The 57,671-nt window shown below is 40.1% G+C and carries 52 protein-coding genes (1 of these 52 only partly in view); 32 read left to right on the top strand and 20 right to left on the bottom strand.

Going from position 1 to position 57,671, the window contains the following annotated elements:
* The 9 genes from trpB to DSM03_RS16005 all read right to left on the bottom strand — a co-directional run.
* Positions 1-892, bottom strand: the 5' portion of a protein-coding gene (gene trpB, locus DSM03_RS16045) for a tryptophan synthase subunit beta (RefSeq protein ID WP_128761860.1). 293 nt of this gene lie to the left of the window's left edge; only the first 892 of its 1,185 coding nucleotides appear in the window; it begins with the start codon at positions 890-892; the stop codon falls past the left edge of the window.
* Positions 893-978: 86 nt separating this feature from the next.
* Positions 979-1,698: a phosphoribosylanthranilate isomerase gene (locus DSM03_RS16040; protein WP_476703244.1), complete on the bottom strand. Its 720-nt coding sequence runs from the start codon at positions 1,696-1,698 to the stop codon at positions 979-981.
* An 85-nt stretch (positions 1,699-1,783) separates the two neighbouring features.
* A complete protein-coding gene (gene trpC / locus DSM03_RS16035) occupies positions 1,784-2,566 on the bottom strand; it encodes an indole-3-glycerol phosphate synthase TrpC (RefSeq protein ID WP_128763382.1) in 783 nt (260 codons plus the stop codon).
* A gap of 1 nt (position 2,567) precedes the next feature.
* A complete protein-coding gene (gene trpD, locus DSM03_RS16030; protein ID WP_128761862.1) occupies positions 2,568-3,563 on the bottom strand; it encodes an anthranilate phosphoribosyltransferase in 996 nt (331 codons plus the stop codon).
* 144 nt (positions 3,564-3,707) lie between these two features.
* A complete protein-coding gene (locus DSM03_RS16025) occupies positions 3,708-4,280 on the bottom strand; it encodes an anthranilate synthase component II (protein ID WP_128761863.1) in 573 nt (190 codons plus the stop codon).
* Position 4,281: 1 nt separating this feature from the next.
* Complete coding sequence (locus DSM03_RS16020) at positions 4,282-5,679, bottom strand: anthranilate synthase component I family protein (protein WP_128763381.1); 1,398 nt, start codon at positions 5,677-5,679, stop codon at positions 4,282-4,284.
* Positions 5,680-5,976: 297 nt separating this feature from the next.
* The gene (locus DSM03_RS16015) at positions 5,977-6,633 is read right to left on the bottom strand and encodes a YceI family protein (protein WP_128763380.1); all 657 of its coding nucleotides are present in this window, start codon (positions 6,631-6,633) and stop codon (positions 5,977-5,979) included.
* 45 nt (positions 6,634-6,678) lie between these two features.
* A complete protein-coding gene (locus DSM03_RS16010) occupies positions 6,679-7,311 on the bottom strand; it encodes an NAD(P)H-dependent oxidoreductase (RefSeq protein WP_128763379.1) in 633 nt (210 codons plus the stop codon).
* Positions 7,304-7,762, bottom strand: coding sequence for a MarR family winged helix-turn-helix transcriptional regulator (locus DSM03_RS16005; protein WP_128763378.1), 459 nt, complete (start codon positions 7,760-7,762; stop codon positions 7,304-7,306). The genes DSM03_RS16010 and DSM03_RS16005 overlap by 8 nt, the downstream gene beginning before the upstream one ends.
* Before the next feature lie 206 nt (positions 7,763-7,968).
* On the opposite strand from DSM03_RS16005, the gene DSM03_RS16000 reads away from it, so the two are divergent.
* The 27 genes from DSM03_RS16000 (at position 7,969) to DSM03_RS15870 (ending at position 36,583) form a co-directional block, all read left to right on the top strand.
* On the top strand, positions 7,969-8,502 hold the full coding sequence (locus DSM03_RS16000; protein WP_236643962.1) for a TlpA disulfide reductase family protein: 534 nt from the start codon (positions 7,969-7,971) through the stop codon (positions 8,500-8,502).
* Positions 8,503-8,512: 10 nt separating this feature from the next.
* Positions 8,513-9,133: a thioredoxin family protein gene (locus DSM03_RS15995; RefSeq protein ID WP_128763377.1), complete on the top strand. Its 621-nt coding sequence runs from the start codon at positions 8,513-8,515 to the stop codon at positions 9,131-9,133.
* 270 nt (positions 9,134-9,403) lie between these two features.
* Positions 9,404-9,724: a rhodanese-like domain-containing protein gene (locus DSM03_RS15990; protein ID WP_128763376.1), complete on the top strand. Its 321-nt coding sequence runs from the start codon at positions 9,404-9,406 to the stop codon at positions 9,722-9,724.
* Between the two features lie 243 nt (positions 9,725-9,967).
* On the top strand, positions 9,968-11,413 hold the full coding sequence (locus tag DSM03_RS15985; protein WP_128763375.1) for a membrane dipeptidase: 1,446 nt from the start codon (positions 9,968-9,970) through the stop codon (positions 11,411-11,413).
* A gap of 234 nt (positions 11,414-11,647) precedes the next feature.
* Complete coding sequence (locus DSM03_RS15980; RefSeq protein ID WP_128763374.1) at positions 11,648-12,127, top strand: UpxY family transcription antiterminator; 480 nt, start codon at positions 11,648-11,650, stop codon at positions 12,125-12,127.
* A gap of 451 nt (positions 12,128-12,578) precedes the next feature.
* Positions 12,579-13,901: a capsule assembly Wzi family protein gene (locus DSM03_RS15975; RefSeq protein ID WP_128763373.1), complete on the top strand. Its 1,323-nt coding sequence runs from the start codon at positions 12,579-12,581 to the stop codon at positions 13,899-13,901.
* A 299-nt stretch (positions 13,902-14,200) separates the two neighbouring features.
* Entirely contained in the window at positions 14,201-15,595 is a 1,395-nt protein-coding gene (locus DSM03_RS15970; protein ID WP_128763372.1) for a nucleotide sugar dehydrogenase, read from the top strand.
* Between the two features lie 476 nt (positions 15,596-16,071).
* Positions 16,072-17,121 (top strand): dTDP-glucose 4,6-dehydratase, encoded by a 1,050-nt coding sequence (rfbB, locus tag DSM03_RS15965; protein ID WP_128763371.1) that lies wholly within the window; start codon positions 16,072-16,074, stop codon positions 17,119-17,121.
* Between the two features lie 150 nt (positions 17,122-17,271).
* Positions 17,272-18,135, top strand: coding sequence for a dTDP-4-dehydrorhamnose reductase (rfbD, locus tag DSM03_RS15960; protein WP_128763370.1), 864 nt, complete (start codon positions 17,272-17,274; stop codon positions 18,133-18,135).
* Between the two features lie 10 nt (positions 18,136-18,145).
* Positions 18,146-19,033, top strand: coding sequence for a glucose-1-phosphate thymidylyltransferase RfbA (gene rfbA / locus DSM03_RS15955; protein ID WP_128763369.1), 888 nt, complete (start codon positions 18,146-18,148; stop codon positions 19,031-19,033).
* Positions 19,034-19,040: 7 nt separating this feature from the next.
* Complete coding sequence (rfbC, locus tag DSM03_RS15950) at positions 19,041-19,571, top strand: dTDP-4-dehydrorhamnose 3,5-epimerase (RefSeq protein ID WP_128763368.1); 531 nt, start codon at positions 19,041-19,043, stop codon at positions 19,569-19,571.
* Positions 19,572-19,577: 6 nt separating this feature from the next.
* Positions 19,578-20,198, top strand: coding sequence for a CatB-related O-acetyltransferase (locus DSM03_RS19255; RefSeq protein ID WP_128763367.1), 621 nt, complete (start codon positions 19,578-19,580; stop codon positions 20,196-20,198).
* 10 nt (positions 20,199-20,208) lie between these two features.
* A complete protein-coding gene (locus DSM03_RS15940; protein WP_128763366.1) occupies positions 20,209-21,420 on the top strand; it encodes a polysaccharide pyruvyl transferase family protein in 1,212 nt (403 codons plus the stop codon).
* The gene (locus DSM03_RS15935; RefSeq protein WP_128763365.1) at positions 21,417-22,619 is read left to right on the top strand and encodes a Coenzyme F420 hydrogenase/dehydrogenase, beta subunit C-terminal domain; all 1,203 of its coding nucleotides are present in this window, start codon (positions 21,417-21,419) and stop codon (positions 22,617-22,619) included. Before DSM03_RS15940 ends, DSM03_RS15935 begins: the two co-directional genes overlap by 4 nt.
* 5 nt (positions 22,620-22,624) lie before the next feature.
* The gene (locus DSM03_RS15930) at positions 22,625-24,145 is read left to right on the top strand and encodes a lipopolysaccharide biosynthesis protein (protein ID WP_128763364.1); all 1,521 of its coding nucleotides are present in this window, start codon (positions 22,625-22,627) and stop codon (positions 24,143-24,145) included.
* Between the two features lie 95 nt (positions 24,146-24,240).
* The gene (locus DSM03_RS15925; protein WP_128763363.1) at positions 24,241-25,335 is read left to right on the top strand and encodes a hypothetical protein; all 1,095 of its coding nucleotides are present in this window, start codon (positions 24,241-24,243) and stop codon (positions 25,333-25,335) included.
* Positions 25,335-26,279, top strand: coding sequence for a glycosyltransferase (locus tag DSM03_RS15920; protein ID WP_128763362.1), 945 nt, complete (start codon positions 25,335-25,337; stop codon positions 26,277-26,279). The genes DSM03_RS15925 and DSM03_RS15920 overlap by 1 nt, the downstream gene beginning before the upstream one ends.
* Before the next feature lie 9 nt (positions 26,280-26,288).
* On the top strand, positions 26,289-27,398 hold the full coding sequence (locus DSM03_RS15915; protein ID WP_128763361.1) for a glycosyltransferase family 4 protein: 1,110 nt from the start codon (positions 26,289-26,291) through the stop codon (positions 27,396-27,398).
* A complete protein-coding gene (locus DSM03_RS15910; RefSeq protein WP_128763360.1) occupies positions 27,398-27,907 on the top strand; it encodes a serine O-acetyltransferase in 510 nt (169 codons plus the stop codon). Before DSM03_RS15915 ends, DSM03_RS15910 begins: the two co-directional genes overlap by 1 nt.
* 1 nt (position 27,908) lies before the next feature.
* On the top strand, positions 27,909-28,901 hold the full coding sequence (locus tag DSM03_RS15905) for a glycosyltransferase family 4 protein (protein WP_128763359.1): 993 nt from the start codon (positions 27,909-27,911) through the stop codon (positions 28,899-28,901).
* 4 nt (positions 28,902-28,905) lie between these two features.
* Positions 28,906-29,346 (top strand): glycosyltransferase family protein, encoded by a 441-nt coding sequence (locus DSM03_RS15900; protein WP_128763358.1) that lies wholly within the window; start codon positions 28,906-28,908, stop codon positions 29,344-29,346.
* Positions 29,343-29,834: a glycosyltransferase gene (locus DSM03_RS15895; RefSeq protein ID WP_201740456.1), complete on the top strand. Its 492-nt coding sequence runs from the start codon at positions 29,343-29,345 to the stop codon at positions 29,832-29,834. The genes DSM03_RS15900 and DSM03_RS15895 overlap by 4 nt, the downstream gene beginning before the upstream one ends.
* On the top strand, positions 29,831-30,952 hold the full coding sequence (locus DSM03_RS15890) for an endo-1,4-beta-xylanase (protein WP_128763357.1): 1,122 nt from the start codon (positions 29,831-29,833) through the stop codon (positions 30,950-30,952). Before DSM03_RS15895 ends, DSM03_RS15890 begins: the two co-directional genes overlap by 4 nt.
* A gap of 17 nt (positions 30,953-30,969) precedes the next feature.
* Positions 30,970-31,917 carry a UDP-glucuronic acid decarboxylase family protein gene (locus DSM03_RS15885; protein WP_128763356.1) on the top strand — a complete coding sequence of 316 codons (948 nt, stop codon included), beginning with the start codon at positions 30,970-30,972 and terminating at the stop codon, positions 31,915-31,917.
* Between the two features lie 89 nt (positions 31,918-32,006).
* On the top strand, positions 32,007-33,353 hold the full coding sequence (locus DSM03_RS15880) for an exopolysaccharide biosynthesis polyprenyl glycosylphosphotransferase (RefSeq protein ID WP_128763355.1): 1,347 nt from the start codon (positions 32,007-32,009) through the stop codon (positions 33,351-33,353).
* A gap of 61 nt (positions 33,354-33,414) precedes the next feature.
* Positions 33,415-34,203 (top strand): polysaccharide biosynthesis/export family protein, encoded by a 789-nt coding sequence (locus DSM03_RS15875; RefSeq protein WP_128763394.1) that lies wholly within the window; start codon positions 33,415-33,417, stop codon positions 34,201-34,203.
* A 13-nt stretch (positions 34,204-34,216) separates the two neighbouring features.
* Complete coding sequence (locus DSM03_RS15870) at positions 34,217-36,583, top strand: GumC family protein (RefSeq protein WP_236643960.1); 2,367 nt, start codon at positions 34,217-34,219, stop codon at positions 36,581-36,583.
* An 823-nt stretch (positions 36,584-37,406) separates the two neighbouring features.
* Here the strand turns inward: DSM03_RS15870 and DSM03_RS15865 are convergent.
* The 6 genes from DSM03_RS15865 to DSM03_RS15835 form a co-directional block, all read right to left on the bottom strand.
* Positions 37,407-37,982 carry a serine O-acetyltransferase gene (locus DSM03_RS15865; protein ID WP_128763353.1) on the bottom strand — a complete coding sequence of 192 codons (576 nt, stop codon included), beginning with the start codon at positions 37,980-37,982 and terminating at the stop codon, positions 37,407-37,409.
* A 476-nt stretch (positions 37,983-38,458) separates the two neighbouring features.
* Positions 38,459-38,656 (bottom strand): hypothetical protein, encoded by a 198-nt coding sequence (locus DSM03_RS15860; RefSeq protein ID WP_128763352.1) that lies wholly within the window; start codon positions 38,654-38,656, stop codon positions 38,459-38,461.
* A 404-nt stretch (positions 38,657-39,060) separates the two neighbouring features.
* Positions 39,061-39,279 carry a hypothetical protein gene (locus DSM03_RS15855; RefSeq protein WP_128763351.1) on the bottom strand — a complete coding sequence of 73 codons (219 nt, stop codon included), beginning with the start codon at positions 39,277-39,279 and terminating at the stop codon, positions 39,061-39,063.
* A gap of 161 nt (positions 39,280-39,440) precedes the next feature.
* A complete protein-coding gene (locus DSM03_RS15845) occupies positions 39,441-39,911 on the bottom strand; it encodes a DUF5675 family protein (protein WP_128763349.1) in 471 nt (156 codons plus the stop codon).
* A gap of 1 nt (position 39,912) precedes the next feature.
* On the bottom strand, positions 39,913-40,671 hold the full coding sequence (locus tag DSM03_RS15840; RefSeq protein WP_128763348.1) for a hypothetical protein: 759 nt from the start codon (positions 40,669-40,671) through the stop codon (positions 39,913-39,915).
* Positions 40,672-41,077: 406 nt separating this feature from the next.
* Entirely contained in the window at positions 41,078-41,557 is a 480-nt protein-coding gene (locus DSM03_RS15835; RefSeq protein WP_128761906.1) for a helix-turn-helix domain-containing protein, read from the bottom strand.
* A 1,979-nt stretch (positions 41,558-43,536) separates the two neighbouring features.
* Between DSM03_RS15835 and DSM03_RS15830 the strand changes: the two genes are divergently transcribed.
* From DSM03_RS15830 to DSM03_RS15820, 3 genes are read left to right on the top strand one after another with little or no spacing between them, the layout of a single operon-like run.
* Positions 43,537-46,536, top strand: a complete 3,000-nt coding sequence (locus DSM03_RS15830) for a SusC/RagA family TonB-linked outer membrane protein (protein WP_128763347.1) — start codon at positions 43,537-43,539, stop codon at positions 46,534-46,536.
* A 4-nt stretch (positions 46,537-46,540) separates the two neighbouring features.
* Positions 46,541-47,935, top strand: a complete 1,395-nt coding sequence (locus DSM03_RS15825) for a RagB/SusD family nutrient uptake outer membrane protein (RefSeq protein ID WP_128763346.1) — start codon at positions 46,541-46,543, stop codon at positions 47,933-47,935.
* Positions 47,922-50,732: a M16 family metallopeptidase gene (locus DSM03_RS15820; RefSeq protein ID WP_128763345.1), complete on the top strand. Its 2,811-nt coding sequence runs from the start codon at positions 47,922-47,924 to the stop codon at positions 50,730-50,732. The genes DSM03_RS15825 and DSM03_RS15820 overlap by 14 nt, the downstream gene beginning before the upstream one ends.
* Before the next feature lie 50 nt (positions 50,733-50,782).
* On the opposite strand, the gene DSM03_RS15815 is transcribed toward DSM03_RS15820, so the two are convergent.
* The 4 genes from DSM03_RS15815 to DSM03_RS15800 all read right to left on the bottom strand — a co-directional run bounded on the left by DSM03_RS15815 (position 50,783) and on the right by DSM03_RS15800 (position 53,017).
* Positions 50,783-51,070 carry a DUF6520 family protein gene (locus tag DSM03_RS15815; protein WP_128763344.1) on the bottom strand — a complete coding sequence of 96 codons (288 nt, stop codon included), beginning with the start codon at positions 51,068-51,070 and terminating at the stop codon, positions 50,783-50,785.
* 102 nt (positions 51,071-51,172) lie between these two features.
* Positions 51,173-51,730 (bottom strand): MauE/DoxX family redox-associated membrane protein, encoded by a 558-nt coding sequence (locus DSM03_RS15810; protein ID WP_128763343.1) that lies wholly within the window; start codon positions 51,728-51,730, stop codon positions 51,173-51,175.
* On the bottom strand, positions 51,693-52,601 hold the full coding sequence (locus DSM03_RS15805; protein ID WP_128763342.1) for a helix-turn-helix domain-containing protein: 909 nt from the start codon (positions 52,599-52,601) through the stop codon (positions 51,693-51,695). Before DSM03_RS15805 ends, DSM03_RS15810 begins: the two co-directional genes overlap by 38 nt.
* 26 nt (positions 52,602-52,627) lie before the next feature.
* A complete protein-coding gene (locus tag DSM03_RS15800; protein ID WP_128761913.1) occupies positions 52,628-53,017 on the bottom strand; it encodes a DUF7793 family protein in 390 nt (129 codons plus the stop codon).
* A 223-nt stretch (positions 53,018-53,240) separates the two neighbouring features.
* Between DSM03_RS15800 and DSM03_RS15795 the strand changes: the two genes are divergently transcribed.
* Both DSM03_RS15795 and DSM03_RS15790 read left to right on the top strand, forming a co-directional pair.
* Positions 53,241-55,652 carry an aminotransferase class I/II-fold pyridoxal phosphate-dependent enzyme gene (locus DSM03_RS15795; protein ID WP_128763341.1) on the top strand — a complete coding sequence of 804 codons (2,412 nt, stop codon included), beginning with the start codon at positions 53,241-53,243 and terminating at the stop codon, positions 55,650-55,652.
* Between the two features lie 41 nt (positions 55,653-55,693).
* Positions 55,694-56,575: an RteC domain-containing protein gene (locus tag DSM03_RS15790; protein ID WP_236643959.1), complete on the top strand. Its 882-nt coding sequence runs from the start codon at positions 55,694-55,696 to the stop codon at positions 56,573-56,575.
* A 179-nt stretch (positions 56,576-56,754) separates the two neighbouring features.
* Here DSM03_RS15790 and DSM03_RS15785 read toward each other — a convergent pair whose 3' ends face one another.
* Positions 56,755-57,561, bottom strand: coding sequence for a hypothetical protein (locus tag DSM03_RS15785; protein ID WP_128763340.1), 807 nt, complete (start codon positions 57,559-57,561; stop codon positions 56,755-56,757).
* Positions 57,562-57,671: the final 110 nt, after the last annotated feature.

Here is a 57,671-nt window from a genome sequence, read left to right as displayed (position 1 = left end):
TGATCTGACCATCATCGGTTTGCATCAAAAGGGTCTTGCTTCCGTGGATGATGCCCTCTTTACCTAAAGCTGAAGTCGCAGCACTTTCTCCAGAATGTATTCCCTTTCCGGCAGCTTCAACAGCAATTATGCCTACTTCAGGTTTGTCTAAGTAATGATAAAAGATCCCTGCAGCATTACTCCCGCCACCAACACAAGCCACAACATAATCTGGATTTTCACGTCCTTCTTTTTCCAGCAACTGCTTTTTTACCTCTTCAGAAATCACACTCTGAAAACGTGCAACCATATCTGGATACGGATGTGGACCCACTACACTACCTATGATATAATGCGTATCTGTAGGATTGTTGATCCAGTCACGAATGGCTTCATTAGTTGCATCTTTAAGTGTTTTACTACCAGATTCTGCCGAAACTACTGTTGCTCCCAGCATTTTCATACGGGCCACATTAGGAGCCTGGCGTTTGATGTCGATAGCGCCCATATACACGATACACTCTAAGCCCATTAATGCGCAAACCGTGGCCGTTGCAACTCCATGTTGACCGGCACCGGTCTCAGCGATGATTCGATTCTTACCCAGGCGCTTTGCCATTAAAATTTGTCCAATGGTATTGTTTACTTTATGCGCACCAGTGTGACACAGGTCTTCCCGTTTTAGGTAGACTTTAGTGCCGTATTTTTCAGAAAAACGCTTCGCATAATAAAGTGGAGTAGGGCGACCTACATATTCTTTCAAGAGCTCTTTAAACTCCTTTTGAAAATCAGGTTCTTGCATCACTTTTATGTAATTCTGGCGCAATTCTTCTACATTTGGATACAGCATTTCGGGTATGTAAGCGCCTCCAAAATCACCGTAATATCCTTTTTCGTTTACGTTGTAGTTCATTTTTTATTCTATATTTTCATTTCCGCCCTTCGACTATCGCTTAGGATAAACTCGTAGCTGAAATCTTTTATTGCTATTTCTATTTTTTATTCTGCTCTTTTAATAGGTTCAAAAGAACCCACCAATTTATTTAGATTTTCGATATTCTTCAATCCAGGTCGGTCTTCAAATTTGCTATTTACATCAATAGCATACAGTGGTAAATCCGTTTTTTGTAATTCTTGCACAGCAGCTAATTCTTCCAAACCAATTCCGCCACTTAGGATGAACGGTTTCTGAGCCTTGTAATCATTTAAAACGCTCCAGTCAAAGGTATAGCCGTTACCACCTTTTTCTTTGCCTTTTGTGTCAAATAAAAATTTGTCAACCACATCCTCATAGTCCTCTAAGATTGAAAAATCAAAGGTGTCTTTGATGCTGAAGACTTTCCAGATATCAATTCTAGATCCATACTTTTTATCAATTAATTTTTTGTCTAATTTGTGATTCAGTTCCTCACAATATTCAGGAGACTCGTTCCCGTGGAGCTGAATAACATCAAAATTGAATTGATCGATTTTTTCTAAAACAAAATTCAGGTCAGCATTTACAAACACACCCACTTTTTTAATTCCGAGCGTGAGTGAAGGAATCTCAGAAAGGTCGTAATTACGCGGACTCTTTTCATAAAAAATAAACCCCAAATAATCCGGTTGAAGCTGTGCAACTTCAGCAGTATTGTATTTCATTCCGCAAATTTTAAGCTGCAGCGCGGCAGGCTTTAAAGTAGCTGAAGGTTGATCTTTAGTTGTGTCCTGATCTTTCATTTTATAATTCTTATCTGAGGGAGTATAACCACCCCTGTTTCAGCGAAGCTGAAACGTTTCCCTCCTTTCATAAGGAGGGGAGCATTTACTTGAGTTGTTTAATGAACTCGGTTGCACTTGCGCCCGGGTTGTCTGTTTTCATAAAGTTTTCGCCTATCAAAAACCCTTTGTACCCATAAGGTTGCAATTCTTTAATAGCATCGATCGAGCTGATGCCGCTTTCGGAAACTTTCACAAAATCATCGGGAATTTTAGTTGACAAGGTTTTACTGGTCTCTAAACTCACCTCAAAAGTTTTAAGGTTGCGGTTGTTGACGCCCAACATATCTAATGAAGGCATAATTGACTTTTCTAACTCCTCCAGGTTGTGGACTTCTAAAAGAACATCTAGTCCTAAAGACTTCGCAAATTCAGAAAAGTTTTTAATCTCTTCACGCGTAAGAACCGCAGCGATCAGTAAGATCACATCAGCACCATAGGCTTTCGCTTCTAAGATCTGATACTCATCAATAATAAATTCTTTGCGCAAAAGCGGAAACTTGCTTACTGCGCGGGCTAAAAGCAAATCATCTAGGGAGCCACCAAAATATTTTCCGTCTGTAAGCACGCTCATTCCACAAACACCTGCATTTTCATACCCGGTTGCTACATCCTGAACATTGAGGGTATGATTGATAACCTGCTTGCTTGGAGAGCGGCGTTTGTGTTCTGCGATAATCCCAGAATTACTCGTACTTAAAGCGGTAGCCAATGATGGAGATTTCCGGTCAAAAAGAACCGATTGCTCCAGTTGACTAGCCGGAATAAGCTGTTTGCGTAAGGCAACCTCCTTAAATTTATCTGCAACTATTTTATCTAAAATGTTCATTTTACTTGCTGCTGAGTTCTATTAATTTATTCAGTTTTTCTAATCCTTTACCACTAAGCAACGACTCTTTAGCCAGATCAAAACCTGCTTTAGGTTCCAGGTTTTTTACTGTGGCAATTGCCATACCTGCATTTGCGGCAACCACATTGTTTTGCGCTTCAGTGCCTTTACCGCTTATTACCTTTTTGAAGATTTCCGCTGAAGATTCAACACTATTACCACCATAGATGTCTTCTTGTTTAATAGTTGAAACCCCAAAGTCTTCTGCACTCAGCATGCGCTCGCTGTTGTTTCGGATCGCTTTGGTATTTCCGGTCAATGAAATTTCATCATAACCATCAATACTGTGTAGAATCGTAAAGTTTTTATCGGTCTTTTGATATAAATAACCGTACAGTCTTGCTAATTCCAGATTGAAAACACCTACCAATTGATTCTCCGGAAAAGCAGGATTAACCATAGGGCCGAGCATATTGAAAAAGGTTTTTACGCCCAGTTCCCGACGGATGGGGCCCACATTTTTCATTGCCGGGTGAAATAGGGGGGCATGTAGTACACAAATGCCCGCTTCATCCAGACAACGTTTTAAAAAGTCTTTATCATTGCTGAACTTGATGCCCAGATGCTCCATCACATTACTACTTCCGCTCACAGAAGATACGCCGTAATTGCCGTGTTTAGTGACATTTATTCCTGCACCCGCAGCAACAAAAGAAGATAAGGTAGAAATGTTGAATGTGTCTTTACCATCCCCACCGGTACCACACAAGTCGATCGCATTATAGCCTTTAAAAGGCACAGCGATACACAGATCCTGCAACGCATCCCTAAAACCTGCCAACTCCTCGACAGTAATGCTACGCATCATATAGACCGTTATGAATGCAGCGATCTGGCTGGTGTTGTACTTTCCTTCTGATATGTTGACCAGCACGTCACGTGCCTCTGATTTGTTGAGTTGCTCGTGATTGATCAGTCTGTTTAATAGTATTTTCATGTCCCTCTCTGCCCTCCGGGCATCTCTCCACAAGGGAGAGCGCTTTTTTAATGTTTGTAGTTCTGTTTTAAGAGATTTCTGCCTTCGCGGAAATGTAAAATTTTTTCGATTGAGATTTCCGCCTTTACGGAAATGGAAAAACGATTAGCTCGTTACCCAATTTTTGATCATTTTCTTTCCTTCCGGAGTTAAAACCGACTCGGGATGAAACTGTACGCCGCGCACATCGTATTCTCTATGCCGTAATGACATGATTTGACCGTTAACATCTACAGCAGTAATCTCGAGATCTTTTGGGAAATTTTCAGGGGCAACCACCCAAGAGTGATACCGGCCTATTTCAAACTCCTCAGGAATATCTTTAAATAAAGGTTCGTCTGTAACCAATTGCTTAGCCGAGGTGGCCACTCCATGAAAAACCTGATCGAGATTAATAAGTGTTCCACCAAAAACTTCGCCGATAGCTTGCTGGCCCAGACAGACCCCAAACATACTTTTGGTAGCCGCGTAGGTTTTGATGATGTCTTTTAAAAGTCCGGCTTCATCCGGTATTCCCGGTCCCGGAGATAATAAGATTTTATCATATGCAGCGACTTCTTCCAGTTGGAGTTGGTCGTTACGTTTTACAGTTACCTGGCAGTCCAGATCTTCTAAATAGTGAACCAGATTGTACACAAAACTGTCGTAATTGTCGATTACTAAAACTTGTATTTTCATTTTATATTTCTTCAGCCAGTTTAAGTGCTTTAGTAAGCGCTCCTAATTTGTTATATACTTCTTCGAGTTCTTTTGAAGGGACACTGTCGCTTACAATACCAGCACCTGCCTGATAATGCAATTGATGGTTTTTGCTTAAAAAAGAACGAATGATTATGGCGTGATTGAAGTTTCCGTTAAAGTCCATAAAACCTATGGCGCCACCGTAGAAATCTCTATTTATCGGTTCGTATTTCTCTAGCAATTTCATCGCATTATGCTTGGGAGCTCCGCTTAGTGTTCCTGCCGGGAAGGTGTCTGCAACCACCCGCATCGTAGAAGTTTCCGGGTGTTTGGTCCCGGTTACTTTACTAACCAGGTGAATCACATGGGAGAAGTATTGTACCTCGCGGTAGGTTTCTACTTTTACATTGCTTCCATTACGGCTGAGGTCGTTGCGTGCCAGATCAACCAGCATCACATGCTCGCTGTTCTCTTTTGCATCTTCTGATAATTTTTTAGCTAAAGCAGCATCTTTCTCATCATTACCGGTACGTTTAAAGGTGCCCGCGATGGGATGAATTTCGGCTTTGCCATCCTGAACAATTAGTTGCGCTTCAGGCGAACTGCCAAAGATTTTGAAATTTCCGTAGTCAAAATAGAACAGATACGGAGAGGGGTTTACACTACGCAGGCTTCGGTATACGTTAAATTCATCACCGCTGAAACCCTGTGAAAAGCGTTTAGAAGGTACAATTTGAAAAACATCCCCTCGCTGACAGTGCTTTTTGCAGGTGTCGACCAAAGCAATAAACTGCTCGTCTGTAATCACCGATTTTTGCTCCCCTTCTAACTTGAAGTTGTATTCAGCAAAACTCTTTACCCTTAATAATTGTGCAATCTGATCCAGATTATTTTCGCTCTCGTAGGTATGTGAAAAAATATGCGCTTCGTTGTTGAAGTGATTGATCGCAATGATGTTTTGATACACTGCGTAATACATATCGGGAATATCAAGAGCGCCTTCTTTTTTAGTGATCTCAATATCTTCAAAATACCGAACACCATCATAACTCATATAGCCAAAAAGACCATTTTGTATGAACTTTTTCTCGTTGGTGTCCGTTTCAAATTTTTTAGCAAAACCTTCAATAATGCCCACAACATCAGTGTCTGATTCTATTGGAGTAACCTGCAAAGTTCCATCAGGAAACGCTTCTTTTATTTCCTCATTTTTAATGGAAATAGAGGCGATAGGATTACAGCAAATATAACTGAAGGTGTTGTCATTAGCTCGATAATCACTACTCTCCAGAAGTAAACTATTGGGAAATTTATCTCTCAGGCGCAAATAGACCGAAACGGGAGTTATCGTATCGGCCAGAATCTTTTTGCTGTGTGTTTTTAAAATGTACTTCATCTTGGGTTGATATGCTGGTAAAACAAAAAAGGCCTGTCGTGAGACAGGCCTTTTTTTTATTTGAAATTTAAATACAAGGTTGCTTCACGACGTTACTGTTGCGAGATCCACCACCAAGTATTTACTCGATAATCGAGACTTTGATTTTTCGAGGCTTTGCCCGAAATTCCAATTATTGGATTATGTGTAAACTTGGTTTTCATGCCAAGGCTGTTTTTTTTGTTTTTCATATTGAGCATCAAAGATAAAAATTGATGCTGAAGCGGCAAACAAAAATTTCAATTAGTTCAAAAAATATTAAATAGATAAGTTGATATCTAAGGTGAAATCATCGTAAATGGTTTTATCACCTAAATTATCAAAGAAACTTCCTGAACCGTAACGCACATTGTATTTACTTCGGTCTATAGTTAAAGTGGTCGTGAAGGTATCACCCGCTTTTTCTAATTCAAAAGTAACAGGCTCTGTAGTTTCTTTAATTGTTAGATCACCGCTTACTGCATAAGAATTGCCTTCTTTTACAGCTTTTGTGATCACTAATTTTGCTGTAGGAAAGTTTTCTACTCCAAAGAAGTCATCACTTTTTAGGTGACCTTCTAACTGGCCTTTGCTGTCTCCTTCAAGGTCAGTACAAACAATGCTGTTCATGTCTATAACAAATTCGCCGCCTGTAATGTTCTCGCCATCCATTTCAAAATAACCTTCTTTAAGGTCGATGGTTCCCATGTGTTTTCCGGTAACTTTTTTACCTAACCAAGTGATCGAACTGCTTTTTACGCTTACTTTTTCCATAATAGTTTTTGTTGTAAATGATGCAGCGGCAACGCCTACTGCTAAAATTAATATTGATTTAACGCGATTATCGCGGTTTAAGAAGTTGAAGGCTTTTGTTGAAGCCGAGTTTAGTTTTTCTAAACCTTGATCAAGGTTGTTGAAAGGATTCTGAATTTTCATAGTTGTAGGGATTAAAATTGTATGTACAAGTGTTAATAAAATTTTTTAAATAGTGATGAAGAGCTCTTCCTGAGGTCTTCTTACTTTTTTGGCATGTTGCATTTTATCATCGGCGCTACGGTATCCAACAGCGGCAACAACTACGGCGTGCAAGTTTTGATCTTTAAGGCCTAAAATGCGGTCAAAAGCGTCCGCGTCAAAACCTTCCATAGGGCAGGTATCTATTTTGTGAGCTGCGGCGGCACTTAATAAATTACCCAATGCGATATACGCTTGTCTTGATGTCCAGCCGGCTTTTGCCTCTTGTGGTAGGTTGAGCAGTGCGTTTTTCATCAAGTCAGCATATTGTTCTAAGGAACCTGCTTCTACTTGTTGGATGCGTGCTGCATGGTTGATGTAAGAGTCTACCAACTCTTCACCAAAATCTGTCTGATGTGCAAAAACAAAAATCGCAGAAGCATCTGTAAATTGAGATTGATTGTACCCGGCTTCTTTTAATTGTTCTTTTACAGTCTCCTCTTCTACTACAACAATTTTATAGGGTTGTAGTCCATAAGAAGAAGCAGACAGTTGCACTGCGTCTTTCAGCGTTTGTAGGTCTTCAGCAGATACTTTCTTAGAAGCATCAAATTTTTTTGTGGCATACCGCCAGTTTAAATTTTCAATATAGTTACTCATCATTTCTTAATTTATCTAATAGATCATTTAAAGTTAAAAGCTCATTTTCGGTTAAGTTGGATGCATTTTCAGCATTTGTTTTTTTGGTAAGCGGATCAAGCTCTTTCAGAAGATCGTGGCCTGGTTTTGTGATTTCAATTTCTACCTTTCTTCGATTTGCAGGACAAATACGTCTTTCAACCATTCCTTTGGCAATGAGCTTATCGACTAATCGAGTCGTATTGCTGCTTCGGTCTACCATACGTTCCTGAATACACGCTAAACTGGCAGGCTTACCTTTCTGCCCCCTGAGAATGCGTAATACATTGAACTGCGGGGTGCTTAAGCCGTGTTCTTTAAGTAAGGCTGCAAATTTCTCTTCGAGTAACCTTGACGTGTATTGAATATTAATCAAGGTTTTAGAAGACAAATCTAAACCGCTATTGATTTTTAAAGCTTCTTCAATTTTCATTGCATATGTTGTTACAACATTTGTATGTACAAATATATAATTGTTTTAGATATTCCTGCTATACTTCTTTTCGTTTTAACTGATTTTTAGAATATTTAATCTAATAACGGGTTGCTATATCCTTGTAGTTGTTATACAAATCTTAAATTCCGGACAAACACTATCTAATTGGCTAGTTTTACAAAGGATTTCAAAAATCACCCAATTTGAATAAAGGATTACTCGTTTTTATGGTTGGAATACTGAGCCTGGGTTGCAAATCGTCAACAGGATCTGTAGTTGAACCTTTAAAAATAGTCGATCAGGAAGGCTATAAATTAGCTGTTTATGATTTTGATCATTTTCAGCAGCTTCTTGAGGTTGAAGAGTCAGGCACCGTACGCGTTGTGAATTTTTGGGCAACCTGGTGCGAGCCGTGTATAAGAGAGTTGCCTGCTTTTGAAGCGCTTTATGCAGACTATAAAACCAAAAAGGTCGAAGTGATTTTGGTGAGTCTTGATTTTCCAGATCAAGTTGAACGTAAATTAATTCCCTTTATAAAAAACCAAGATTTGAAGATGCCTGTGGTTTTTTTAGACGATCCGTATACCAATGAATGGATCCCAAAGGTTTCTCCTAGTTGGAGCGGTGCACTACCTGCAACTGTGATTATCAGTGAGGATTCTTATAAGTTTTACGAGCGCTCTTTTGATTATGCAACATTAGAGGCTGCCGTTTTAGCTGTAAAAGACAATTTTTAAACTTCTTCAGATGAAAACACTTAAACTATTAATCGGACTGACCTCATTACTGGTGGTATCAGCATTTGCTTTTGCCGGCTTTGGTGATTTTGCCAATGGCTATGATTTAGGTGACGCCGTTTCAGATTTTAAACTACAAGACGTTTCGGGCAAACAGGTTTCTTTATCCGATTTTCCTGATGCGAAAGGAATTATCGTTGTGTTTACGTGTAACACGTGTCCGTTTGCTTTGGCTAACGAAGCCCGTATTTTGGCTTTAGATCAAAAGTATAAGTCAAAAGGTTTTCCTGTACTTGCAATCAATCCGAATAGCCCGGAATTGAAAGCAGGCGAAGATTTTGAAGCGATGCAGGCACGCGCAGCTGCGCAAGGATATACGTTTCCGTATCTATATGACGAGAGCCATACGGTGTATTCCCAATTCGGAGCGACGAAGACCCCACATATTTATCTATTAAATAAAGAGGAAAATGAGTTGGTGGTGAGGTATATCGGCGCGATTGACAATAGCGTACGAGATGCATTAACCGTTACCAAACGCTTTGTAGAACAAGCAGTAGAGGCGTTACTGAATGCTGAAGCGGTAGAGCCTGCAATCACTAAGACCATAGGATGTTCTATAAAAGCCTAGGGTAGTCACTGCCTGGGGACAAATGCGCTAGCTGTTAAGAAAAGCAGCTTTTGATTTTTACCGGTAGTGCCAAAGGGTTTCATGCACCGTCCAGCTAGTTATCGGGATGCCTCGAAATTGAAGAATTGTTTCTACCGCCTGTCTCGTGAACATGCTCTGAGGTGGTTTAGGTAAACCTTAGCGTGTTTAAATCTTGATTGTTGCGTAACTCTTGGGCAAAAGGTGGCTACGATGTATCTTTGAAATTCCAAATACTAAAAATCAAAGAAGATGAAAAATATAACACAAGAAGAGTGGGAAGAATTAGTAGCTTCTGATGACCAGGCCTATATATTAGATGTGCGTACGCAAAATGAAGTGGATGAGGGTATCATTCCCAATTCCCACCATATTGATATTTATGAAGGTCAGGGGTTTATTGATAAGGTAAATGAATTGGATAAATCTAAAAATTACTACATCTATTGTCGTTCAGGAAACCGAAGCGGTCAGGCTGCGCAATTGATGGATCAGCTGGGTTTTGAGACTACCTATAACCTATTGGGAGGATTTATGGAGTGGGATGGAGACGTTGCTGAGGCTGAAGATTAATCTTCAAATTCTATAAGACCTAAAAAGGAGCCCTTTCGGCTCCTTTTTTTAGTGGTGCTCTCAAACAATTTAACACTTCCGAGGCTTTCTGTGAAATTGAAAATTAGTGTTCCGTTGCAAGCTTGGTAGGTTTTTCACGAGGTAATTAATTAACTGACTATGCGGAATGAAACGTATTCAATTAAATCGTAACTTACTGTCGCTTTATTAGTTATAGCCCCTGAGTAACTTAAAACTCATGTTATGAATACAGCTAATTTTTATGTTGATCTGCATTGTCATCCTGCCTTAAAACCTTATGGTAAAAGTTTTAATAGCAAAACTGCCGGTAAGAATGCAACCAGAAGAAGTTCTAAAAACTCCATATGGCATTACGATCCCCCTTCTGTTTTTGATAAAGTCTTAAACTACCTAACCGGTCTCACTAAATTTTCTCAATCCAACTTTACCGCACTGGCTTACGGGGGAGTTGGGGTGGTGTGCGTGTCTCTTTACCCTATGGAGAAATGGTTTGTGAGAAATAAGATGAATAACGAATTCTTGCTGGATCTTGCAGCCAACTTTGCAACTGGTCTGGGGAAGAAGCGTATTGATCACATTCAGGGGTTTACTGATTATTTTAAGGATCTGCAGGCTGAATATGCTTTTTATAAGCAATTAGATGGAAAGGTTGTTACTTTAAAAGAAGGGAAGTTTCGGTATCGTCTCGTCAACTCGTATACCGAGATAGATATTATAAAGGCACAAGAGGAGGAGCAGGGAATTTATACTGTTTGTGTGATTCTCAGTATTGAAGGATTGCATGTTTTGAATACCGGATTTAAGGAAGATCCGGATGAGCAGGAAGTGCTCCGTAATTTAGAACAATTAAAAAACTGGGAACATCCGCCCTTGTTTGTGACCATGGCTCATCATTTCTGGAATCATATCTGTGGGCATGAAGAAAGCTTCAGTGGACTCATCAAGAAGCAGGCTGATCAACGTTTTGGTATGGGACTTGGTTTTACGGCACTCGGTAAAAAGGTACTTGACTTGCTTTTAGATACCTCTAAAGGAAGTCAGATCTTAATAGATGTGAAGCATATGAGTGTGAAGGCCCGTTATGAATATTATCTTGAATTGAAAACCCATGCTGCCTATACGGGCTTGCCTATATTGATTAGTCATGGGGCTGTGAATGGTCTCAAATCCCCGGAAGAACCCGTAATGGTTTATCCGGAAACGGCTCAAAAGTTGCATAGTAAGTCGATAAACTTTTATGATGAAGAACTTATAATTCTCGCGAAAAGTGGCGGGATCATCGGTTTGCAATTGGATGAACGTCGGGTGGCCAGTGAACAAACCTTAAAAACCACCCGGCACGCAACCCGGCGCCACAAAATCATGCATTACCGGTCTGAATTATTGTGGAATCAAATACAGCATATTTTAGAGGTTTTAGATGCTGAAGGTTTATTTGCCTGGGATTGTATGGCGATAGGCTCTGATTTTGATGGCATTATTGATCCGCTTAATGCGTTCTGGACTGCCGAAGAATTGCCCTACCTTAGTGATTTTTTAGAGCGACACGCTTACAATTACCTGCAGCAAGATCGTATTCATAAGGAATTCAATAAAATCCCTGCCGGGGAAATGATAGACCGTATTATGTCTCTCAATGCCATGGCTTTTCTTCAAAAGCATTTTTAATACACGGATCGATCTAAAAAGCAGCAAACTGTGCCTCAGGTTAATAAAATATAGATACGGTATTGGGTGTTACTGTTCAATCGTTTTCGAGGGGTGCAGGCGGTCTGATTCTTAATTATTTCGTAAAATTAAATGCAAAATTATCCTTGTTTAATTTCCCGTTTTACTTATTTTCGCTTCGTTAGTAGTTAGAAATCCCCTAAATTTTTCAAACTCTATAAAGCAGTTTACTTAATGAATTGGTACGTACTATACGTTAAACCGCAATCAGAAAAAAAAGTCGCTTCGGCATTGAAGCGAATAGGGGTAACAGTGTTCTGTCCAACAATCACAGAAGTGAGAGTATGGAGTGATCGCAAGAAGAAACTAGAGGTTCCTCTGTTTAAATCCTATGTCTTTGTACAGCTTTCTGAAAACCAGCGCAATCGCGTGTTTGGGGTTCATGGGGTGGTGCGTTATTTGTTTTGGTTGGGTAAACCGGCTGTAGTGCGGGATGCAGAGATCGAAACCATTAAAAGTTGGTTGGCCGATGAAAAGCTTGAAGATTTTGAGGTGAAGCAGTACCGTCCCGGGGATGCTGTAAAGCTATCGAGCGGACCTTTAAAAGATAAAAAAGCGGTGATTCATGAAATAGGACCTAAAACCATGCGTTTGGTTCTTAAAGATCTTGGGGTAGTGGTTGTCGCTTCTATTCGGGATGTGAGTAAAGTATAACATAAACTTCGTAACGAAGTAAACTCAAAGACAAGGCAACTCGTGCTTTGTCTTAATTTTTTAATTGCTGTGAGACTCAAAATGGGACTCATACGGCGAAGCCATGGGAGTAGGTCGGAGATAAGGCTTGTAACTGATAGGTAGTTGCTCTGGATTTTCCTGACCACTTTTTATAAGTTTTAAAAGATTTCATTTAACCTTTGGTTCTCTAAGGCTCTATCCTCTCAATAGCTACGGGATCAACCGAACTGACGACACGTGTCCTTTGTGTACATTTAATAAGGTGTTAACGGAGCTAAATGGGTATCGAGATGCCCACCAGGAGTCCAATGGGCTGTCTCTTTGATTGTGTCACACTGAGCGCAGTCGAAGTGCAGTCGAGAACTATAAAAAAAAATAGATATTCAAATACGTGTATAAAAATAATCTATATAAACTAGTTGTGAGCCTGATGCTCGTGTGGGGTGCTGCGGGTGCACAAGATCAGGAAGCAAACGGGTTTGTGCTTGCTGTAGAAGGAAAAGGATTTGCGGCGACCGGTTCTGAAAATCCCTTTTGGATGTACTCCAATCAATATGGACGTCTGGATGCCGAGACTAACGTACTCGGTTTGGTGCAGGCATCGTATGCAAACCAATTTAATGAACAAAACCGACTGGAAGTAGGCGGTGGGCTTTTGGCGAACGACGGGCTGTATGACGGGGTGAAGATTGATGAGTTGTATGCGACCTATACCTGGGGAATCGTAGAGGCCAGTGCAGGTATGAAGCATCGTAAAGAAAAGCTACGCGGGATCTCGAGTGTGGGTGGCGATATCATCTGGAGTAACAATGCGCGGGCGTTACCGGGAGTGTATATACAGATGTTGAAGCCGCTAAAGATCTTTACATGGTTTGAAGCCAAAGCCACGTTTGGGCATTACTTTTTAGAGGAAGATCGCTATGTGACTAACGCGCAGGTGCATCATAAAAGCCTGGAGCTGGCGCTGGTGTTTAGTAAGAACGACCGCCTGAGCGGGAGTATGAAACACTATGTACAGTATGGCGGAAGTTCGCCTCAGTATGGGCAACAACCCGATTCCTTTTCCGATTATATTCGAGTATTTTTTGGGAGTTCGGGGGGTGAGACGGCAAGTGGAGGGGATCAGATCAACAGCCTGGGGAATGGGTTGGGCTCTTATGAACTGGCTTATGATATGACCCGAGAAAATTATAACCTGCGCTTGTATCATCAGAATTTATTTGAAGATGCTTCCGGGATCGAACTGAATAACTTCCCCGATGGGGTTTGGGGGGTGTATCTGGAACCGAAAAAGGTATCATGGCTGGATGCGGTAGATCTGGAGTATGTACAGACCGTTTCGCAAAGCGGGCGTCCAACACCGGGTATTTTTGGCAAAGAAGGGGATCGGTATTTTTATAATTTTACCTATAGGTCTGGATGGACTTATAATAAGCGGGTGATCGGGTTGCCGTTTATACTACCCGGAAGCTTTGACCAGGAGAATCTTAATGACCGAAGTTATGTCTTGCACCTGGGGGCAACCGGAAGCATAGGGAAGCTGTTATACCGTGGTAAAATAAGTTATGTGACCAATTTAGGGACGTACAATTTTCCTTATGAATCCCGTGAGCATGCTTTGTACAGCTATGGAGCGCTGGGGTATGCCACTTCCTTTGGGACGTTTACCGGCTATGCCGGATTGGATTGGAGTGACCGAACCCAGAATACGTTAGGTGTAGGATTGGGATATCGGTATCAGTTTAAGGAATGATTTATGAGATTCCCGCCTATACGGGAATGATAAACAATATAATGATTGAGGTTTCCACCGGAGTCTATTCTGAGCGCTAGTCGAAGTACGGAAACGGACAAAAAATGTTTTTCTGTCTTCACGGAAACAGACAAATAAAGTTTTCCTGTCTTCAAAGGAGTTGAAAAAAGAATTTTATTTTGAGAGATTCCCGCCAACGCGGGAATGATAAACAATATAATTATTGAGGTTTCCACCTTCGTGGAAACGGACAAATAAAGCTTTCCGCCTTCGCGGAAATGAAAATAAGTGTATTTCTTATGAAAGTTAAAAACATCTGTTGTATTGGGGCCGGATATGTGGGTGGGCCTACTATGGCGATCATCGCTCAGAAATCCCCTGAGATCACCGTAACGGTCGTAGATATTAATGAACAGCGTATCGCCGCCTGGAATAATCCGGATGTCGAGCACATCCCGATCTACGAACCGGGCTTGTCTGAAGTGGTCGCCGAAGCACGGGGTCGCAATTTGTTTTTTTCTACGGATGTGGATGCAGCTATTGATGCAGCGGATATGATCTTTATTTCGGTAAATACGCCCACCAAAACCTATGGAATGGGTAAGGGGATGGCTGCGGATCTGAAGTACATCGAACTCTGCGCGCGCCAGATCGCCCGGGTGGCTACCACCGATAAGATCGTGGTTGAGAAATCGACCCTCCCGGTGCGTACAGCCGAAGCTTTAAAAAATATATTGGATAATACCGGAAATGGCGTGAATTTTCAGATCCTTTCCAATCCGGAGTTCTTAGCAGAAGGCACTGCGGTAAGTGATTTACATAAACCCGACCGGGTTTTGATCGGCGGGGATCTGGATACTGAAGCAGGACGGGAAGCGATACAAGCTTTGGTGGGTGTCTATGCACATTGGGTGACCGAGGATAATATCTTAACCACCAATGTGTGGTCTTCGGAATTGTCTAAACTGACTGCCAACGCATTCTTAGCCCAACGGGTCTCGAGTATCAATGCCTTGTCTGAACTGTGTGAAGTTACGGGAGCTGATATTCAGGAAGTTTCTAAGGCAATAGGGATGGACAGTCGTATCGGCCCAAAATTCTTACAGGCTTCTGTGGGTTTTGGCGGTTCTTGTTTTCAAAAAGATATTTTAAACCTGGTGTATATCGCGAAGTCTTTTGGGCTGCATGAGGTAGCAGACTACTGGGAGCAGGTTATTATTATGAACGACCATCAGAAACGCCGTTTTGCCGCTAAACTTGTCAAAACGCTGTATAATACCGTTTCCGGAAAGCGAATCGCGATGTTGGGGTGGGCGTTTAAAAAAGATACCAACGATACCCGGGAATCGGCTTCGATCTATGTGGCCGACTATCTGCTTAACGAGCAGGCTACGGTGGTGGTGTATGATCCTAAAGTGACCCAGGAGCAGATCTTAGCAGATCTGGATTATTTAGGGACGCGTTCTGAAGCCGAGAACCGCGCACTTATCCACGTAGTAAATTCCGCTGAAGAAGCATGTGACCAAGCTCATGCGGTAGCTTTGATGACCGAATGGGATGTGTTTAAAACCTTAGACTGGAATTCAATATATGCACACATGCTGAAACCAGCCTTTTTATTTGACGGGCGCAGGCTGCTCGATCGTAAGGTATTGGAAGAAATCGGGTTTGATTTTTATGCGATAGGGAGTTAACGGGTTTCCTCGTCTCCAGCTCTTCTTCCTCCCGATAGCTATCGGGAGGAAGAAGGGGATTGATTGCACACTTCGACAAGCTCAGTGTGACGGGCGCTAATTGATAAAGGATTGTCACTTCGACTGCGCTCCGTGTGACACGCTCGAACTGACAGCAAATTGTCACTTCGAGTGCATGAAGCGGAGTGGTGACGGAGCTTGATTTGTATCGAGAAGACTTTGTATTAATTAAATTTACTAGTGTTGCGTTACTTTTAGTTCAGTAGCTTCTCGATACATTTGATTTCGACTTTTGTGGTCTAATCCCGGTAGCTGTCGGGATGACTTGAACTGCTTCTGGGTTTTGTGATGAAATTTTTAAAGAAATCTGTGGTGCTTGAAAACGCACTCCTTACTTTAAAAGTGCTTTTCGTCAGGAACAGGCTCTTTTTATTTAAACACGTATTTTAGCGTTATTATAACTTAACTGATTACTTATGAAGATACTTATCACCGGTGGCGCCGGATTTATCGGTTCGCATGTGGTTCGGCGTTTTGTATTGAACTATCCTACTTATCAAATTTATAATCTGGATGCCTTGACGTATGCCGGAAATCTGGAGAATATTTCCGATATCGAGGAGCAACCTAACTACACTTTTGTTAAAGGTGATATTACCGATGCGGCTTTTATAGATAACCTATTTCAAACCGAGCAATTTGACGGAGTTGTGCATCTGGCGGCAGAATCTCACGTAGACCGTTCTATTAAAGATCCGTTGGCTTTCGTGAAGACCAATGTATTGGGGACGATGAATTTACTGAATGCTGCTAAATCGATTTGGGAGGGGGTTTATGCAGGGAAACGTTTTTATCATGTGAGTACCGATGAGGTGTACGGAGCTTTAGGGGCTGAGGGCTTATTTACCGAAACGACCTCTTACGATCCGAACTCTCCCTATTCCGCTTCTAAGGCCAGCTCTGATCATTTTGTACGCGCTTATGGCGAAACGTACGGTTTACCTTATGTGATCACCAATTGTTCTAACAATTACGGGCCTAATCATTTTCCGGAAAAACTGATTCCGTTGTTCTTAAACAATATCATTCAAAACAAGCCGCTTCCGGTTTATGGAGACGGTAACTATACCCGCGACTGGTTGTATGTGATAGACCATGCCCGGGCAATAGATCTGGTTTTTCACGAGGGTAAGCATGCTGAAACCTATAATATTGGAGGCTTTAACGAGTGGAAAAATATTGATTTGGTTAAATTATTGTGCAGGCAGATGGATCAAAAACTGGGGAGATCTGAAGGAGCTTCAGCTGAATTGATCACTTTTGTAAAAGACCGTCCCGGTCATGATTTGCGCTACGCGATTGATGCTACTAAGATCAAAAATGAATTGGGATGGGAGCCTTCCGTGACTTTTGAAGAAGGGCTTCAAAAAACTATCGAGTGGTATTTTGAAAACCCGGAGTGGTTGGCGAATGTGACCAGTGGCGCCTATCAAGAGTATTATAGTAAGCAATACGAGGAAAATTAGTAAAGACTCTTAGCCGTTAGCTATATCCCCCTCTGATAATTATCGGGTCATTTGGATTGACCATTTACTGTCACTTCGAGCGCAGTCGAGAAGCATAAACTATTATCTATTTAATGAGTAGAGCGTACTCTAGAAATACGAAAAAGAACTATGAGTAAACGAATTTTAGTTACCGGAGCTCATGGGCAATTGGGGCAGGAGTTGCAGGGGTTGGCTGGAGCCCATCCCGATGATCACTTTGATTTTGTAACACGTGCCGTTTTTGATCTGGAAGACGAACTGCAGATGCGCACCTATTTAGAGCAGAGGCAACCGGATTACCTGATCAATTGTGCCGCTTATACTGCTGTAGATCGGGCAGAGTCTGAACCTGAAAAAGCAGATGCCATCAACCATCAAGCAGTAGGCTTTTTGGCAGGCTGGTGTGCTAAGAACTCGTGTAGGTTTTTACACATTTCTACCGATTATGTCTTTGACGGGGCTTCAGCAAAGCCCTATCAGGAAACCGATGTTACGCATCCGCAAAGTGTATATGGGCTCACGAAGCTGAAAGGAGAGCAGGCCGCTCAAGCCTTGAATCCTGAAGGGATCATTATCCGTACCGCGTGGGTCTATTCAGCATTTGGAACCAATTTTGTCAAAACCATGCTGCGTTTGATGGAGGAACGCGATGCCTTAAACATCGTTGAGGATCAGGTAGGAAGCCCTACCTATGCAGCCGATCTTGCCCAAGCGATTTTAAGGATCATCTATAGCGCAGTCTGGAAATCCGGTATCTATCATTACTCGAATACCGGACGTATCAGCTGGTTTGATTTTGCACAAACCATCAAAACTGTGGCACAATTGGATTGTGAATTGCATGGCATCCCAACAACCGCTTATCCTACTCCGGCTAGTCGCCCGGCTTATTCTTTATTGGATACCAAAAAAATACAAGAGATCTATACGGTTAGCACCCCCGATTATGAGAGCAGTTTAACCCGTTGCCTAGCACAGCTTAACGCATTATAAGAACTATACTATGAAAGGAATTATTTTAGCCGGAGGCTCCGGTACTCGACTATACCCCTTAACCCGTTCTATTTCTAAGCAGTTGATGCCTATTTACGACAAGCCGATGATCTATTATCCGCTTTCCGTATTGATGTTGGCAGGAATTCACGAGGTATTGATCATCTCCACGCCGCACGATTTGCCTAATTTTAAAAATTTACTGGGTGATGGTTCTGACTTTGGGGTGCAGTTGAGTTACGCTGAGCAGCCCAGCCCGGATGGATTGGCACAGGCTTTTATCATTGGAGAAGACTTTATCGGAAGCGATGACGTGTGTTTGATTTTGGGGGATAATATTTTTTATGGCCACGGGCTTACGGAATTGTTATATGCAGCGGTAAAAAATGTCAAGGAGGCTCAAAAAGCTACTGTTTTTGGGTATTATGTACAGGATCCCGAACGGTATGGCGTCGCAGAATTTGACGAAAGCGGGACCGTAATCTCTCTGGAAGAGAAACCATCAGAACCTAAAAGCAACTATGCGGTAGTAGGGTTGTATTTTTATCCCAACTCTGTAGTGCAAATAGCTAAAAGTATCAAACCCAGTGCCCGGGGAGAATTGGAAATCACTACGGTGAATCAGGAATATTTAAAGCAGGAAGCTCTTAAAGTAGAATTGATGGGGCGGGGGTATGCCTGGTTGGATACCGGGACGCACGAATCGCTCTTAGAGGCTTCTAATTTTATTGAAACCATCGAAAAAAGACAAGGTCTTAAAGTAGCATGTCTCGAAGAGATCGCTTTTGAAAAAGGCTACCTTTCTAAAGAGCGCTTATTGGAATTGGCAGCGCCTTTGCGTAAAAATGAATACGGACAGTATTTGTTGCGTCTTGCAGGAAAAAAGCAAAAAAAATAAAGAGCATATGCAAACAACAGAAACAGCATTAAAGGGCTGCTTTATCCTAGAGCCTCGTGTTTTTGAAGATGAACGGGGTTATTTTTTTGAAAGTTTTAACAGGGATAGCTTTGAACAAGCTATAGGGTATCCGGTAAACTTTGTACAGGATAACCAATCTTATTCTCAATATGGGGTGGTACGCGGGATTCATTTTCAACAAGGCGCTTATGCGCAAGCCAAACTCGTACGGGTTATAGCAGGTACAGTTCTAGACGTCGCGGTAGATTTACGCAAGGAATCACCTACCTATGGACAATATATTGCAGTAGAACTCAGCGCTGAAAACAAGAAGCAGTTGTTTGTGCCCCGGGGTTTTGGTCATGGGTTCTCCGTTTTGAGTAAAACAGCTGTTTTTGCGTATAAGTGTGATAATTTTTACCATAAAGCTTCAGAAGGTGGAATCCGCTATGACGATCCTACTTTAAATATTGATTGGCAACTTCCTAATGACCACATACAGGTTTCTGAAAAAGATTTGGTCTTAAGTAATCTATGATTTAATATGAAAATAAAGATACTTCTGTTTTTCTATAGAAATTCATTTAAAAAATTCAGACCTTATATACTCAGAAAGATAACAAGATTAGAAGGAGGTCAAATGTATTCCAAGTCATTGAGGAAAATCTATTATGAAAAATATGGTGTTTTAGTTGGGTATGGAAGTTATGGAGGTTGTTTCGATAAAACGAATAATAATATACCCGCACAAGTAGAATTTGGTAACTGGTGTTCAATTGCGCCCACTATTAGAATACATAGGGCTAACCACCCACTTAGAAATTTCACAACTCATCCTTTGCTCTATAATCCTTTAGCAGGATATGTGGAAAAAGATCTTTTGGATAGGCCTAAATTAGTAATAGGTCATGATGTTTGGCTTGGTGAGTTTTCCACCATTTTACCTAATGTAAATTCAATTGGGAATGGCGCTATTGTAGGAGCATCTAGTGTAGTTACAAAAGATGTTGAACCCTATTCAATTGTGGTAGGAAATCCAGCTAAAAAAATTGGTATGAGATTTAATCAAAATGAAATAGAAAAATTGGAATCCTCCAAGTGGTGGGAATTAGAAAGGGATGAACTTGTAAATAAAATTGATTACTTATCTAAACTTATTAACTGAAATAATTAAAATGGGAAATAAAAAGAAGCAAATAGCTATTGTTTGGGCTAATCCATATAATAAAAATCTGGGAGTAGGGGCATTAGCTTATTCGGCACTGGCTTTATTAAATGATGTACTTCAGGAAGATAATATTGAAGCTGATTTACATTTTTTTGGTACTTCTCAAGTAGGTCAGGATCATATAGAGGTCAATGGAAAGAAAATTCATTTTAGTACCGTTTATGGAATGAATTTTTTCAAACTCAAATCATTGATTAAACTCGTTTTATTTCCAAATCGGTTTAAGACCAGTCGTATTCTGAGCTATGATCTTATTTTTGATATAGCAGAAGGAGATAGTTTTACCGATATTTATGGGGATAAACGCTTTTGGAATATCCTAAATAGTAAAAGATTTTTTTCTTTACTTGGACGTAAGCAGGTTCTTTTGCCGCAAACAATAGGGCCTTTTAACAAAGAAGTGCACGAGAAAGCTGCTTTTAAAGCAATGCAAAAACTCGAAATGGTTATAAGTCGTGATCGACAGAGTTATGCATATACTCAAAAGTTTTTACCTGAATCTATGCTGGCAGAAAGCATTGACGTTGCTTTCTACATGCCTTATGATAGACAATTTTTCTCAACCGATAAAATTCACGTCGGCCTCAATATATCAGGTTTATTATGGAATGGCGGATACACGAAGGATAATCAATTTAATTTGCAATCAGATTATAAAAAGTTAATCTTAAACTTTTTAGATTATTTTACAGCATTAGATAGTGTTCAGGTACATATCGTACCTCATGTTGTACCTAAAGATCACCCTGTTGAAGATGATTATCAAGTTTCTGAAGCAATCATCAAAGATTATCCTCAGGCAATATTGGCTCCACGTTTTGAAAATCCTATAGAAGCAAAAGGATATATAGGTGGTTTAGACTTTTTCTCAGGCGGGCGTATGCACTCATGTATAGCAGCCTATGCAACCGGGGTTCCTGTAGTACCAATGGCTTACAGTCGGAAGTTTAACGGTTTGTTTGTAGATACCCTAGCTTACAACTATATGGGGGATTGTGTGAATACAGATGAGCAGCAAGTAATGAATGAAATACTTGATGGATTCAATGATAGAGAAACATTGAAAGCAGCTGTACAAAAGGGTCTATCTGAAATTGTAGCCCCACGTCTTACAGAATTGAAAAAAATACTATCACTGGTGGTTAAAAAATCTTTATGAAGTCTAAAATAGAAACGATCGTAAAAGATAACTTGTGTATCGGATGTGGACTATGTGAAAGCGTTTGTGGCAAAGAGAATGTCCAAATGAAATTGGATCAAACTGGATTTTACAAGCCTGAAGTAAAACAGATCCAACCTGAAGGCGAGGATATTATAGACGCAATATGCCCAGGAAAAAATATAATTAATGAAGATTCATATGCTTATGAAGATAGGATATGGGGTAAATTGTTGAAAACGTACAGTGGTTTTTCTAATGATAAAGAAATACGATACGCAGGTTCCTCAGGTGGATTTATTAGTGGGTTGAGTGTTTTTGTTTTAGAACATAACCTTGTTGATAGCGTATTGCAAGTTGGTGGGGATATAAACGATTATGAGCGTAATGAACTGAAGGTTTCAAAAAGTAGGGCTGATGTTTTAAAATGTGCTTCTTCTAGATATGCTCCGGCTTTAATTTTTGACAAGATTTTTGATTTATTGAATGGATCAAATGACAACTATCTCTTTATTGGAAAACCTTGCGATATTTCGGGGTTGAAAAATTTTCTAGCTCAATATCCTCAGTTTAAAGACAGATTTAAACTTACTGTATCAATTCTTTGCGCCGGACAACCCTCGTTTACTGGAACTTCTCAAATTGTAGATGAATTTAATGCCCAGAGACCCGTAAAAAATTTGGTTTACCGAGGAAGTGGATGGCCGGGTTATTTCTCGTTTGAAGATAAAGAGGGTAAAGCATATAAACGTACATATAATGACTCTTGGGGGAGTACCTTAAACAGGCATTTGAACTTCAGGTGTAAAATCTGTCCTGATGGTATAGGTCTTCAAGCAGATATTGCTGTAGGAGATGCCTGGGAAACAAACGACGGTTACCCAGATTTTGATGAAAAAGATGGGAAAAGTCTAGTAATGGTAAGAACACAAGCTGGTCAAAAATTAGTTGAGCAAGCTCTTCAATTCCAGGCCGTTTCGATGACCGAGATAGATGATGGGAAAATTGCCATAATGCAGCCTTATCAATACCAGAGGAGACGCAAAGTTGCGGCCAGAATACTAGCTTATAATTTATACAAGGGCAAACTCCCTCTAAAATTTAAAAATCTTAATATATATTCCAACTTACGATATGAGTCTCCTAAGCAAGTTGCCAAAGAGTTTTTAGGTACCGCCAGACGTTTATTTAAACAGTAAGGTCTATGCAAGGAAACTCAAGACTTATTTCTGATTCCTTATTGGGAATTTTGTCAAAATTAATAGATGCGCTTGCTAAGTTTTTTACCATCCCCATGCTCATTGGGTATTTTGGCAAGGGTGATTATGGCTTGATCTCACTAGCCTTTTCACTTAATGCCTATTTGCGGTTAATGGATATGGGAATGAATATAGGCTCTATTCGTTTTTTTTCCATGTGGATAGTAGAAAAAAAATGGGATAAAATATCAAATGTATCTCGGTCGAGTATAGTTTTTTATGGAGGTATAGGGCTGCTAAATACTATTATATTTATTTTATTAGGTATCTATTCAGAGTTCTTTTTTTCAATTGATGAATCGCAAGTATTAATTTTTAAATACCTCATGTTCATCTTGGCCTTCAGTACTGTTTTTAACTGGACTTCGAGTGTGGTAAAACAACTATTAATCGCTAACGATCAAATTGCCTGGGTCAACAAAACCAATATAATTAGTAGTGTATTTATTTTTGGTACCGCTGTATGCGCGATTTATTTTAAACTCTCTTTGCCAACTTATTTTTTATTATATATTTTGGCTACAATGGTGGTGATTCCTTTAAATATTCACAAACTAAGGATTTTTGGAATACCGCTTACCAAATTACTTGTACCCCGTTGGTTTGCTGCAGATTTTAAAATCATTCTCAATTACAGCCTTGCTATATTTGCTATGGGATTTTTTCAATTCTCAGCAGATAATCTACGCCCCATATTACTGGGCAGATTTGCTTCAAAAGGAGTGGAAGTTTTGACAGAATATAGAGTAATCCAGACGATAACGGCTATAGTCATCGCTTTTGGAGGTGTTTTTATTCAAACTCTTTTACCCCATGCATCAAAGCTTTATGCAAGTAACGATACTTTAAGAATTCAAAATACCATCTTTACAGGTACCAAATACATATCGGCATTTTTAGGCTTGGTAGTTTTTGGACTTATAGCAAGTGCAGAAGAATTGTTAAACATTTATGTAGGTCCTGAATATACTCATTTAACGATATGGTTGCAATTGTGGCTTGTTACCGTGTATATTGCAATGCACAATTCACCAGTCGCTAGCTTGATTTTGGCATCAGGAAAAACGCGGTTTCTAGTAATATCTTCTGGTATTGCCTGTATCATTACAATACCTATTACCATATTTTTTGCCAATACTCTTAATGTAGGAGCTGCTGTAATTGGGTATTTAGCATATGTTATATTAGTGATATCTGCATATTATTTTTATTATATACCTTTTGTTTTAAAATTAGAGGCTCGTAAAATATTTATCAATGCCTTTCTTCCATCATTAGCCGTTGGTGTGATTAGTTATTTATTAACTGAATTATTTAGAGTGTATTTTATTATTGAGAATGCATTACTTTCAATTACTATAATGGCTATCGTATTTGCAGTGATTTATTTGAGTTTCACCCTAATATTTACTATAAGGGTAAACGAATTTAAATCTTTAATACAAAAATTATTAAAAAAGAGATAGTGAAGGAGCGATTGCAGTATTTATTTATAATGGTCACTATTTTGATTTCTATCCGATTGTGGTCATTTCAGCCAATACCGAGTATAATTTACAATTTGCTCAGTATAGGTTTGGTTGCCTTATTGTTCTTTATATCTTTTCATTTTTTCGCTAAAGGAAAAAAAATAGGTAAACAACCCTTCAAAAGGCCTGTGCTTCTTTTTATTGCGCTTCCGCTAATAAGTACAATAGGATCTTATATTTATCATGAGCAGTCTTTCTTAGCCTCTCTCTTGGCTCTACGATTGAATTTTTTGTGGTTATTGTATTTTGTACTTCATTATTTTAAATTTCCATTAAAGCGACTCATCAAGTTATTAGTAGTGGTTGGTTTTATATGGGCTTTAGTAACGATTATACAACAATTCACTTATCCTATTTATTTTTTTTACTCTAGGGATGAAGAAACACGTCAACTGTTAAGAGCCGGGATTTATCGGTTTATGGCTTTTCGTCATCATTACGGCATTTTTTTAGCTATTTATTTTTTTTATAGGTTTAATACAAGTAAAGATCATAAACTCAGAAACGGTCTTTTTTTTCTTATTGGAATGATAGGTTTATATTATTTTGGTACCAGGCAGTTTTTGGCTAGTGCTATTATAGCTGTAGGTTATATCATTTTTATCTCAAATAAAAATCAAAAAGGATATGCAATACTTTTGACAACTATTGTAATTGCCTTGGGAGTATTTTTTAGTGAAACGTTATTTGGCAGGTTCATCAAGATGACTCAAGAAGATCTATCTGAGGATAATATAAGGCTACTTGCCGCTAATTTTTATCTAAACGAATATTGGCCAGATGATTGGATGTCTAGGCTTGTAGGTAACGGTATGAATTATTATGATAACACTGATTATGGCAAAGAGGTGACTTATTACGAGGAAGCTGGCTTGTTTAGAGTTGATGTAGGAATAATAGGGGTTTATAATTTGTACGGTATATTTTACGTAATAAGTACTTTTTATTTTGTAATAAAGGGAATGCTTGTTAACTATATATCTAATAATTATCTCAAAGCAATTTATTTAGCCATATTAGTAACTACACCCTTAAGTGTTTACTTTGACAATTATACCGCAATCCCCTTTTTTGCTATTTTAGCTTATATGACAGATAAATCTACAAATTCTCTTAAAACAATTTAATGTCTTTAGCAATAGTTATCCCTGCTTATAAGATTCAATTCTTCGAGAAAGCTCTTGAATCCATTTCAAATCAAACCTGTAAAGATTTTAAAGTTTATATAGGAGATGATTGCAGTCCCTATGAGTTAAAGGATTTAGTACAACAGTTTTCGAATACCATCGATATCGTTTATAAGCGATTTGAGAAAAATCTTGGAGGACAGGATCTTGTAGCTCAATGGGAGCGCTGTATAGATTTAGTTGGCGATGAGGAGTGGGTGTGGTTATTTTCTGATGACGATATAATGAGTGCCAATTGTGTTGAAAATTTTTATAAAATATTAAAACAAACAGATGGTCAAGATTATTTATACCATTTTGATATTAATTCAATAGATGAAGATGGCAAAGTAATAAGGCAACTGCCATTGTTTCCTAAAACTTTATCGAGCTTAGAATTTTTTAAAAAACGCTCGTCTAACGAGTTGATAAGTTTTGTTGTCGAATTTATTTTTAATAAGCAAAGTTTTCTTAAAGCGGGGAGGTTCCAGAATTTTGATTTAGCGTGGGCAAGTGATCACGCAACCTGGATCAAGCTGGCTAAAGGTAGTTTAATATATACAATCCCAGAAGCTCTAGTCTATTGGAGGAAAAGTAGTCTCAATATTTCCCCAAATACCAAAGACATTAAAATGTCCTTGCGTAAGATCCAAGCATCAAGTACTTATTACTTGTGGGTAAGAAATTTTTTATCTGAGGAGATGATAAGTGATCGCTATTTGATAAAATCCTTTTTAAATAACACAAAAGCTTATAACGGTGTGGTGCCTTGGGTTGATTTTAAAACAAATATAAAATCATTCACGTCAAAGGTAAATTCAAAATTAACAGGTTTTGCTGTTTGCTATATGTATGTGCATCGGTTATTTAAGAGATTGAAAAACTCTAACGCTTTAAACAATTAGGAAGTATCAATGAAGAAATTAATTTTTTTAACAGGTGAGGACTTGTTAGATGTAGATCTGCCAATTGTAAAAAAAATTCATCCAAATTTTGATTTTACGTGGGTGGTAGTTTTAAAAGGTTATGGCTGGTTTGAAGAAAAGGACCTTATAAAAATAAGTAAAGAAAATAATATTAAACTTTTTGTTTTTAAGCAAACTACTAAATTAAAAAATCCAACAACACTTTTTTTTCATTTAAAAGTTCTGAATTTTTTAAGGAAACTTAACCCGGAATATATATATGATAGTTATCTGGGTGTTCCATATATGCATTTTTTTACATCTCTTTTTCTAAATAAAAGAAAATTTATAATTGCAATACATGATGTAATTCAACATCATAAAATGAAAAATAAGGGTATACGGGCATTCTATTATAATTTTCTAATGCGTAAATACCAAAATATTCACCTTTTTTCTAAAAGTCAACTGGAAATTTTTCATCAGAAAAAATCTAATATTAATAAAAATGTTCTATTGGCGCCATTAGCCTTGAAATCATTTGGAGATCCAATGAGTTCTTTGGTGGAAAAAGAACAATTCACATTTTTGTTTTTTGGTTTGATTAGAGAGAATAAAGGTATTGATATACTTATCGAAGCTGTTAATATATTGAATAAAACTCAAAAGAACTTTAGAGTAATTATTGCCGGTAAAGCTGCTGACTCTTCTTGGGACAAAAATAAAGTTAAAATTAATAATCCTTTGGACTTTGAGGTGCATATTAGGACGTTAAAAGATCATGAAATTGGCGAAATTATGAATAGATCACATTTCTTAGTTTTACCCTATAAAGATGTAACTCAAAGTGGAGTTCTTTTGACTTCTTATAACTATGGACTTCCGGTAATAGCATCAAATTTAGAAGGTTTTAAGGAATATATTATAGATACAGAAACCGGTTTTTTATTTGAATGTAATTCAGCTGTTTCTTTAGCCTCCAGTATGGCTAATGCATTAGAATTAAATAAGAGTGAGTATGCGGAGATGAAGTCTAATCTCAATCATTTTGTGAAAAGAGAAATTAGTATCGAATCTATAGCTGCTAAGTATATTAAATATTTTAATGATTTAAGATAATGTCTTTAATAGATGATTATAAAGCATATGCTAAGCATGATGAAAGTAGTTTAAAACCTTTTTTTAAAATCCATTTATATTGTTTAATGATTTTTCGAATAAGTCATTTACTTTATAAATGGCATTTAACTCCTTTAAGTAAAATTTTTTGGTTTATAAATAGGATTTTTTTTTCTATAGATATAGACCCGGGAGCTCGTTTAAAGGGAGGAGTTGTAATTCTCCACGGTACCGGTATCGTTATTGGCCGGTATGTGATGTCAAAAGGGGATTTCAAAATATATCAGGGTGCAACCTTAGGAGGGAATCAAGGTAAAGAATCTGTTTATGATGGAGAAAAATTTTCTCAACCGATTATTATGAATGGAAGTATTATAGGTATTAATTCTGCTGTTTTAGGGCCCGTAGTGATCGGGGAAAATACAATTGTTGGAACCAATACAGTGGTTACTAAGAGTGTTCCTGAAAATTCAATAGTTGTGGGGATAAATAAAATTTTAAAAAAATAAAATGAATATTATTTCAATAACAACCAATCTGAGCAGGTACGGAGGCGCACAAAAGGTACTTATGGATTTGCACAATGGCTTGAAAAGTGATTATGATTGTGAAATTGTTGGTTTCCAGGATTTTGGCAAACTACACCCTAAATATGCAATTGAAGCAGATGAGTATAAAAAATTCAGTATTAAGGTGTTACGGAATAAGCTAATTATTGTTCATGCAAGAAATGTTATACCATTAATTGTTTTATTGAATAAGGTACTTTTCCTAAATTCAAAGATTATTTATGTATCACACAATGTTTATAACACATATAATTTGTTGACTTTTCTGCCAGAAGTGATTGTGTCTATATCAAAAAAAGTTACAGTTAATTTGATAGACTATTTTAATGTAGAAAAAAAAAACATCCATTTAATTTACAATGGAATTGTAGATCATTATAAAAGCGAAAATTTAGAAAGGATTTATAAAGAGGATGATACAATACGGATTTTATATCCTGCGCGTGTAAACTCAGTTAAAAGGCAACTTAGAGTAGTTGAAGCACTAAAAGGTAAGCTGGATCATAATATCCAAATCCATTTTGCGGGGACAGGGGATGATTTTAAAGATTTACAAGAGTTATGCGTTAATTCGATCAATTTTATAGCGTTGGGTTTTGTTGAGGACCTGGAATATAGAATAGTAAATTACGATTACATTATGCTATTTTCTGAGCAAGAAGGGTTACCGTTATCTTTATTAGAAGGTATAATGTGTAAAAAGCCAATTATAGCTAATGATGTAGGGGGAAACCTTGAAATAGGTATACCTGGTTATAATGGAATAGAACTAATAGAAAATTGGGATAGCTTGGCTGAACAGCTTAATAATTTAAATTCAATCGAAAAAAATCAATACGATCTTATGAGTGAGCGCAGTAGAGAACTTTTTCTGAAAAAATTTAGAATGGAAATTATGGTTGAGCAATATTCTCAATTAATACAAACATTGTAAATCAATGAAGATTTTAGCAGTAGCTTCAGCGGGAGGTCATTGGATACAACTATTGAGATTAAAACCTGCATTTACAGATCATCAATTGGTATATATGTCAACCAAAGAGGAGTTTAGAATGATGGTTCCTGATTCTCAATATTTTGTAATACCTGATTTTAATAGAAAAAAAAAGATTTTAATTTTTAAGAGTTTACTTGAAATATGGAGAAGTCTCAAGAGCATCAAACCTGACCTGGTGATTACGACCGGCGCAGCTCCTGGATTAGCATGCATTTTAGTAGGAAGAATTTTAGGTTTTAAAACAGTTTGGTTAGACAGTATAGCTAACGTAGAACAGTTGTCTATGAGTGGAAAAATTGCGACATACCTATCAAATCATGTTTATACTCAATGGCCTGAACTAGAAAGTGACAAAGTTAAATATAGCGGTAAAGTTTTATGATGATTTTCATTACTACAGGTACGCAAGAACCCTTCGACAGATTACTTGATGCTATGGATATCTGTGCAGCTAAATTTCCAGAAGTTGAATTTGTTGCTCAAGTTATTAACACTGATGTAGAAGCTAAAAATCTAAAAGTTGAGGGATTTTTATCCCCAATTACTTTCAATGACTATTTTGAAAGAGCTGATCTTATTGTGGGGCATGCAGGAATGGGTACTATTATTACTGCCCTAGTTAAAGAAAAAGCTCTCATTGTTATACCAAGGGATGCTAGCTTGGGAGAACATAGAAATGATCATCAGTTAGCCACAGCAAAAAAAATGAGCGCTCTAAACTATGTGAAGGTAGCCTATACTTCGGATGAGCTTATTAACACTATAGACCTATTTCTTAGAAATGAAATTTCTCTTACGTCAGTTAAATTAACTCCCTATGCATCTGATTCTTTAATCACAGAGTTAAAAACACTTTTTGGGAATTCATGAAATATTTATTAGTTTTTAGTTGCGTTGTAGTGCTATGTTTTACATCTTGTTTTTACTTTAACAATAAAACAAAGATTACTAATGAAGTAATTAAATCTGAATCTAGGCTTGTACAGCAAGAATTTAACCTCAGCAAAGTCTATAAAGATTATTTTCCTGTTGGAACAGCTATGTATTATGGTCTTTTATCAAAAAAAGACCGTATTGCGTTTATAGCCTCCCAATACAATAGCATAACTATAGAAAATGAGTTGAAGGCTAAATATGTTCATCCTGAGAGAAACAGATATGATTGGGCTAAAGCAGATAGTTTGGTACGTTTTGCCACAGAAAATCAAATGAAAATTCGAGGGCACTGTCTTGTTTGGGCTCAAGGTACTCCAGATTGGTTTTTTAAAAATGAAAAAGGAGATCTTATTAGTAAAGAAGAGCTCTATAAAAGAATGCGTGAACATATTTATACGGTTATGAATCGTTATAAGGGGAAGATCTATTGCTGGGATGTGGTAAACGAGGCAGTTGATTATTCTTGGAAGCCTGGTATTTTTAAAGACACAGATTTATTTTATAAGATAGCTGGAGAAGAATATATTGATAAAGCTTTTCAATTTGCAAGAGAAGCAGATTCTTCAGCAATTTTGTTTTATAATGATAATCAGTTTAATGATCCCCGTAAATCAAATGATATTTATAATTTAATAAAACGCTTAAAGACTAGAAATGTACCAATTGATGGAATTGGTATGCAGGGACATTTTAATATCAAAGGATTATCTGAAAATGATCTTCGCAATAATATTATCAAGTTTTCAGATTTAGGACTAGATATTCAGATTACAGAACTTGATGTCAGAATCTTTGAGAATGGAATGAAAAATAAAAATTTGAGTAAGCAAGTAAATTATTTTACAACTTCAATTGAAAATGAACAAGCATATATTTACGAAATGATTTTTCGTGTATGTCGGGAATATGATAATGTTACAGGTATTACACTTTGGGGCGCAGCTGACTGGCCAAATTATTTGGATAATGTTTATGGTGTTAGTGCACATCCTTATCTATATAGTAAAACCATGTTGCCTAAAAAAGCTTTTTTTGAGGTTGTTGATTTTTAATATACTTAGCTAGCATTATGAAACGAATACTTGTCACCGGCGGTGCCGGTTTTATCGGTTCGCATTTGTGTAAGCGTTTGTTAGCCGAAGGAAATGAAGTGATCTGTCTGGACAATTATTTTACCGGAAGTAAACAAAATATCCTTGAATTGTTAGAGCACCCGTATTTTGAACTGGTGCGGCATGATGTAACCCAACCGTATTATGCGGAGGTGGATGAGATCTACAATTTAGCCTGTCCTGCCAGCCCGGTGCATTATCAGTATAACCCTATTAAAACCATCAAAACCTCGGTGATGGGCGCGATCAACATGCTGGGGCTTGCGAAACGGGTCAAGGCAAAGATCCTACAGGCGAGTACGTCTGAGGTGTATGGAGATCCTGCGGTACATCCGCAACCGGAAAGCTATTGGGGGAATGTCAACCCCATTGGCCCGCGCTCGTGTTATGATGAAGGCAAGCGTTGTGCCGAGACCTTGTTTATGGATTACCATACCCAGAATGGGGTGGTCATCAAGATCGCCCGGATCTTCAATACCTACGGACCGCATATGAATATCAACGATGGGCGGGTGGTTTCTAATTTTATCGTACAGGCGCTAAAAGGAGAACCTATCACTATTTTTGGAGCTGGGAGTCAGACGCGTAGCTTTCAGTATGTAGCTGATCTGGTGGAGGGACTGGTGGCTTTGATGCAAACCGATGATTCGGTCACCGGACCTGTGAATCTGGGGAATCCTACAGAGTTTACCATGCTCCAACTGGCTGAGGAGATCATAGCCTTAACCGGTTCCCGTTCTAAGCTGCAGTTTGAACCCTTACCTCAGGATGACCCCAAACAACGCCAACCTGATATTCAACTCGCAACTCAACTGATTCCCTTGTGGAGGCCCCATACTGCATTGCAGCAGGGGTTGGAGCAAACCATTAACTATTTTGAGCAACAACTTGTTGATACTAATTAAAAAGGATTTAACGGTATCTCTTAAAAAAAAGTTAAGTTGCATCGGCATTCGTATACACTCTTAGAATCAACAACTCGCGCAAACAGCTGATGAAACGTTCTGCACTCATCGTACCCCTAAGTATTTTGATCCATTTAACGCTGTTGAATGGTTTTTTGGCCTGGTTTATACCAGACTTGTATTTGAATATCAATTCGATCCTGTTTTACAATGCCTCCTGGTTGCTGAGTGCGTATGCGATAGACTATTACCCCACCTCGCGGAAAGAGCGGTTTTTTACCAATCTGCATAAGCCGCTGCAATTGTATATTTTATTTACGCTGGCTTATTTTGCCTGGTTCAGTCTGAGTAAGACTCGTATGGGTTCCCTTGGTTATCATACAAATGTGTTGCTGGGGTTGTTTGCATGTTTACTACTCTACCGGATTTTGTTTTATTATGCCCGGGCCCGGTATCGGGAAACCGGCGGGAATGCGGTTAATGTGGTCGCGATCGGGCGGGACCGGAATCTGAAAAAGATCCGAAAAGTATTTGATGAACCCGATCTGGGGTACCGGTATCTGGGGTATTTTGATAACAGCGACTCCAAGAGCCCTACCTATCTGGGGAAAGTAGAAGAGAGTTTCAGTTATATCAAGAACCGGGATGTGCATCAGATCTTTTGTATCGCTTCGCGCTTGTCTCAGGCTCAACTGTTCAATCTGATGGCTTTTGCTGATAATAATCTGATCAAGCTGAAGGTGGTACCCGATAATAAGGAAATCTTTACCCGGGCGATGACTATCGAATTGTATGACAATGTACCCGTGCTCAATCTTCGGGAATTGCCGCTGGAAACCCCGTATGCGAAGGTGGTGAAGCGGTGTTTTGATGTGGTGTTTGCCCTCTTGGTGATCGTCGGGGTGTTGTCATGGTTGAGTCCGTTGATCTTTATTTTGCAGCGTTTTGATTCTAATGAGCCCTTATTTTTTAAACAAAAACGGCATGGGGTGAACCGGAAGGTGTTTTGGTGTTATAAATTCCGTTCGATGACCACGACGGCTGATGCCAATACCAAAATGATGACCAAAAACGACAAACGGGTGACCAAACTGGGGCGTATTTTAAGACGGACCAGTATTGATGAATTGCCGCAGTTTTATAATGTTTTGCTGGGGGATATGAGTGTCGTAGGCCCGCGGCCGCATATGGAACTGCATACCGAAAAGTATCAAACCTCCGTAGATAAGTATCTGGTGCGCCACTTTGTAAAACCCGGAATCACCGGCCTGGCACAAGTGCGCGGCTATCGGGGCGAGATCGTACAGCAGGCTGATATCGTCAACCGGACGCGATTGGATATCTTTTATGTCGAAAAATGGAGTTTGTGGCTGGATGTCAAGATCATCATCAAAACCGTCTTGAATGCAGTCCAAGGGGAGGAAAATGCTTATTAATTAATTATATTATACTATTTTCGCAGCCAATAGAAAATCACTTATGGAATTTATAGTAAACATGAAGAACCTGTTCGTTATTTTGTTAGTTTTATTGAGCTGCATTTCTTGCGTTTCGAGAAAGGAAATAGTTTATTTCATAGATGATGAAGTTACAACTAAGGAATTCAAGGAATTTAATTTATCGAGCCAAAATAATGTTACAATAAAAACTAATGATCAATTGGCTATAACGGTAACTGCCTTAGAGCAGGAGGCAGCTATTCCTTTTAACTTACCTATGGTTGGGACCGGGACTATACTAGATAATGAATTGACTCCAAATCGTACACAACCTCAAATTCAGACTTATTTAGTAAGTAATGATGGTGAAATAGACTTTCCGGTATTGGGTGAAATTAATGTTTTAGGGCTTACCAGAAATGAGCTTGCAGCTCTATTAAAAGAGAAAATTGCACTTTATATAAAAAACCCAATGGTTATTGTACGTATCTCGAATTTTAGAATAACAGTATTAGGAGAGGTAGCTCGACCCGGTACATTTAGCGTTAGCGATGAGTATATCAGTCTGCCCAAAGCTCTTGGTCTGGCGGGGGATTTAACAATTTATGGTAAACGGAAAAATATTAAAGTATTAAGAGAAGAAGGAGAAAAAATGATTCAAATGAGTTTAGACCTCACTGATCCTGGAATAGTAGAATCACCTTATTATTATCTCAGACAGAACGATATTGTATATGTAGAGCCTAATAAGCCACAGCGTCAAGCAGCAAATTACAATCGAAATGCATCAGTATACATTTCTGTAGCTTCTGTTTTGGTTTCTCTTATCGTTTTGATAGCTCGCTAAATAAATAAATATTATGTATAATAACGAAGATGATTTTAACCTTCGGGAAGAACTAGGGAAGTATTTGAAATTTTGGCCTTGGTTTATATTAGGAGTGATTTTAAGTCTAGGAATAGGCTTTGTTTATTTAAAATTGGCAACTCCTAAATATAAAACTGTTGCGAGTGTCATTATTAAAGATGATGAAAAAAATGCTCCTGCAGCAAGTCTTGAAAGTTTTTCAGAATTAGGTTTGCTTGGAGGAATGGGATCTAATAAAATTGAAAATGAAATAGGGATATTTCAATCTTACCGCATGATGCAAAATACGGTAAAAGCATTGAAGTTAAATGTGGCATATTTTAATTCAGACAATTTCGTAGAAAGAGAGCTTTATCTAGAATCGCCATACTTAATAGAGTTTTTAAGTGTAGATAATAATAGTCTCAAAAATCTGATTAGAGAAAATGAAAATAAATTTTATATTGAAAAAAATAATAGTGATAATAGTGAATTGATAGTGCGCTCTAATGAGGGTGCCATTATTGTTGAAACAAATTTTAATTCAATTGTTGATTTGGGATTTGGAGAGGTTTTAATAAAAAGAAATAGAGATTATAGTGGTGAAGTAAATAAGATTTCGATTTTTGTTTCAACTGTTAATATGGTAGCTGATGGACTAAGAGATGCTATTAAAGTTGCAGTAATTGAAAAGAATGCGACTTTACTCGAGCTTAATATAGAAACCGCTGTAAGACAAAAAGGACAGGATATCCTAAACCAGTTGATCTTTGAATACAATAAAGAAGCTATAAAAGATAAAAATGAGATTGCCGTTAGTACAGCTCAATTTATAGATGAAAGACTACAAATAATTAGCGAAGAATTAGATACCGTTGAGGTTGGGTTAGAAGAATTCAAGGAAAATAACAGCCTGACAAATATTGAAGCAGAGTCTACTTTATATATAGAGAATGCAAGTGAATATAGAAAGAGAGTTAGAGAACTTTCAACACAATTGGAGTATGTTGAAAGTTTATTAGATTTTATTGATGATAAAGATGAAGCTGATTTATTACCTGGAAATATTGCATTAGAAAATACAAGTGTAAATGAACAAATCCAAAAGTTTAATAATTTACTATTACAGAGAAATCGAATTTTAGAAGGTGCAACTTCATTGAACCCTTCTGTTCAAAGATTAGATGGTCAGATTGGTCAAATGTCTAAAACTATTTATTCAGGTTTAAAGCAGTATGAAATTAATCTTGAAATGACATTAAATGAATTAAATAGTCAATCAAATTTAATTTCTAGTGAGATTTCTAAAGTTCCTTCAAAAGAGCGGCAGTTTCGCGACATTTCTAGACAACAAAATATTAAAGAGGCCTTATATATTTTCTTATTGCAAAAGCGGGAAGAGAACTCCCTATCCTTGGCAGCAACTTCTCCCAAAGCGAAGATTGTGGATTCGGCATATAGTTCAAATAGAATAGTATCCCCAAAGTCGAGTATAATTTTCTTTGGTTCTTTTTTGATAGGTATATTGATTCCTTTTTTAATTATATATATACGACGCTTGTTGAATAATAAAATCGAGCGTCGGGAAGATCTGGAGAAAATCACCCGAGCAATTCCCATTGTAGGGGAGTTGCCGCGGATCGCAAAGGGAGATTCAGATCTGATCGAGGAGAATGACCGCTCGGTACTCGCTGAATCCTTTAGAATTTTAACGACCAACCTGCAGTATTTATTGGTGAACGCTAAAAATGAAGACAAAGGCTATTGTTTGTATACCACCTCTACGGTAAAAGGGGAAGGGAAGACCTTTACCAGTATCAATCTGGCGATGACTTTGGCGAATACCGGGAAAAAGGTGGTGTTGATCGGGGCGGATCTGCGAAACCCGCAGTTGCAGCGTTACGATACCGAATCGAAGAGTCTGTTGGGTGTGAGTGATTACCTCGTAAATGATGATCATAAACTGGAATCGCTGATCCATGATTCTAAGTTTCATCCCAACTTAAAATTGTTTTTATCGGGGAGTATCCCACCAAATCCTTCAGAACTCTTGCGCCAATCGAAATTTGGGCGTATGCTCGATGAATTGCGGGAGCAGTACGATTATGTGATAGTAGATACGGCCCCGTCGATGCTGGTGGCCGATACCTTCCTGATCAGTAAATATGCAGACCTGATCCTGTATGTAACCCGTGCCGGATATACCGAGAAACGACTCATTAATTTTGCGGTTGATTCACAACAAGACGGAAAGTTGCACGATATCAGTTTTGTGATCAACGATGTCAAAACGGCTAATTTTGGGTATGGGAACAAATACGGCTATGCCTATGGGCAAGATAAACCTTCGCTATGGGAACGGTTTAAAAGCAGTTTTTAGACTTTACCAGACTAAAGACAAAAGATTTTAGATACTGAACTAAAAAGGATGCGAATAGCATCCTTTTTTTTACACAATATTTTTAGGTAATACTAGTTTACTAATCTTATTCCTAACTATTGATGAGGAGAAGTCCACCCTATAATCTCCTCTTAAAGCTTCTAATTGATTAGGTTTTGATACATCTTAACTGAAAGTTCGCTTGGTTGTAACTAATGAATATGATTTCTCTCTGACAGGAACTGTAAAGAGGTTTTGGTAAAAATTTGTTGCTATTATTTTTTTATCTCTATTTGTTTGCCATATGTCTAAAAGATTTTCGTAATTATCATACTAAATTTTTGGAAGATATTGAGAGTTTTGACCTAAAGAAAAGATCTTTCTTTAAACTATCTAATCAAGCAATCTGTAATAAATTCTATATTCTAGAACCGTCCGCTATTGTATAAGTTAATATTATGTGTTTGATGTTTGCAGGGCAAATGTTTTCTAGGCTTATTGCCTAATTTTAATAACCAAAAACTTAATGCCTAGAACGACTCTGGCGATTGCCTCTATAAGCTTATTTTGCCTTTAACCAACATCGTTTAGCCCTTTAATTTTTAGAAATCTCTATCACTATTCTGACATTTTAGAGATAATTGTCTTCTTATTATAACAGAAATCTTCGATTTTCATTTCCGAATCTTACTATTCAAGCCTAAAGAATATTTGTGTATAATTAGACCCACCTTATGACAATCTAATCTTATTTCTCTTAAAAGTTTAAAGAACAGAAAAGATTACGGTGATATAAGATATATAGTTTTTAATAATCAAATATTTATAATTTTTCATGAACTCTAATCCCATCTTTTTTTATTATATATGCAGGAACTCCAACTACAGTGCAATTAGGAGGTACATTTTTTACAACAACAGCATTAGCTCCTGCCTTTGAATTATTGCCTATATGAACTTTACCAATTATTTTAGCACCTGCATTTATTACAACATTATCACCCAATATCGGAGAGTCTGTAGCATTAGAAAACCCAACTGTAACTTGCTGATTAATCCAGCAATTTTTACCTATTGACTTAGCAGCAATAATAGTAGCAAAACCATGCTGAATAAATAATCCAGGTCCGATATCTTTAGTAATTATAAATAACGAATTCAATGGAGGACAAATCCATTTGATAAAGTTTGAACTTATCCCAATTCTTCTGTAAAATAAATTTCTAAACTCAGGATAGAAAGTCATTATTTTAACAAATCCATATTTTTCCGTTTCTCCTGTTATAGATATCCAGCGCTTAAGATCATATTTTATAATCTCATTGTTTTTACTGAAATTGAAGAAAATTATATGTGGGATTAATCGGATAAAACTTATTACAAGTAATGTTCTTCTCATACGCAATTTTTTACTCTTTGTATTGATTGGCTTGTTTTTATTTGCTTAAATATAATATATATCCATGTTATAAGGTCTTTTTATATATTGGGGAATTAAAATTTAAGGATAAACAATAGTAAAATTTGTTTTTGAAATGTCTTTAGGTTATATCTCATTTTTTGAAATTGGCGTTTATTAGTATAGAAACAGAGTTTTAGCTTTATAGAATAAATTGTATTTTACCCTAATTATATAAATCCCTATGATAACATTTAATTTGTGAAAAATTATACCATTAACTAATGGTAAATAAGCTAATTGAGTTAGGATATTAATGTTTGAGTGTTTTGTGGTATTTGATGCTTAAAAAAAATCAAAATAAGCTAACTATAAGGGTTGGTTAGTTTAATCCTCTACTCATTGATGTTTATAGTTTAGTTTTTTTGACCTACCATCTCCCGGCTCAGACGTAACACTAAAAGGAAGCCCATTGGCTAATCTTCGAGATACGCAGCAAGTTCTTCAACATCCAACCCGCAATAGGAAGCGAATTCACCTACTGTTATAAACTGATGCGGTTGTTTGCCCAAATAACACTTAATATCCGCCAACAGTTTTCTTCCATACCGCTCACTGCGTCCGGTGATGCACTGCACGTCTTTAGGAAAAATACACAAGCGTTGGGTTTTCATAATCGGTTTAAGCTGTAATCGAACCCCAAACCTCCTAAGAATAATTCACAATCTTTCGGTATGCCTTTCGGAGTACCGATAAAATTTAACACAAACCAGTACCCGTTGAGAGGTTTAGACACCGTAATCCTTGCATTTAAAATCTGGAATCGTGAACCGGCAAAGCTTTGGCTTCGATACCAATTTTACTGCGCTTCGCTCTGTAAAATTCACTTAGCCACCGCTATTATGAGTTTATTATTCCTTTACAAAAATCCAACTCAGCATGCTGAAAACTGAATACCGAGATTGCCTAATGATTTCTGATTATCGGACTCTGAAATCGAACCCGAACTTTGCAATCCTAAAAAACCCTTCCTCCAGACCTCAATCTGAAAGAAGGGTTTAATCACTCCAAAATCACACTAATGCGATTCCTGGTTAGGGTCACTTCGTTTCAAAAACCGTTTTTGTAAATACTTAAAAAGAACTTTTAAAACCATAGAAACCACAAAGCTCACACAGGCACCGACTCCCGCAAGTATAATCGCTTCCAGCAGCGTATCGCGTTGCAGGCTGGGAAGGGCTGCGGCAAGCGTTCCGCCCAGGGTACCCAGTTTTAAAGAAGCCGAGTTACTGTTCATCAGCTTTCTGCTGCTCCGTTTCCGAAGCTGCATCGGCAACCACCGCCTGACTCACCGCAGCAACGACACCTCCGGCGACGACCGCATACCCGGCAAGACTGAGCAGTACCGCAGGAAGCGCCACGGGTGCAGCGAGTACCGCTGCTCCACCGCTGGCCAGGCTAATCCCCACCGCCCGCAGGATGCGGAAAAACCGCGGGGTGGGTTTTTGATAACGTTCTAAGATATTCATGAGCATTATAGGTTACAGTTAAATATACAGCCTCCTGGCGTTCCACCGCATCGCGGTGTATTACCAGTAATCGCTCTAAAGCCCTTCGGGAATGTAATCCGCGTGCAATACCACTAAGTTCAGATACCGGGGCAATACACCCCTGCAATTCTCCTAAGGCATCATTAGCAGGATGCAGTAAGATCAAACTGCGTTGCGGTACATCAACCAGAATGAGGTGATTTCCAAACTTGTTAGAAATACGCGGTTTTACTTCATACCGGCCTTCAGGGATGCAGGATACATTCCTGCGATTCTCCCGCCAGGGGAGCTCGATGGTAAAGCACCTGAATTTCCCGTTTACAAAGAGTGCCCCAAGCGTTCCGGTTTTGAAATAACTGCGTTGCAGCACCCACTCCATACTAAGCAGGTTGATCGGTTTGCACCACAGTCATCGCATTATACGTGCCGTTTTGCAGCGGATACATGGTGCCGTTTACCTCCTGAAAAAATTCGATACTCAAGACCTGCACCACAGCAAGGGGACTGTTAGCGGTAATCTCAAGGTCGAGATCCATAGCCGCTACCGGGGCATTGTTGTAGGGCAAAATACCCGAATCGACAGCTTTGAACAGCGAGGTTTCCTTATCAAAGTCCAGCTCACTAACCCCGGCACTGAGTTTAAAGTGCGTGGCACCTGCAGGCGCAGCGATCTGTACTTCCGGGTTAAAAGCTTCTAATGCGAGTCCCACACTTCCTGTAGCACGGTCGAAACTCCCTACAAAGGGGACGGGAAAGGTGGTTTTGAACGGCGAGTTGCCGTTAAAATCAAAACCGTTGAGAAAGCCCAGGTTGCCCAGGGTCAGGTTCCGACTTCCGCGAGGCGAGACCGTATCGGTTTTGATGATCGCCAGCAACACGGTCGTCAAGCGGCTCACGACTTTAGGGTCTTTAGCCTGCTGCAGCATGACCTGTATCGCGTTGCGCAGCAGTTTTCCCCCTTTTGCAGCACGTCCGAATTCGGCGCCGTTTTCCCGGGTGCGCTTGAACGCAGGATTGGTAGCGATACGCTTTCGATTGATCCCACCTTTGAAACGGGCCCTATGTCCGTCTCCACTTTTGTAAAAGGCAATATCTCCGATAGTGCCCTCCAACTTGATAATTCCAGCTTGTTTAGCCATAGTAAAAAAGTTTTTGATTAAGCCACAAAGAAAGCGGGCTTAAGCCTTGAAAACCAGCAGCTCGGTATATCTGTGCCGATTTTGCCGATACTGCCGACTGTTCCTCCTTTTTACGCAATTTTAAGCGTGCAATCCGGAGTAAATTACCTTGGGTAAGCTGTCTGTTGCCAAAGGCATGCCCCCCGAAGTGTGGTCTGTATGCGGAGGATTTGTTTGCTTATTTAGAGTAGTCGGCAGGCTTATAGATTAGTTAAGGCTTAGGTGTAATGGAACGCGATGCAATCGCGCACATACTGAGATTTGTTTGATAGTAAACTTGTAGCTGCCAGAAAGGGTATGAGATACAATCGCACTAACCAGTTGATGATTAGTTAAGTTAAAGCGTCGGGAGATAAAGGCAGGACTATTAGCTTTTTTTATAAATACGTTGTTTGCCGTTTTTAGCAATGGTCAAAAGTTGCTCGTCAACTTTGCGCTTTAAAATCACGGATACGGCCGAGGTAGTCGTTTTTATTTGATAAACTTCATTCAGCTCCGAAACCACATCTTTAGCAGTGCGTCCTTGGTTAAAATAATCACTTGCGACAAATCCCTCGATCCGCTGCGTAAGTCGCGTTTTTTCGGCGCGTGCGGCAGATAATTTAAAGCGGGGCTCTAATTTAATAGAAAAGTCAAAAGCTTTAGTTGGATGTAAATCCAGCGCCTGACAGATCGCAATTACATAGGACAATGAACTCTCCTCACCAGCTTCGATATTTCGAATGGTTTGCGCAGAAAAACCGGTCATTTCAGAAACATCTTCCACAGACAGTTCTAGTGCTTCACGTTGTTTCGTTAGGTTAGCTCCCAGTTTAACTAAGGACAGTTCGTCTTTATATCTTGACATATATCAAATAGAATAATCTATATAGCAACAAAAAATATATTATAAATTGTATTTGTTGTTAAATAGATTTATTATATATTTACTTCATAATTAAATATTTGCGAACCTTCTATAACTAAAATATTAGAAGCATTCGCTTTGAATCTCGATTCGAAAACTGGTGATTTTTAAACAACGAGATGATAAGCTATGATGTTCACGACCGCGGGCGTGGGTCATTCGGCTTATTGTGTATAGGTAACCAGTACCTCGAATCGATAAGTTGAATCACGCCCTTTTTTGTATTAAGGGCTTTTGCAAAATCTTCAACTTACTTTTTCAAAGTCGTCTACTTCTCTTTATAAAGCTTCGCATCCTTTTTCCCCTACATCAATTAGGCCAAAATGGTCGCCATCCCGCACGGGGTGATGTGTTTAATTTTTTAAAGTGATTTTGCCTATGAGTTAACACATGGTGATATTCTTAATTTCTTGAGCTAACGGAAGCATTAGTTTGATCTAATAATGATTTAGGTACTATAGCGTCTTCCTTACTTTTCTTTAGCTCGCAGTCGCTTATTGGTTTTGGAGCTCGTGAATCTCCTATCGTCGATTTGCATTGTCCAAAGAAATCCTTCGACTATCGCTCAGGACAAGCTTAACAAAAGAAAAGACACTTTTTAATCTGTATCGCCTATTGGTTTTGGTCAGATTGAATGTGCCTATTGTAATTGGAATTCTTAGGATCATTAAGGTTGGGCACATTTCTTAGGTATTTTTCGCCTCAGGGCGAAAACCGCAATAAGTCCCCTAAATTTTCTCCAAGGCTTCGAAAATTTTTAACGGGAACTTCCTGCTATACTGAAGAAAAAGAGGACTAAAGAATTGTATTTCTTGATCTTAACGTTACTACACAACTAAGAACGAGATTCCTCTAGTCTTTCGGTTTGATGGCTCCTAAATCTCGTAGCTTCCTACGTCTATTCTGAACCGAGAGAGAACTAAAGAATGATATTCTTAGTTCCTATTGGAAACGGCCTACAAGAAGGTATCGTCAAATTTGAATTGAGCGGAACGTAGCAGGCGGTTCTGTTTGAAGCCGCCAGAGCGGCCGAGTTAAGCGTATGCAGTGCAGTGAACGATAAATTTAGATACCGTCTTGTGAGCCTTGATCTTTTGTTTTCCAGCGGCATCAACTCGCTCAAATACATGCTTTGCCGTATCAAGACAAAAGAGAAATCAAGCATAGAAGTAAGAATCTCACTTGGATAAAACCACTATGATGGAATAAAAAAACAATACATAAACCACAAAAAAACTAAAGATTTATGAAAAAAGCACGTGGTTACGGGGCCACGGTAGAATCCGCTAAGTCACCCGTGGGTTATGGGTTATTTCCCTACGAAGTAGCCTGTAGTTGGGTGGGGTTGCGTGCAGTGCAGGCAGCGTGGGCTTATACTGTTATGGTATAAGGACTGGTGTAGTAGCGAATTTTTTAATAACGTTATGACGTACTAAAATATGTAGAAGGTAAACGAGTTTGTTCCTTACTTTTTTTGCTAGTGAATATCCTAAATACATTGGATGCTTTAATTAAACCTTTCAGGTTTGAATAAGTACAAGTTCTATAGCATGTTCCTTACTTTTCTTTGCTTGTCCAAAGAAAAGTAACAAAAGAAAAGACACCCTCGCTTAGGAATTTTTCGCCTCAGGGCGAAAACCGCCTGGTCAGCTCCGCGTCGCTATCGCTCCTGTCCTTCGGAGCTTCCTGCGGCTATTCTGAACCGAGGGAGGGCATTCGTTTGACCCTTCGGGTTTGGATAGTTTAGTCATAAACACCGGTGAATTAGCCCTAAAAAAAGAGCTGCAGACCTTAGGGTCTGTGAAAAAGAGAAGCACCCGTTTACGGGTATTAAGCAAAAAAGCCTTCCCTCGAGATTGGCGTCTGCGGGAAGGCGTGCGCTTAAACAAAAACTATTGTTTAATATACACGACGAAGATATGAAAAATAAGACTACGCGCCTTACGGGGGTTGCGTTGCCGGGGCTGTTATGCCTTTTTATGAGCCTGAGTGCCCTGTGGGCCAGTGCCTCATCCCTTCAAAATCAGGTAACCGGAAGGATTACCGACACGAATGACCACCCCATCCCCGGGGTAAGTATTTCGCTAACGAATAGCAATATTGGTACCCAAACCGATATGGACGGGGAGTTCTCGATTTACGCTACTCCTCAGGATACCCTGCGTATCAGTTATATCGGGTTTAAGTCCCTCTTGCTGCCGGTGGGGAATCAAACCAGCTTTAGGATCACCTTACAGCAGGACATTACCGATCTGGGTGAAGTGACCATCAATGCGGGGTATTACAACACTACGCGCATGGAGCAAACGGGCAGTATCGCCCGGGTAACCGCTGAAGAGATCGAGCGGCAACCGGTGACCAATCCGCTAGCCGCTTTACAGGGCCGGATGGCGGGGGTATCTATCGTGCAGCGCAGCGGCGTACCAGGTAATGCACCTAGCATACAAATACGCGGACAAAACAGTCTTCGTAATAGTTTTGGCGACTCAGGTAACCTGCCGCTATACATTATTGACGGGGTACCTATAGACAGTGCCCCGCTTAACAGCTTTAGCGGGCTTACTGATGCCAATACGGGAGGGATAGACCCGCTCAATACCCTGAACCCTGCGAATATTGAAAGTATCGAAGTGCTTAAAGATGCCGATGCTACGGCGATATACGGTTCGCGTGGGGCCAATGGCGTAATCCTGATCAACACCAAAAAAGGTACAGGCGGAAAGCAAAAGACCCGTATCAACACGCAGGTCTATACCGGGGCCGGCACCGTACCCCGTAAACTGGATTTGATTAAAACAGCAGACTACATCAGTTTAAGGCAGGAAGCCTTTGCCAATGACGGAGCAACCCCTACGGAATCAAATGCCCCTGATTTGCTTTTGTGGGACACGGATCGGTATACCGACTGGCAGGAAACCTTGTTTGGTGGCACAGCAGCAACCACCGGGGTCAATCTGGGAGTCAGTGGTGGCAGTGCACTTACCTATTATAACCTGGGCGTGGGCTATCAACACGAGACTTCGGTCTTTCCCGGTGATTTCAATTATAATAAGCTTACCGCAAATCTGAGCCTCAATCACCGCAGCAGCGATGAGCGTTTTAAGTTGCAATTGAGTACTTCCTTTGGCAGTGACCGCAATCAGCAGTTTGATGGGAGCGGCTTTGTGAGTAGTGCTCTTACTTTAGCTCCTAATGCGCCCGCATTGTATACCGATACCGGAGAGTTGAACTGGGAAAATTCCAGTTGGAGTAATCCACTTGCCACTTTCTGCCGGGAGAGTGAAGCCCGAGTGCAGCAGCTCATCAGCAACCTGAGTCTAAGCTATGCCATCACCCCTGAACTGGAAGCGCGACTGAGTGCAGGTTATACCCTGCTTACCAGTGAAGAGCTTGTTGAGCAACCCATCCGGTTTTATGATCCGGCACTATGGGCGAATGCTCGTTCACGCTCCCTGCATATTACGGCTGGGCGCCAATCCTGGATTGTGGAGCCTCAACTCAATTATCGCAATACCTGGGGGAGGTTTAATCTGGATGCTCTGGCGGGAAGCACCTTTCAGCATCGCAAAAATACAGCACTCAATATAGTGGGTACAGGTTATGCAAATGACCAGCTACTGGGCAATCTGGCGGCAGCAGAGCAACTAAGCGCCACAGATAATACGACTCAGGAATACGCTTATGCAGCCGCTTTTGGGCGTATCGGTATCAATTACGCCCGTAAATACTATCTCAATCTAACCGGGCGTCGGGACGGCAGCAGCCGATTTGGTCCGTCCCGGCGTTTTGCCAGTTTTGGGGCTGTAGGAGGGGCGTGGATCCTGAGTGAAGAATATTGGCTGCAAAGTTTAAAGACCTTTTTATTCTTTGCCAAATTACGCGGGAGTTATGGTTCCGCCGGAAGTGATCAGATAGGGGATTATGGGTATTTGGATACCTATTCCGCCACTCCGGGCGGGGGAGGTTTGTATCCCACCCAACTGACCAATCCTATTTATTCGTGGGAGCGCAACCGTAAACTGGAATTGGCCTTAGAACTGGGTTTCCTGAACGACAAATTACGTTTTAATACGAGTTGGTACCGCAACCGCTCATCCAATCAGTTGGTGGGCTATAATCTGCCTGCCATCACGGGTTTTACCAGTGTACAGGCCAATCTGGATGCCACGGTAGAAAATACGGGTTGGGAGTTTGAAGCCGCTACCCATTTACACTCAGGGCGCTTTAACTGGCAGGCCTCGCTAAATGTAAGCATTCCTCAAAACCGACTGGTATCCTTTCCCGGCCTTGAAGAGAGTTCGTATGCCACGATGTACCGAGTAGGGGAGCCGCTCAACATACAACGGCTTTACCGGTTTACGGGGGTAAACCCGGAAACCGGATTGTATACCATTGAAGATGTAAATGAAGACGGGGTGTACAACTTTGATGACCGGATGGTAGCCAAAGATCTTACCCGAAGGCTCTTTGGCGGCTTTAGGAATCAGTTTACCTATGGGCGGCTGAGCCTTGATTTTTTATGGGAGTTTGTCGTACAGGACGGGCAGCAATTCTTTACCACGACTCCTCCCGGAAGACTTGGCGCTATACTGCAGGAAGATTACGACCGACGCTGGCAAAATTCGGGGGATGAGGCCGGAGTTCAAAAACCATCACAAGGTATAGCAGCTCTAATTGCTAATTCCAGATTTCGTAGTAGTGACGGCATTTATACCAATACCTCTTTTTTTAGACTGCGAACGCTAGGGCTTAGCTATGAGCTTCCTGCTGAAATGCTAGGTATAAACTCGTGTGTGGTGTTTTTGCAGGGGCAAAACCTGTTAACCCTGACCGCATACCGAGGCTTAGACCCTCAGTCACCCGGAACCACCTTACCCGCTTTACGCATGCTGACTGCGGGGCTTAAACTTAATTTTTAACGATATGAAACATTTTAGAAATAACCATCTACACCTGCTATGCATAGCGGTGTTCTTCCTGACATGCGCCTGTGAGCCTTTTGTGGAGGTAGATGTACCTAACGACCGCATCACCAGTGTTACGGTGTTTAGTGATGATGCCACCGCGCGCGAGGCGATGGATGGGGTGTATATCCAATTGTTTAATACCGCTTTTGCAGCAGGGGGCAACCAGAGCGTGAGCTTTCTGGGCGGGCTGTCTGGTGAGACCTATACGGTAACCAATGCGGCACCCGAGATGGAAGCCGTTGCCGGGCATCAACTGGAAGCAACAAACAGTTTGAATCTGGCCTTATGGTCTGGTGCCTACAATACGATCTATATGTGTAATGCGATTCTGGAGGGCGTTGCTGATAACAGCAATTTAAGTCGGGATACCCGTGCTGCCTTGGAAGGCGAATCCCGATTTATACGGGCGTTTACCTATTTCTATCTGAACAATTTATACGGGGATGTGCCTCTGATTACCCAAACCGATTATACCGGTAATGCCTTAAAAACCCGAAGTCCGCAGACTGAGGTCTACGATTTGATTTTGGAAGATTTAAACCGGGCAGCTGAACTATTGGATACCGGCTATCCTGATAATGAACGTACCCGGGCGAATCGCTTTACGGCTTTGGGCCTGCTGGCGCGGGTGCATCTGTATCTGGAAAACTGGGAGCAGGCGGAATCCTACAGCAGTGAAGTGCTGGCCGCTACTGATCTCTATGAGTTGCCTGATGATTTAAATACTGTGTTTTTAGCAAACAGTCCGGAGGCCCTGTGGCAGGTATCACAGGAGGGCTGGGGAGGCACCTTTACCCATACCCGCGATGGCAATCTGCTAATCCGCATCACCCCAACGGGAAGTCCGGTCAGCCTGAGTGAAACGTTTATGCAAGATTGGGAATCTGGGGATCTGAGGCAAGAAAACTGGATTGGGAGTTTTAGCAGTGCTGCTGAAACCTATTATTATCCCTATAAGTACAAGATACGCTATGATGCCAGTGCAGGGGCTTTAACCGAATACTCCATGATTATGCGCCTGGCGGAGCAGTACCTGATACGGGCAGAGGCCCGGACCCGACAGGGGAAACCGGAAGCGGCAGTAGCCGATCTGAATGCCATACGGGAGCGTGCCGGTCTGGAAGCACTGGTTTATACCCCGGCACTTACCCAGGAACAGCTGTTAGAGGAGCTGATGCAGCAGCGCGATCGCGAACTTTTTAGCGAATGGGGGCATCGCTGGCTGGATTTAAAGCGTACCGGCCAGGCCCTGGAAGTACTGGATGGAATACAGGAAACCGATTTGCTGTACCCCATCCCTGAAGACGAATTATTAAAGAACCCTAATCTCACTCAAAATGCAGGCTATTAAACATTTAAAACCATTGAATTTCTTTAACCTGGTGTGGATCTGTTTTCTGGTGTATAGTCCATTTACCTATGGTCAAACCAAAGCAGAGACCATCGAAACCGGTATCCGTAGGGGAACTTTGGATAACGGCATGCGGTATTTGATTCATTCTAAAGCAGCCTGGGATGGTAAGCCAATATCTATGCGTTTGTATGTTCAGACCGGTTCCGCAATGGAGCAGGAAGGACAGAGTAATATGGCTCATTTTATGGAGCATTTGCCCTATGCGGTTATACGTGATGAAGGCGAAGAAAATTATGAGATTGTTAGAGATGCTATACGCGTAAAAGACTTACACTTACAGGCTGCGACTTATAGAAATGTGACCACATATTATTATAAGTTTTCCCCGGAGTTTTTATCTCTTTATACGAAAGGGCTGGATTTATTTAGTAGTTTGGTAGGGGGTGAATTAGAACCTGTGCCAGAGGTTGTAATGTCTGAACAAGGGAGTTTATATCAGGAAATAGTTTCTAAAGGGCATACTAAAAACTTTAGAGTAATAGCAGGTTTGTCAAATGCTTCACTTGACCCGGTATCCCGAGAAGCTTTATACAATCATTTGCAAAGTTTCAACTGGGAAGAGGTGTCCAGGTTTTATAAAGACTGGTACCACCCTGAGCGGGCTACTTTATTATTAGTAGGACCCTTAAAAGACCTTGATGTTGTAAAGCAGGACATTCAAACCTATTTTGGAACACTTAAAACCTCTATTGGCAGGCCCTGGGAGAATTATAAATCAGAATATTTCAAACGTCCCAATCAATTCTTAAAATTAAAGAAAGAAGAAGTGGAGGAGTTTGAAATCCAAGAGAGTGAAATCTATTTATATTGGAGAAACCAAATCCCTCCCAAATCGGAACCTAAAGCCTTACAGCAAAAGTGGATGTATGAAATGTTGTATGAACTTATTGAAGATTACCTGCGACAAATTCCAGCTACCTATGACCTGCATTATACGCTGGGAATTGATAAATCTGGCGAACTGCCTGCACTGGGACTGGAGCTAAAAACTTTTACGGGAAGGGAACGGGAAGCTGTGGAGGAAGTGGCAGCCGCCCTTAATCAGCTTAAAGAACAAGGGATTGCAGAGGTAGTTTTTCAAAAGCAAAAGCAGAATATACTGGATGCTACAAATCGAAAGGATACGAATGCTCTGGCAGCAGTATTAAGTACTTATAATCAACGCATGCTGGCAGAAGAATCTTTAGAGCTTAATCAGCTTGCTTTAAAGAAGAACTGGTTAAATGGGCTCTCGTATGATATTGTAAATTCGGAGCTAAAAGCCTTTTTAGAAGACGGGCCTCAGGATATTGGGATTTTAGCTCCTAAAGGAGCGTCTGTATTGCAGCTGAGTGAAACTCAATTTCGCAGCTGGCTGGATGAGGCTAAGCGTATGAATACGGAAGCCGATGAGGAGCATGAAACTAAGCTGATAGCTGATTCCCTGATCGCACAGTTAACTCAAAAAAAATCTAAAGATTTGGGTAGTGATGCTTTAGGAGGAAGTGTGCTGCAACTGGCTAATGGAGCGCGGGTTATACTTAACCCTCAGGTGGGTGCCTCCCTAAAATTACATGGCTTTCGCAATGTAGGTGCAAGTAACCTGAATAAAACAGACTTTATAAAAGCCCAGCTCGTACCCAAGTGGGTACATACCTCGGGGGCGGGTGCTTATACCCATTTTGAAATGCAACAAATGCTTACCGATCTGGGAATGATTTACGGAAAAGCCTTGTATGTAAACCAGAGAGAATCCGGTATAAAACTGCAAGCCCCGGCCCAACGTCTTGAAGCTTTATTACAACTTGCATATTTGTATTTGTCTGCACCCCGGGAAGATCCTGAAGCCTTTAGGTATTGGAAAGAGGACGAATTCTTATTTTATAAAAGTCCACCTTACGGGAGGGAGGAATATGATTTAACCGTATTGAGTAAAAAAGCTCTTGATGAAGTAAATCCCGGATTGACAGCTGGGGAACGTTATAAGTCAGTAAGGCAATCTACTATGACCGAATTAAAACACATGTATCAAAATTTATTTCAACATCCTCAAGAGTTTGTGTTTCTGCTGAGTGGAGATTTTAAGGAAGCCGAAGTCATACCTCTTTTGGAAACCTATTTGGGAAATTTACCGGTATCTGATCATCAAATAAAACGGGAAGAAATAGAGGTGAATACCTTACCTATAGGGCCTTTAAAAAAGGTATATACCATTCCAGGTATACTCCCTTCAGACCTAAATCTTAAAATTCAATATTCCTATCCTATATCCCGTGATGATTGGCAGTCACAGGTAGATTTAAAACTAATAAGCCAAGTAATAGCAACCCGACTTAAGGAACTGCGCAATGTAAAAATGAGGGGACTTTATTTAATGGGTACTGTAAGTTCTGTAGATCTGAAATCGCAACGCGGAAATCTGGTATTCGTACTGCCTACTCTTAAAGGGATGGAAGATATACTGATTGGTGATGTAGAGGAGCTAATAAAATGGTTTCAGGAGCATCCTGTTTCGGAACAGGAATTAAATAGTATAAAGAGTAACCTGTATGTATCAAGTATTATTGGAAACTCTGTTTCAGAAAAAGCATACCGTTATTATAAATGGGAACTAGAAACTCCAAAACCGGAATATATAGAAGGCTATTTAAATACAATTAGTCCAAAGGATGTACAGCAGATACTGCAGCAAAAGTTAGTGCCAGCCCAAAGGTATATTTTTATGGGTCAGGGAACTGTAAAATCACTGGAATAAATTAAAAGCCCCATAGTTATGGCTATGGGGCTTGTTTCCTATCGAACTAATTAGTTCGACGGCGGTGTTCCCGGAAGTATATAGTACTCTTCAGAGCCGCTATGCTTTTTAGTAGTAAGCGACATATCGGTATATACATCGAAAACTCGCAGTTGCGGATCATCCTCAAAAATTACCTGGCAATTTACTTCAGTACCTTGACAAGGTTCCGAACCTAATTGTGTTGGAGTACCATTCACGTTAATCCAACCGTTTGCTACAGTAGCGGTATTGGCAAAAGCCAGACCTACTGCCAGCCCCAGTGTCATCACCGGGATCATTATTTTAGACTTTTTCATAATAAAAAGTATTAAAAGATTATGCCTACTCGAATTCGAAGGTTTTCGGCTCCCCCTTATCATCACGCGCATGATTAACTATTGTTATTCTTATTTCTATTGTTATGAGTGGGGCGGATTCGTGGAACTGCGATAGTACACCCCTGTGATAGCCAATGCAGTAAAAAGCAGATTGAATATCAGGTGTTGCTGCCAGGTGAAGTTATTGATGATCCCTCCACAGGAGCAGGGCAGATCCGGGCTAAAACTGATCATCCCGGCTATATATGCTGTAAATACGCTCATCACTAATGCAGAACCCAATAACCCCATACTACGAGTCTTGGATACCAACAACAAGCCGGCAAGGCTGTATTCTACAAGTGGGATGATATAGACCAGTATCCCGGCCATCGGTTTTAGAAAGCTTACCTGACTTAGCTGTACTTTAAACTGGTCAAACTCCAGCAGCTTAGCCGTGGCGGCATAGACCCAGAGCAGGATGAAGAAGCTTATTACTCCCTGGCTTATAATTTGCTTGATAGGTCTTCTTGTAGACATGATAAAAACTTTATGAGTTAAAGTTATTTTATCTATCTGATAATCAGTAAAGTATGCGGGATTGAAACTAAAGCCTAAGGGATTATTTGTTTTTTTTTCGGTAATGACTGGGTGCAACACCAAATTCTTTTTTAAAGACCTGTCCAAAATGGATGTACGATTTAAATCCGGTTTTAATCGCAATGCAGGAGAGTTGATCTGTTGTCGTGCGAATGAGATGCCGGGCTTTGTATAAGCGCTGCTTCAATTGGTATTTAAACACACTGGTCTGGTAAAGCTCTTTAAAGCCTTTTTTAAGCTTGTATTCATTGAGCCCAAAACGCAGCCCCAGCAGTTTTAAAGAAGCTATGCGAACCTCGGGGTTCTCCCTGAGATAGGCTTTTACTTTTTGAATGTTTTGAATGTCTTGCGTGTTCTTGAGTACCTCGAGTTTGCGTACCGGATAGTCTTCTTGTATAAAATCGTCTTCTTTGATCAACGGGTTGTGGCTTTGAATGCGGGAAGCCACCACCAGGAAGTTACCCGCTACCGCATCGTAGTCCAATCTAAAGAGGGTGCATTCCAGCGGTACCAGCAGGTCATCGGCAGCCAGCAATTCGAGTTTGCAGGGGATGTGGGACTGATGCTGTTTTTGGAGTGTCTTTAAGCGTTTTTTAAAGGTTTGTTGAGCTGCTTCCGTTAATACGTGGGCAAAGTTTTGATCGACTAAGGGGCTCCCGGTGTCAAGGTCAAAGTTTGTAGACAGGATGCGGTGTTGTGGATCGATTAAAAAGAGGTAATGGTCAACGTTAAAAATGCTGTGGGCCGGCGCATTGAATACAAAGGGATTATAGGAGACTTCTAACTCCTGCGCGAGCATATTGAGCAGGGCAGCAATGGCTTGGGTCTCACTGTTTTGATCTGTGCGGGGGATGCGGTAATTGAAATTACCCTTAGCCATCTCCAGGATCATCGTTTTGATTTGTTTGGCGTGTGTGTTTAAGTGTTTCATAGTTTAAGCGGTGTTAGCTTAAAGGATCAGAGGTTGCTGTAGCTTTTTAAAAAGGAGTAGGCCGATCGTATGTCGACCACCAATTGGGTAGGGATTTTACCTGTGCCGTTCTTTAAATAAAATTGCATCATCACTTCTGAAACGGGATAATTTACCCGAAACGCCAGTGCATGTATGAGATCATTACCCATTCGTGAGAGATAGTCACGGGCTTCTTTGTCGGAGTCAATAATAGTACGCACATCGCAATATACCGGATAAGCCTTGCCGGTTTGTAAGGCAAGACGATCGTGTACCACCTGTTCTGCTATGTGTAGGGTTAGGCAGGCTTGGGGTTTGTAATATAAAAACAGGATTCCCGCTTTAATCCGATATTCAGCATACGCGTTTTCATAATCAGGACGCATGGTGAACATATTTTGGTAGGATAAAAATATCAAAAAACCCTTCTAATTAGTTAGTTGTAACGGATTTAATCTAAAGTATGAGGGATTTTTTTTTAACTCATTGTTTTCAAACTAAAGTCTCAGGGATAAAAAGTAAAGTATTAGGGAATATTTTTAGGTAAACCGGAAGGTCTGGCATTCAGCATATTAATAATTGGTTAGTTTTCATCTGAAATAACCAAACTTCTTTACTATGGCTCAAATCAAACACAACCATTTTCTGGATACCGTTGCTAAAGTGATCACCGAAGCCAAGGCTGAAGGTATTGTACATTTGCGTGCCGAAGATGCGCGGCTTAGCGGCCGATTGCTTACCGTAAAGGGAAAAGCCTGTTATCATTTTGGGAATACGGGATATCTGGGACTGGAACAGGACAACCGGCTCAAAATGGGGGCCGTGCGGGCCATCTCGCGCTACGGTACCCAATTCCCCCTATCGAAAACCTATATCTCTCACCCGCTCTATGAAGAACTGGAAGAAAAGCTGGAGTTGCTCTTTGAAAACCCGGTAATCATCACCAAGAACAGCACCCTGGGCCATCTGGCGGTAATCCCTACGGTGGTGCGGGATGAAGATGCCGTGCTCCTGGATCATCAGGTGCACTGGAGCGTGCAAAATGCTGCTCAGCTGCTTAAAGTACGGGGAATACCGGTACAACTCGTACGGCATAACAATCTGGAAATGCTGGAAAGCCTGATCCAAAAACTTTCTTCTAAAGTTTCTAAAATCTGGTATATGGCTGATGGGGTGTACTCGATGTTCGGGGACTATGCCCCCGTTAAGGAATTGATCGAACTCTCTAAGAAATACCCGCAGCTATACCTGTATTTTGATGATGTACACGGCATGAGCTGGAAAGGTAAAAATGGGAGGGGGTATGTGATGAGTCAGCTGGAAACCCTGCCGGAACATGTTTTGGTATTCGGCACCCTGAGTAAAAGCTTTGGGGCGTCGGGCTCCGTTCTGGTCTGTTCACATAAGAAGTTTTACAATCAGATCAAAAACTTCGGGGGACCATTAACCTTCTCGGCCCAGTTAGAACCCAGTGCGGTAGGAGCAGCCATAGCCTCGGCAAATATTCATTTATCTGACGAGATCTATCAGTTGCAGGAAGCGCTTAAAAACCGCATTGATTATTTCAATCAGCAGCTGGCTGAAGCACATTTACCGCTTATTGCGCGTAACAGTTCTCCTGTATTCTATATAGGCACGGGCCTGCCGGCTACGGGCTATTATCTTGTAAAACGCCTGATGGAGGAAGGTATTTATGTAAACCTGGGCTTATTTCCCGCGGTACCTGCTAAAAATACCGGACTTCGTATTACCCTCTCCAATCACAATGCATTGGATGATATTGATCATCTGGTTGAGCAATTAGTCCGCTACTATGATACCACTTTGTGGGTTACGCACAATTCCCGTTCCCGGGTAGGGAAGGCCTTCGGTATGGATCTTACCGCTTTAAAACCTTTTGCCACCAATAATCAGGATTTACAACTTCAGGAATTTAAAACCATTACTGAGACTGATTACTCCCACTGGGATTATACGCTGGGAACAACCCATATGCTGAATCAGGATGGGCTGGCTTATCTGGAACAAAGCTTTACGCAGGCTCAACAACCGGAGCACAACTGGCGCTTTAGGTATGTACAAATTGTAGATGACGCCAACTGCCCCGTACTGGTGACTTTTTTAACCGAAAGCCTCTGGAAAAACGATATGCTGGCTCCGGCTTCGGTTTCTCAAGAACTGGAAAAGCAACGCGAAGCCGATCCTTATGTACAGACCTCCCGGGTGCTGTCTCTGGGCTGCTTGTTTACCGAAGGAAACCACCTGTACCTGAATGAAGCACATCCACAGGTCGAACTGGCCTTAACCCAATTGCTGGAATATATTGAAAACCTGGCACATACATGGAAGGTTTCTATGACCGTACTGCGGGATTTTGATCTGAATTACAACTGGTCAAAAGCAATTCAGGATCAGGGATACATCCCTATCGATATGCCCGATAGCTGTGTATTGCAGGATTTGCATGATAAAGAGGCCGCAGATTATACGCAATACCTTTCTAAACGTTCCCAAAAGCATTTTAAGAAAGCTATTGAACCCTATTTAAGTCTGGTCAACTCTAACGTGGTTCAACGGGTTAGCCGTAAAAATATAAAAGCTTACTACCAGCTGTATCTACAGGTTAAATCAAAGAATTACGGCCTGAACACCTTTACGTATCCCCTTGAGGCATTTGAAGCGATGCGTACCCATCCCAATTGGGAATGTATACTGCTTAAGGCTGTTGCCGATGACCGCTTGCTGGGCGTTATGTTTTGTTATAAAAATTATGCCGGCACCTATGTTCCCAGTTTAATCGGTTTGGATTACCGGTATCTTGAGGAATTTCAAACCTACAGGCAGCTCTTGTATCAAACCATTTTAAGAGCCCGGAAATTGGATATGAAGCAGGTTGACTTTGGGATGAGTGCTAATTTTGAAAAGCGGAAACTGGGGGCAACTGTTATTCCCAAACAGGCCTTTGTGCAAACTGACGATAATTTTCTTCTGGAGCACTTAGAAATGATGCGTACGGCTCACTCCGTTTAACGTTTAAGTAACCAACCGGTTATCCCTATATATCCTGTGTTTTGAACATACATCTGCCTCCTTATGTACTCACCTGTCTAACTGATGTTACCATGTTTGCTACAGCGCTACACAACTTTCACCAAGAATTGAACACCCGGGTATTCGTAGTACCTGAACCCCTTAAAAAAGCAGCATTGGGGATTGAAGTCGCATCTAAAACTCTGGTCAATCTCAAGGAGCTCGTGGAGCAGGAAGATTTTGAAGATGTGCCTCAGGAGATCCATTTTTTTAAGCATCTCAAACCCTGCCCGATGAGTTATCTCATCTATTTTACTGAAATGCGCACGTGTGAGCTGCGGAAACCCAAGGCCGGAGTTTCTTTTCAGACCCGGTTTTATAAAAAGGAGTTGCGTAAGATCAATAAGTTCTTTAACCGCAATATGCATTTTGTACGGTATATGGAAGAAGAACATACCTATCTGGATCATCAGTTCTTTACGCGCCATGCGCAGCAGAATTTTCCCATAACCCCGATGCTGTACCATTATGACTATGCTGAGTTCAGCAGTTCGCACGATATGCTCTGGGCCCAAGTGCAGGCGATGTACCGGCTTATTCATTACCTACGAGATGCGCTTAAGACCTTAAACCCGAGTAGTGAAGCTGTTTATTTACCTCAGAAGCATCATGTGATGCTCTGGTCGGGGTCTAAAACTGCCTTAGTCGAGCTTATTTATGCGTTATACGCCTCCCAATATTTAAATCATGGGTTGTCTGACCTGAGTACGATAGTGGCCTCTTTTGAAGATTTTTTTAATGTTAAGCTGGATGGGGTTTATAAAACGTATGGGGAAATCAAAGCCCGAAAGGGAAGCAGAACTAAGTTTCTGGAAGAGCTGATCCTGAAGTTGGAATATAAGATGCGGCAGGATGAGGCTTGATTGCAGGTTCTTGAATACAGTGTTCTCAAAAATATCCTTCAATAAACTTAGGGTGACCTCTGGAAATGACATTCAGCTTTTGGGATAATCAAGACTTAAATCCTATTGGATATTTCTCGTTCTGAAATGTATTGTTCCGCTGGCCTGCCCCGATGTAGTGTACTCAATTCACATAAATTTTATTCATTAGATTTGAAGAAGCGCATCAATTTAGAAGGCAGTTTATCCTGCGGTTTTAAAAGAGGTTCTTCTGCAGAACACCCGTAATTTTTTTTGCCATAATCTTGAGGATACAGCATACCGTATTCAAATACCATTGTTGAAGCTAATTGTAATCCTTTTTCACCAAGTCGTTTAAATATAAATTGCCGAGAAAGGGCAGCACACAATTTTTCGATCAGAATGATACAGTGTTGGGTCAATTTTTTATGGGCTTCGTAACTCAATTCCCTAAATTCAGATTGTTCGGTTTTGTGTTGCTTAAGGAATCTGTTACGGTAATCAAACCATAATTCTGAGGGTTTTAGTTTAGTTGTTGTATTGCCTAAGACTACTTTAAAGTTTTCATCACGTGACAATTGGCCATAACTTGATAGGATCTTGATCAGGCCTTTAAGCTCTAAACTGTTTTTTAAAAATTCGATATCCAATTGGTACTGTTTTTTATCAAAACTGAAATAATAGGTATCTAAGATTTCTTCGAATAAAGTTTCTAAGTCTTGACCTAAGAGCTGAAAATAATCAGGGTCGGGCAGTTTTTGGTAAGTATGATAATGAGCTATACACAGGTATGCTTTCATAAATCGCTCTAATCCCTGTGCAACCAGTTCAAAAGGAAATCTATACAGATCAGTATCAAAAGTCTTGTTCTGAAGTTCGCTAAAACCTGCTTTGATATACCGGTCTGCCGTTTCAAATTCCTCTAATAACGCAAACTGCTTAACATCTTCAAGTTCTGAGACTTTTTTTTCGGGTATAACGTGCATATGCTTAGAATTAATTTCACTAAAGACTTGTGAATCTAATTTAAGGAAATAAATTGATTTATGGGGTGTTGTGCAATAATAATCGATGAAATACAATATTTTAGTGCGAG

Source organism: Leeuwenhoekiella aestuarii, from assembly GCF_004104055.1.
Taxonomy (GTDB): domain Bacteria; phylum Bacteroidota; class Bacteroidia; order Flavobacteriales; family Flavobacteriaceae; genus Leeuwenhoekiella; species Leeuwenhoekiella aestuarii.
Note: the sequence above shows the minus strand (reverse complement) of the source record. Positions and strands in the feature narration are given on the sequence as shown.

Bases quoted from the DNA above. Each gene is read 5' to 3' on its own strand.
- DSM03_RS16040 (WP_476703244.1), bottom strand. From the start codon at position 1,698: ATGAAAGATCAGGACACAACTAAAGATCAACCTTCAGCTACTTTAAAG.
- trpC (WP_128763382.1), bottom strand. From the start codon at position 2,566: ATGAACATTTTAGATAAAATAGTTGCAGATAAATTTAAGGAGGTTGCC.
- trpD (WP_128761862.1), bottom strand. From the start codon at position 3,563: ATGAAAATACTATTAAACAGACTGATCAATCACGAGCAACTCAACAAA.
- DSM03_RS16025 (WP_128761863.1), bottom strand. From the start codon at position 4,280: ATGAAAATACAAGTTTTAGTAATCGACAATTACGACAGTTTTGTGTAC.
- DSM03_RS16020 (WP_128763381.1), bottom strand. From the start codon at position 5,679: ATGAAGTACATTTTAAAAACACACAGCAAAAAGATTCTGGCCGATACG.
- DSM03_RS16015 (WP_128763380.1), bottom strand. From the start codon at position 6,633: ATGAAAATTCAGAATCCTTTCAACAACCTTGATCAAGGTTTAGAAAAA.
- DSM03_RS16010 (WP_128763379.1), bottom strand. From the start codon at position 7,311: ATGAGTAACTATATTGAAAATTTAAACTGGCGGTATGCCACAAAAAAA.
- DSM03_RS16005 (WP_128763378.1), bottom strand. From the start codon at position 7,762: ATGAAAATTGAAGAAGCTTTAAAAATCAATAGCGGTTTAGATTTGTCT.
- DSM03_RS15995 (WP_128763377.1), top strand. From the start codon at position 8,513: ATGAAAACACTTAAACTATTAATCGGACTGACCTCATTACTGGTGGTA.
- DSM03_RS15990 (WP_128763376.1), top strand. From the start codon at position 9,404: ATGAAAAATATAACACAAGAAGAGTGGGAAGAATTAGTAGCTTCTGAT.
- DSM03_RS15985 (WP_128763375.1), top strand. From the start codon at position 9,968: ATGAATACAGCTAATTTTTATGTTGATCTGCATTGTCATCCTGCCTTA.
- DSM03_RS15980 (WP_128763374.1), top strand. From the start codon at position 11,648: ATGAATTGGTACGTACTATACGTTAAACCGCAATCAGAAAAAAAAGTC.
- DSM03_RS15975 (WP_128763373.1), top strand. From the start codon at position 12,579: ATGCTCGTGTGGGGTGCTGCGGGTGCACAAGATCAGGAAGCAAACGGG.
- DSM03_RS15970 (WP_128763372.1), top strand. From the start codon at position 14,201: ATGAAAGTTAAAAACATCTGTTGTATTGGGGCCGGATATGTGGGTGGG.
- rfbB (WP_128763371.1), top strand. From the start codon at position 16,072: ATGAAGATACTTATCACCGGTGGCGCCGGATTTATCGGTTCGCATGTG.
- rfbD (WP_128763370.1), top strand. From the start codon at position 17,272: ATGAGTAAACGAATTTTAGTTACCGGAGCTCATGGGCAATTGGGGCAG.
- rfbA (WP_128763369.1), top strand. From the start codon at position 18,146: ATGAAAGGAATTATTTTAGCCGGAGGCTCCGGTACTCGACTATACCCC.
- rfbC (WP_128763368.1), top strand. From the start codon at position 19,041: ATGCAAACAACAGAAACAGCATTAAAGGGCTGCTTTATCCTAGAGCCT.
- DSM03_RS19255 (WP_128763367.1), top strand. From the start codon at position 19,578: ATGAAAATAAAGATACTTCTGTTTTTCTATAGAAATTCATTTAAAAAA.
- DSM03_RS15940 (WP_128763366.1), top strand. From the start codon at position 20,209: ATGGGAAATAAAAAGAAGCAAATAGCTATTGTTTGGGCTAATCCATAT.
- DSM03_RS15935 (WP_128763365.1), top strand. From the start codon at position 21,417: ATGAAGTCTAAAATAGAAACGATCGTAAAAGATAACTTGTGTATCGGA.
- DSM03_RS15930 (WP_128763364.1), top strand. From the start codon at position 22,625: ATGCAAGGAAACTCAAGACTTATTTCTGATTCCTTATTGGGAATTTTG.
- DSM03_RS15920 (WP_128763362.1), top strand. From the start codon at position 25,335: ATGTCTTTAGCAATAGTTATCCCTGCTTATAAGATTCAATTCTTCGAG.
- DSM03_RS15915 (WP_128763361.1), top strand. From the start codon at position 26,289: ATGAAGAAATTAATTTTTTTAACAGGTGAGGACTTGTTAGATGTAGAT.
- DSM03_RS15910 (WP_128763360.1), top strand. From the start codon at position 27,398: ATGTCTTTAATAGATGATTATAAAGCATATGCTAAGCATGATGAAAGT.
- DSM03_RS15905 (WP_128763359.1), top strand. From the start codon at position 27,909: ATGAATATTATTTCAATAACAACCAATCTGAGCAGGTACGGAGGCGCA.
- DSM03_RS15900 (WP_128763358.1), top strand. From the start codon at position 28,906: ATGAAGATTTTAGCAGTAGCTTCAGCGGGAGGTCATTGGATACAACTA.
- DSM03_RS15895 (WP_201740456.1), top strand. From the start codon at position 29,343: ATGATGATTTTCATTACTACAGGTACGCAAGAACCCTTCGACAGATTA.
- DSM03_RS15890 (WP_128763357.1), top strand. From the start codon at position 29,831: ATGAAATATTTATTAGTTTTTAGTTGCGTTGTAGTGCTATGTTTTACA.
- DSM03_RS15885 (WP_128763356.1), top strand. From the start codon at position 30,970: ATGAAACGAATACTTGTCACCGGCGGTGCCGGTTTTATCGGTTCGCAT.
- DSM03_RS15880 (WP_128763355.1), top strand. From the start codon at position 32,007: ATGAAACGTTCTGCACTCATCGTACCCCTAAGTATTTTGATCCATTTA.
- DSM03_RS15875 (WP_128763394.1), top strand. From the start codon at position 33,415: ATGAAGAACCTGTTCGTTATTTTGTTAGTTTTATTGAGCTGCATTTCT.
- DSM03_RS15870 (WP_236643960.1), top strand. From the start codon at position 34,217: ATGTATAATAACGAAGATGATTTTAACCTTCGGGAAGAACTAGGGAAG.
- DSM03_RS15865 (WP_128763353.1), bottom strand. From the start codon at position 37,982: ATGAGAAGAACATTACTTGTAATAAGTTTTATCCGATTAATCCCACAT.
- DSM03_RS15860 (WP_128763352.1), bottom strand. From the start codon at position 38,656: ATGAAAACCCAACGCTTGTGTATTTTTCCTAAAGACGTGCAGTGCATC.
- DSM03_RS15855 (WP_128763351.1), bottom strand. From the start codon at position 39,279: ATGAACAGTAACTCGGCTTCTTTAAAACTGGGTACCCTGGGCGGAACG.
- DSM03_RS15845 (WP_128763349.1), bottom strand. From the start codon at position 39,911: ATGGAGTGGGTGCTGCAACGCAGTTATTTCAAAACCGGAACGCTTGGG.
- DSM03_RS15840 (WP_128763348.1), bottom strand. From the start codon at position 40,671: ATGGCTAAACAAGCTGGAATTATCAAGTTGGAGGGCACTATCGGAGAT.
- DSM03_RS15835 (WP_128761906.1), bottom strand. From the start codon at position 41,557: ATGTCAAGATATAAAGACGAACTGTCCTTAGTTAAACTGGGAGCTAAC.
- DSM03_RS15830 (WP_128763347.1), top strand. From the start codon at position 43,537: ATGAAAAATAAGACTACGCGCCTTACGGGGGTTGCGTTGCCGGGGCTG.
- DSM03_RS15825 (WP_128763346.1), top strand. From the start codon at position 46,541: ATGAAACATTTTAGAAATAACCATCTACACCTGCTATGCATAGCGGTG.
- DSM03_RS15820 (WP_128763345.1), top strand. From the start codon at position 47,922: ATGCAGGCTATTAAACATTTAAAACCATTGAATTTCTTTAACCTGGTG.
- DSM03_RS15815 (WP_128763344.1), bottom strand. From the start codon at position 51,070: ATGAAAAAGTCTAAAATAATGATCCCGGTGATGACACTGGGGCTGGCA.
- DSM03_RS15805 (WP_128763342.1), bottom strand. From the start codon at position 52,601: ATGAAACACTTAAACACACACGCCAAACAAATCAAAACGATGATCCTG.
- DSM03_RS15800 (WP_128761913.1), bottom strand. From the start codon at position 53,017: ATGTTCACCATGCGTCCTGATTATGAAAACGCGTATGCTGAATATCGG.
- DSM03_RS15795 (WP_128763341.1), top strand. From the start codon at position 53,241: ATGGCTCAAATCAAACACAACCATTTTCTGGATACCGTTGCTAAAGTG.
- DSM03_RS15785 (WP_128763340.1), bottom strand. From the start codon at position 57,561: ATGCACGTTATACCCGAAAAAAAAGTCTCAGAACTTGAAGATGTTAAG.